This window comes from Paracoccaceae bacterium, assembly GCA_033344815.1.
Taxonomy (GTDB): Bacteria; Pseudomonadota; Alphaproteobacteria; order Rhodobacterales; family Rhodobacteraceae; genus Roseobacter.
On sequence record JAWPMR010000001.1, the window covers coordinates 2,996,284 to 3,053,954 of the forward strand.

Genomic DNA, 57,671 nt, shown 5'->3' on the forward strand with positions numbered 1-57,671 from the left:
CTGCCGGTTGCAATGGCACTGACGCCAGGGATGGTTCAATCCGCTCAAAGGTACCGACACTCTTCCGGCGCAAAACTCTACTTGCCGAAACCGCTTCGGTTGCAAACAGATCCAAGGATAGAACATCAAGAGATCCTTTAAGACCCGGAATTTCCACAAAGCCAGAGCTTGGCACGGCGGGTGGAAATGCATGTGGACGGATCTCTCTTGCTTCAAAGAGGATGCCGGCAGTTGGGTCAAGCGCCGTTCCGATACTGTCAAACCGTGAGAACGACGGGGGGGCAGTATGGAGGCCACATACCGAATAGCAACAGGGTCCCCATCGCCGAACAGGTCCAAAGATGACGGCCGCAACAGAAAGTACGTCGGTTAGAGAGTGGTCGTGCGAAAGGTGGCGAAACTATACGTCCCACGGACCACCTGCCCCGGGTCGATTGTCAAAGCTGCTGCGGGCAGGTTGTGGACGGCCATTACCGCAAGCGTGGCTGCAATTCACATCTTAACTGTATTTCTCCTTTAAAACATTGACTTAATTAACCTGGACGAAAATCGCATACCGGATGAGGGCGCATCGATTCGGCTCGGCAATGCCGTCAGCCTAGGCCCTGCCTGGAAAAGTTGGCGGCAGGCTTTCATTCGAACAACCGCCCCGATACGTGGTCAGCATGGACGCGGCCATGTCCGGAATGAGCGGACCATGGTCATTGAGCGCCAAATGAATTTCGGCTCGTGTGGGATCTGGAACGTCCTGATCATACCAACCGTTCGGGATCTTGCCTGCGGGCAGATACGCCGCAAAACGCGCTGTTCATCCCGGGCGTTGACCGTCCCATCGGCACAGACAGTTGGCGTTCCCACATCTTCAGCGCGACCGATCACGTCGTTGGCGGGGCAGGGCGTTTGTCGACATGCTCGGGCATTCGATATGACAAACCACCTAAGGGTGGTCACAGAGCCCGGTGTCAATTCTCGCGTTTGCAGGGACATGCATAAGCCGGGCTTGTCGGCATCCAACCGGGCGATGGTATCCGCGATGGCATAGGATGCTATCGGCAATGCGACCCCAAGTACACGGGCGGCAACCACGTTTGCGTTTCATCCTGTGCCCGAATGCATAAAGCCGTTCCAGCTTGCTTTCCCTGTGCCATTGATGTTCCCGCAACAACCAGAACATTTGGCGCAGGAATCGAATTTTGATGGAAAAAACGTTGCGGATCAGCGGTATAACCACAAGGTAAGAAACTGTTGCTTTCACTGGCCTTATCCAAAAAAACGGAATTCGGGATGCGTTTTGAGGTCGCCGCATTGTGTTTTGCAAACTCTCTTTTGACGGGGTGGATGGCTCCCGCTGCAACCGGCGTCGCGATGCGCCATGGTGCAGTTGAGGAGTCCTACTTTTAAACGGTGTCACACCAAGTATTTTACTTCGATTAGCCCCGAAGTGACCGAGGACGCTCTTCAAGTTCCCGGGATCAGTGAAGAAAAAGAAGGTGTTTTCAACCGGCTTATGAAACGAGCGCAGGTTCTGCCCTTCTTCAGAAAGTCGGGGCAAGACCTCGTTTTCATGGAAGCTCGCACAAGTGCGCATCATTGAGCCCGTGAACTCGCGAACTTAGGCTATTAGTTGCGTCTGACCCCGCCGATACATGTCGAGCCTAATGTCAGACGAGGGAAGCACGTGCCATTCATGTGGAAGCGATCTGCGAAGCCGTCACCCGACCCAGCATGCGGTTTTTTGCAGCCAAGGCGGTTGCACAGCAATCTGTCTTTTCGGTCCATCGCACATGGGATTTGAAAGACCGCCAGCGCACGCCGCCCGTCAAAGGTTGCGCGGCATGATGGCCGAGCTTGGCGGTTTGGATTCGGTTTCGCGCGCGGGTGATTCATCGACTTCGCTCGGGACATTTTGGTTGACGAGGTGCTGGATCTACCCGCTATCGCGAAGCAATTGACGTATAACCTGTGCCAGCACATCAAGGCGCTGGATGTACGGATCGGTTGATATGAGGATCGACGGGAGCAGGTCGCCAAAGAGGATGCGTGCGTGCAGTCGCGGTGGCTGAGTACGTCACACGGATCGTCGGAAGGGTCATCACCCGAAACGAGCCATTTACTGCATCCGCAACCTGCAAGAAACCGAACACCACGTTGGCAAGTCCCGTGAAATGAGTCTTCACAAGTTAGTCGCTACAACCAGACATCCCGTCGTCTGGCTCGCACAATAAAGCCCGCAAAGCTGCTGGGTATTTGGTTGGCGGAACCTTTCAGGGTGTGCGGTCAAAGCCGCTCAAACTGGACCCTCTCACGGTTTGCAAGTAAATCATCGGCGCGCAGCGGAAACAGCGGGCTGCTTCTGACAAAATCACAAATCAGATCAAAAAAACCCTTTCTATGAAGGAGATATCCACACAAGTCGTTCGCGCGATGTGCGGCGATTTGGTCATCTAATCCAGCACTTACAGTGACTGGAAGTTTTGCCTGTAGTCCGATGGCGAAACAAACAACTCTCTTTGAAATGCGCGGCGCATGCGGTCTTCATCCCGGAACCCACAGGATGTAGCAATTTGTTTAATGCTTTGTGATGTTGTTGCCAGCAGATCCTGCGCTTTCTCAACCCGCATGGCTTCGACGGCCTTGGCCGGTGTTGTTCTCATTTCTTGCTTGTAGACGCGGGCAAAGTTTCGCGGACTCATGCCAGTTCTGTCGGCGAGCTCGTTTACGGATAAAGGAAATGCGAGGTTATCTGCGATCCACAAGTGCAAAGCTTCAAACCGCCCTTTACCGTCTCGCAACTGACGCCCGAGGGTCGGGCTGAATTGAGATTGCCCACCGGAGCGAACCATCTGCGCTACCATGGAGCGTGCCACCTTCATGCCTGACGCCCGCCCGAGATCTTCCGCCACAATCGCCAAGGCCATGTCAATCCCGGCCGTAATTCCAGCAGAGGTCCAAGTCGAGCCGTCTTGCACAAAGATTGGATCAACTTCGACCCGAACGCGTGGAAACTCCTCCGCGAGCATTTTGCAATCTTCCCAATGCGTCACGGCACGCCGTCCATCCAGCAAACCGGCTGCGGCCAGGACTAACGCGCCGGAACAAACGGAACACACACGCTGCGTCCCTGCTGCGAGGGATTGGATCGCTTCGACGAGTTTTGCATCCCGCATGCCTGGAACGGCCCCGTCTCCACCCACCACAATAAGCGTGTGGATTTCGCGACCCGATAGGCTGGAAACAGGGACACTAGGGCACGACACGACCGTGTTCGTCTGCACAAGGCCGCCGCCGGTTGAGACAACAACACATTCGTAACCGCGGCTTCCCGAAATGGAATCCGGTGCGTGGGAAAACACTTGTAGCGGGCCAACCAAATCCAGAAACACGATATCGGGATAAATTACAAATACGACAAGCCTTGGTACGTGGGGCCGATGTTCCAGTTTGGCAGTTTTTAATGTCATATTGTCATTTCTGCCAAAAGAAACCTGGGTAGTCTACAGTTACGTGAAACGGAGATTTTGTGATGTTGACTCTGAAACCAAACTGCGAGTGCTGTGATAAGGATCTGCTGCCGACCGCGTCCGACGCCCGCATCTGTTCTTTCGAATGCACGTTCTGCGCAGACTGTGCTGAGACGAATTTTTCGAACCTTTGTCCGAATTGCGGTGGCAAATTTGTACCACGACCGGTGCGGCCTGCGGAGAGACTGTGCAATTTTCCAGCCTCTACACAGCGGGTCAACAAAGCCCATGCTGCATGTAAGAACCTTCTTGAGTTGACGCAGGGAGCCCACGATGCCTGAGCTAAAACACATCCTGAACTGGCGCCGGATCGACGCGTTCCTCACAACTTCGGGGCAACCAACCGAAGAGCAGTTAGCGGAAATTCAAGCCTTGGGCGTGACCCAAATCATTAATCTCGGACCACACCATAACAAGGGTGCGCTCAAAGACGAAGCAGGCACAGTCGCGGCACTCGGGATGTCTTACATCTACATCCCGGTTGAATTCGAAGACCCAACCGACCAGAATTTTGAGGACTTCCGAGCCGCGCTTGAAAGTAACCCCTCTGACCAGAAACACGTCCATTGCATCTACAATGCCAGGGTCAGCGCCTTTTTCTACCGTTACGCCAAAACCAATGCCAATATGTCCGCGGAGGCTGCTTTTGCGATCATGGAAAGCATCTGGAGACCCGGGGACGATTGGGCCAGTTTCATCGATAGTGCGGATGCCGAAGGAAAGCCAAATCGTTATGCGGGCGACGATTACTGACGGCCTATTCCGGCGATCCATTCAGCAACGCTATGCATCGTTGCGGCTATCCTGGTGCTGCAGTTCTTGCATCAGGCGGCATTCTTGTCTCCACGCCGACGAGGTTGTTTGAAATACTGTTTCATAGTTCCTGTTCTGGCATGCCAAGCGGGGACCGGGGTATCAAGCTGTCAATCTGGGCCATGATGTCATCGGGCAAAGCTCCGAACTCCAGTGCGCCTGCGATGCCTTCGATTTGCTCGACACTGCGCGCTCCTGGGATCGGTAAGTTGGTTTGCCCCTTCGCCCACAGCCATCCGATGGAACCTTGAACCAAACTACGGCCCCCGGTCGTCAGGAGCGCCCGCACGGCATCAAGTTTTTCCAAAAACTCAGGGTTCGCCTGCCCATCCTTGAAGTACTGGATCACCAAGTTGGAGCCGGCGCGAATATCGTCAGAGGGTATGGCTGTCCCAGGTCCATACTTGCCACTCAGCAATCCCATCGCAAGTGGTGAGCGGATCAAGGCAATTGCGCCTGTTTCTTTCACAACCTGCTGAATTTGCGGCACATCTACGAACACATTCATCGCATGCTCGACGGCACCAAACCCTGGCCGTTGTGCAACCTTTTTAGCGCTTTCAGAGAAATCCGTGCTCCAACCAAAAGCCTTGATCTTACCCAGTTGGCGCGCCTTTTCCATTTCATCAAAGACCAATTCCGCCTGCGGAACAGGAAGAGCATTGTCATGCAGCAACATCATGTCGATACACCCGCGATCCAACCGAACAAGGCATTGATCGATTGCGGGAAGGATGCGGTCTGGCGTTGTGTCGCCAAATGTCAGCTGTTTGCTTTCTTCGTCAATGGCGATGCCAATTTTGGAAACGATCTTTGCGTCTGGCCGCGTCTTGAGCGCACGTGCCAACAGTCGATCTGCATGACCTGCGCCGTATGCGGCGGCTGTGTCAAACAACGTAATCCCGTGGTCAAGTGCCGCATGGATCGTTCGGATGGACTCCGCGTCATTCGTGTTTGTGTAGCCTAGCGATGCATCGCCCGAAAACATTGCCCCACCGATAGGCCAGCAGCCCATGCCAAGCGGGAGAATTTCTGTGCCTTGGAACTTCATCTTACAATCTCCTTTTAAGATACAAACCCAGGAAAACACCGAACGGGTTTTAATGAAATGAAACGTATTGTATTGTTCATTTCATGAATGAAACGATGTTTGATTGGGATGACCTGCGCCTCTTTCTCGCCGTTGCGCGCAAAGGCGGGTTGGCTCCAGCGGCTGCCGCCACGGGCAAGAGCGCTCCTACATTGGGGCGACGGATGCTCTCGCTGGAACGACGTATTGGCAAGGATTTGTTCCAACGATTTGCGCGTGGCTATGAGCTAACTGATGCTGGACAACAGTTGATGGCGAAGGTTGCTGACTTGGAGCATATAATCCTGCCGATTATTGACGTTCCCGGAACGCCCGTCGTCAAGGTGTCCGCTGGTCTCTGGGTTACACATCTATTGTGCGATCATGTTGCAGACATCATCGGCAGGGACGCGGTAAACCTGCGTTTCATAGCATCAGATGAAATCATAGACATTGGCAAACGCGAAGCTCTCATTGGCATCCGCAACCAGCGTCCTGAGGGGATCGGCATGGCTGGACGTAAAGTCACTCGGATACAGTTCGCTGTCTATGCATGTAGCGAAAATATTGAGATGTGGGCACGCGTTATCGGGTCAACACCTTCTGCGAAATGGGTGCTCGAGCATCTGGACGGAGCGCGCGCAATTGAAGTTACGAGCGCACGAAATGCACTGGATCTCGCGTTGGCCGGATCAGCGCGGGTCGTTTTGCCGACCTTTGTTGGGCATCATCTGGATGCATTGCAGCAAATAAGCCCCCCGATTGAGGAACTTGAGCACGATCAATGGCTTGTTACACACCACGAAGACCGCTTTGTGCCGGAAGTGCGTAAGGTGATCGACAGAATCTACACAATTCTCAAAGCACAGGGGGACTAAGGATCAATGTCATGGTCAACTTATGCGCTGCGTTCAAAAGGTAACAAACGGCGCGTGGTGGTCGGCGTGACGCGGAATTCCGGCTGCACCAGACCGGACGCCCATGCACCGAGCAGCGCCTCAACTGTTCAAGGAGCTTTACCCGCTGGCATTTTGGAATATGTCCGGATGATTTGCCGGATGGCCTGATTTTGGCATCTTGTACGCAGGTTTGCCAGGAGTCGGTTTATCAAGGGTCGGCAACAGCCGGTTGGTGCGGGGCTTTCTGGATGATGAAATCAACGCGCAACCGTTCGTGCGAATGATCCTGCCGGTGACAGGATTGGTCAGGCGGAGCCGAGTTAATGGAGAGCTCCAGCTGAAAAGGGTTGGCCCGGATATCATTCCGGGGCAGATGCTGCGCATGTCTCTCGGCGGTTCGTTCGATCCGTCGCAGTCATTGCGTCGTTTGCTGGGCATGTGCTGTCGCAATCTGGAACCCTTTTGGCAGAGAGCGGCGTGTGCTTGGGCGTAATGTCACCACGTCTGCAAACTTGAAATCAATTGGCAGAAAGATTGCGCCCCCGCCGGTGGGCCAATGACGCTTCTTTTTGAACTCATCCCCCATCCGTAGATCTGCTGGCCGGTCAAGTCATATCGATGTGCGAATTGTGTGACCGCCACCCCATCCCTCGCAACAGAAGAAACGAGCGCCAAATTGTTATCGTCACTCCAGTGTCGCCGCCGCTCAACACCAAAAACCTCGCCCCATATGACACCCTCCGCAAAAGACACGCCCCTAACGACTTCGCTGTGCAACTGTTTTAAATCCTTACGCCAGAATTATGCACACGGTACCAATCGGGCAACGAAGTTGGATCGCGTCGACGCGGTGTGCACGCAGACTGTTTGTTAATGCCGCAGGCGTGCAGCAAGCTCGAGCAGCTGCAAAAAGATGCCACACGCGATAGGTCAATTGGCGATGCGGACGGAGCACAGATTTCGCCGCGCGATCGGCGATGCGCGCTTCCTGGAAACTTGGCCACGCATGCCGCGTGGTGCCCGGTGCAATAGACAGACCGTCTTTGAGGCGGAGAACCGCCTGATTGTTTCCCATGCCTTCAGTCTGCAGGGATGTGACCGGGATATATTGTTGATGAGGTCTCCGCCCAGCAGATCGCTGTGCCATCGCCTGCCGGGTAATGGTGGTGGCGCGCGATTGTAGGACGTCGGATCCGGACGCGGCCGTCGCCGGTAAGGGGGGGTGACAACAGCGCCCCAATGCCTACCTGCAAACAGGCAGGTATAGCAGGCGTTATTCCCGAACCTCAGATCTCACATGCGGGTGCGGGGGCCAATGCGACACTTTAATGCAGAGATCGAAGTCCCTGTTTGCTCGGTGGGTGATCAACTGATCTGTCGGCTCGCGGGTACTCAAGACGGAACGGCTCTTCGGGTGTATTGATCGTGCAAATGTGCTGACTGCGTCATCAAGGACAACTGCGCTGGCCGCACAGAGCGCCACATCCACAGATCAGAACATAAGGCGGTTCCACAACGAGTCCCGCAGCGGCCCGTCGACGACCCCAAACGGTTTGCTGTAAGAAGCATGAGAGTTGAACTGCCCTACAGCACGATCAAATCCCGGAAGGACCCTCGCACGTCTGGACGAGGCGGCTGACAAACGCAGCCACTGGCGTTGCATTTACTCGCCAGCATTATGAACCGCTTGATACATGTCATCGGATAATGTTCATGATCATCGCGACGAAAGCGCGACATCCACAGTGCGACCGAAAGTAGAATCTTCAAAAGTCACGTCGATGTGTTTTGTCTCAGGACCGACCTTCAGACCAACGCCGAACGGCGTAAATGCCCCCACTCGCAAAACACGCGCCTGAACCTAAGCTCACGAAACATCACTCTATCACAAACAGGTTCCAAATAGTTTGCGGGGCACCACTACCGCTCAAGTTACAAATCGGGGGGTTCAGAGTCGACTATTGTCTAGGCTCTTGCGACCGTAGTGCACATTCTGCAAAGTGGACATTAGGAGGATGCTTGGCGTTTCAAATCCTCCAGAGTCAGCGACGCATGACAATGCGGGCTTGCACATAGCTAAATTTACATCTCCACCTGCCGCTTTACCTCTCGACTTACGACTGTGATGCGCCGAAATCATTTGTTCCCACTTAGTCGAAAAGGCTCGATGAATTCATCGGCCAGGCCATACTTATCGACGCGACAGGCGCGCTCTGTTCTGAACCGTGTTGTCTTGCAAAAACCGATTGGCGGTCACTAAACACGTCTTACTCAAATTGACAGCTGTGACAATTTTGTTTCGTTATTGCGTCGGATATTTGTCAATGATTGATCTGGCAGATGGCAGTCAGTAACATTTTAACTGGCAGGGATGGTCCCAATGAAATCCTGATTTGAGGTCGTCGGATCATCATTGAAGTGATCTGAAGTGGTGTTGTCCGTATGCCTGGTCAAACCGAAAGTTTATTTAATCAAATAGGGGTTGGCTCATTGAAAAAAGAAGCAATCCCGCATCCTTTCGCGTCAATTGAGTTCATTCTGCGCGCCTTAAAAAAGCGACCATTCGGTCTGGATATGGCTTTGCCGGCTAAGCTTTTGGCCTGTCCATTCAGTTTTATCCCTTGGGGTGCCGTTTCCCGTTTGGAGAAAGGTGGCGCGCGCACTTTCTGGTCTGCGCTCGCATTTCTTGCCGTGAGTGCGGCGCCTCTTTCCGCACAAGACTTTTCGGCAATCTTACCTGCGCAATACGGCGCTGAATACGAAGACCTTCTGTCCGATCCGGGCAATCTGGAGCGCCTCCTTGCACTCGCCCAACGGGCTGAAGTGGATGCAACTCAAAGCGGGTCCGTTAGCGGTTACAGGTTCGCGATCAGGCTGTATGAGCGGATGCTGTTTATCGATCCTGATTTGACGCAAGTCGCCCTGAGGTTGGGCGAGATCCACTATCGGCTTGGAGAGTTCGTGGAAGCGGGCAGCTATTTCCAGCGCGCTTTGCAGGATCCAGAACTGCCACCGGACGTGCGGGCGGTCGCTGAACGATACATTGACAGGATAGACCAGACACTTGCGCCCAGCCAATTTTCAGGGCGGCTGGTCTATGGGCTGAAATACCAATCAAATCCAACGCTTCAAAACGAACCCCTGCTGACCACACCACCGCAAGGATCGGATTTCAACCTGTTTGCAGGGGTGGGACTGAGCCATGTTTTTGATCCAGGCTGGCAGTCAGGTCATACGCTTGAGACCACGCTCGACGCCACGGCGCAGAAATATTTCGAGTTCAACGAAATTGACAGTACCACAACCGCCCTTACTTTTGGGCCACGCCTGAGGCTGGATAGTTTTGGTGTCGGGAACACTTCTGTGCGACCATACCTCGCCTTTACGGCGGAGACAGTTTCGGGCGATTGGTATTCCTTTGATACGGGCGGCGGGATAGAAATCACCGGCATGCCCATGCAAGGGCTGCGATTGAGCGCGGACTTCAGCGCGGTGAGTCAGCGGCACAATGCAGAGCTGAAACCGGAAAACCGGCTCGACTTGCTTGATGGTGATGAATTCGACGCACGGCTTGGGGCTGATTTTCAAATTAATCCGCGGCTGGCTCTGGGCGTTGGCATGAGTTGGCGCGAGACTAATTTCGCAGATGATGTCGAATTTGCAATTACAGACAGGTATTCGCGCCGTTATCGCGCAGAGGTCTTTGCCCGCTATCGTCATCCCCCGCTCGTCGATTTTGGGACAGGTGACTGGTATTTGAACCTGTCTCTCAGTCATCAGCAAACCGACTGGTTTGATTCGATCACCCCAGGGAGCAATGCATTGTGGCGGGAGGACTGGGAGAACACGATATCGTTGTCCAGCGAAGTGCCTGTGACACCGGATTTCGCTGTTGTGGGTGGCATCGGGCACACGGGGTACAACTCGACACTGGCAATCGCCGAATACAGCAATTGGGAGATGTATCTTGGATTCAGGCAACAGTTCTGAGGGTTCCGACACATCAAAACATACACCAGAAACCCGCAAGCGGCTTGAAAACGAGGCGGAGGTCCTGTCCGGATCTGCACGTCGGCAATTGTTCGTTCTGATCTTTGCCGGTTTCTTTTTGATGTTGACGCTTTCTGTTCCGGATTCCCAGCTTGTCAGAGCCGACGCCACGATCAACTGGCCGCTGATACAGACCCAGATCCAGCTCTCAACTTTTGTTACTTTTGCCCCACTGGCGCTCATCGCATTGCTGGCTTATCTACATCTGCTTTTTGGCCGGCTGCTCAAGCTCAGACAGGAAGGTTTCTCGCCGCCCGAGATTGATATTCTGGCCATGACCAGCCGCCCTGCGCAGCTTTTGGCGAATGCGATGCTCTATCTTTTCGTGCCTTTCGTGCTGGCCTGGTTCTCCTGGAAAGTCGTGTTTCGCGACGAAGCCCGATTTCTGATTGCGGCCACTTTCATCGTGACGCTCGCAAGTACAGTGCTTTATCTTCGCCGGTCGCGCAGCGGGGTTGATAGCAGAAGTGACAAAATGCGTCGTATCGGGATCGGCATCACCGTAGCGTTGTCTCTTCTTGGCGCATCGCTGATGTTGCCTTGGAGTGACATCAAGCGCATCGCGCCCGGGTTGCCGCAACTTGATTGGCGAAATCCCGTTATGAAGTTGCGCATGCTTGACCTGAAGCGCGCCAATCTGGGCAGTGTGGATGAGTTTGCAATCGTCAATCTTGCGTCCCAGGACTTGAGATATGCGGATGCTCGATATGCGCGCCTGATTGGGGCCGATCTGCGCGACTCCAACCTGACACGCGCGAACTTCCGTTATGCTCTCATCGGCTCGGATGGCTCAGGTACCTCCATGGTCACTGACTTCGAGCGTGCAGTGCTGAACCGGGCAAGCATAGAGCAAGCTGATTTGCGCAACACGCATTTTGATCATGCGTCTTTGGTGGGTGCCGATCTGGAACAGGTCGTTCTGGGCGACACCCGATTTTGGTGTGCGGATCTCTCCGGAGCCATGATGAACCGTGTGACGGGCGAAGGGGGAAACATCGTCTTTCAACATGCCCGTCTTGATAGTGCACAACTCGGCAGGGCGGAACTCAGCAGACCAAACTTCCGATACACGAGTCTTGTTGGTGCTGATCTTGGGCTGGCCAACATCGAGGGGGGACAATTCGGGTTTGCCGATCTGAGCGCGGCGCAGCTCGGCAACGGTCAGTTTCGAAATACAAGTTTTTTTGAAGCGAAGCTCGAAAACGCTGATCTGAGCTACGCTGATTTCGAAGGCGCAGACTTTTCCGGCGCAAATCTGACCGGGGCCAATTTTACGGGTGCTTACGGCATTGAATGGTCCGACGTGGCGCGTGACGCGTTTTTATGCCGGACAATCGGCTCGCAAGGAAAGACGCACAACGATCATTGCTCGGTCGTTCAACCAGAAACTTCTTCTGGCGAGCAGAGCAACCCGTCAGGTGCTGATGCTACGCTTCATCCTTGCCAACGCACGCAGAATACCGGGAATAAATCGTTTCTCTTGCGTATGTTGGAACTGTTCGCGGACGAAAAATGAACAACGGCGTTAACGGGTAATGTCCAGCCCCGAGCAGCTGCCCGTCAGGCAACTATCGGGCGGTCGAAAGGATCTTGGACCATCAAGGTTTATCGGTTCAACTGTCTCCGGGTCCGCAAGCTGAAACGCCTCAGAAAGCGGACCACTCGATGCTGTCGCCGACGCGCGTGTGTCTTGTGACACCACATTGGACAAAGGCGCGCGAAGCTGTGCTGCTTTTTCCGGCGTTTCCCGGTCTGGCCCCCTGACTGCGCCGAACTCATCGACCCATAGGACGAAACCCGATCTTCGGATCACTTCCGTATTGCCCGCCCCGCCGTTTGGACCGGTCAGGGACACGAAGCCTCCCGCTTTTACTGCCGTAACAGTGACCTGCAAAGGCGCGCTCACTGGGTTTCCGCGCTTTGGCAAGCCGCTGGCCTTATCGTCTGCGGCCAGCGCTATTGTGGCCACAGCCCCGGCAATCACAATTTTTCCTCTTGGCGTGCTGATGAAGATTTGGTCCTGTGGATTGTCCGCCAGAATGTTTTCAGCCTTGGTGATGCATCTAAGCGCAGTGCCCAGCGAGAACTCCTTTACCTCAGTATCAAGTTCTGCATCATAAAACCTGCCGTCCAGAACTACCCTGCACGAGGGACCGACCAGAAGGCGGGATTGATTCACGAAGAAAAAGTCCGCAGCACCACGATCGCTCGTGTTGACAGCTTCTCGTTCCACGATCCGGATGCGTGGGGCAAGTACGCGTGCGGTGTTGTTGCCTGGAGGACGACCGCTGACGTTGGGGTTTGTCCATTCTGTTCGACCGATGGGAACAGCCGAGGATTGCGAAACTGCAGCATGCGGGAAGCCCAGAGCGAGAAGTACACAAATGACATACGGCAGTGGCGACATCGAATTCTCCCTTGTTCGCTTGTACCCGCCATTCAAGCACAGAACCGGAATATGTATAAAGAAACGCCTGTTTAGTCGCGATGTCAAAAGGTTAGCGTACCTGCGCAGTTGCGTAAACCGTGTGGGAATCGATTCCGCGGAAAAAGTGTCTTTTTGCATTGAGCTTTTTTAACTTAGGCTGAAGTGTATTTTTTGATTTTTTTTTGTACTCCAATCATTTCCCAGCTTCTTTCATCTTGCCTTCATCTGCTTCGATAAGTCCCCGTAACAAAGGTATTTGAGCGGCCTTGCATGTTTGCGCGTCTGTGCCATTCGCTCTGTCAAAGGCAAGTTTCCTGTCCTGACTTTCAAGTGTCGCCGTAAACTCCTCTGGCGGAGTTTTTTTGTTTTGGCAGATTTAAGTGCATTTCAGGAGGAGCGCATCGCTATCAAAGCCGTGTTTTGAGCGCCTGACCACAAGCACCGACCTGATGAAACAATTGATGAAAACAGGCAAAACCAAATTAGTCACACGCTTTGATGCGCCTGTTGCCCAGATAGTATGGTTCTTGCGGCGCAACCGAGCGGTCATTGCCGGCCTTTTTCCCTGCGCGAGTGGGGGTACTAGTTTCTCATCCTAGTAAAAAAGCCAAAAAAGTTCCTTGAGGATGTGTTCGAATACATATGAGTTTATCAAATTGGCTAATATGCGTCGGTTAAAGTCTGGAACCTGGAACGTTCAAATACGCTTCGCCGGAAAGCCAGCGCGTTAAAAGACCCTTCAATATCCAATTTGGGCCAAGGAGGGTGCAGCAGATCAGGGGTAGGCTCTCTATTTCAACCATCCAACTTTGGAAAAGGCAGGGTTTCGTCGTTGCTGTACTGTCTCGACGCACAAACCATCAAGGAAACTGACTGAATACCATTCCAAGAGGCTCGGCAGGCAGATCGAGTTAGACAGGGTTCGTTCTGCTGTTGCCGGCCATCTTTCGATCCTGGCGCGCGAAAACCGGTTTTTGGAGCCAAGGCGGTTACCACGCACAGGCCCGAGGAAATTCGAGGCCTTCAATCATGAACGGAAGAGTGGTCAAGGAGACCACATTCATTTTTCATTGCCGAAATCAGCAAATGTACACATCGCCAATGCCAGTTGTATGGGTTGAAGCCCGCATATACATCTGCGGATCATTAAGACCCGGGGCGATGGAAGAGGATCTGCTCGCCGAAAGTGCTGACCGATTGCTAAACTATAAACTGCTCTCAAATTCCGGGCAAAGATATGTGAAACCTTCGATAGATGCGCAGTGTCCAGCCATGGAAGTGGTATGTGAAGAAACGGCCACTCGAATTCGACAGTCTTAGGTTTGCGCTGTTTTCGACAAAATCAGCGGGATCGAAGTGCGTTGCCGCCTCGTCACTGGCCACTGACTTTGTTAAGCTGGATTTGGACTCGCCGTTTGAATTGTTCGTAGTCAAAAGCCAGATTACCTTGATCCGGGGAACAACAATTGAAAATGGAATGAGATGTCGGAAAAAGTAGCTTTGGTAACGGGCGCCGCGCGAGGCATTGGACTTGCAACGTCGCATTTGTTTGTTGAACAGGGTTGGCGCGTTGCAATGGTGGACAGGGATGGGGATACCTTGCACAGCGAGGCCAGTGAATTGAAAAAATCAAGCGCATTTGTCCATGACGTTTCCAATCCAGATCAAGTCGATGATATGATTAAGGCTGTTGATGGCTCTTTTGGCCGGATTGACGCCGTCGTAAACAACGCTGGCGTTGCTGATTTCGGTCCCATTGAAACAACAGATTTCAAACGCTGGCGGCGGGTCATGGAAACCAATCTGGATGGTGTTTTTTTGGTGTCTCAGGCCTGCATTCCTGCTTTGCGGAAAACGCGCGGGGCGTTGGTGAACATCGCATCAATATCAGGATTGCGCGCTTCAACTCTTCGCGTGGCTTATGGCACGTCCAAGGCAGCAGTGATCCAACTGACGAAACAACAAGCCGCCGAGTTGGGCGAATACGGTGTTCGAGCCAATTGTGTCTGCCCCGGCCCGGTGCGCACCAAATTGGCGATGGCCGTTCATACGCCGGAGATCATAGAGGCCTACCATGATGCAATTCCGCTTAACAGATATGGGTCTGAGCTCGAAATTGCTGAAGTTATTGTTTTCTTGTGTTCCGAAAAGGCGAGCTATGTGACAGGTCAGATTATTGCTTCCGACGGTGGGTTTGAAAGCACTGGCGTCGGTTTGCCAGCTCTTCGCGGTGAGTGATATGGTTTTTAGGTGAAATGTTTTTATAGGTTTCCTCGTACGAACTGCGCAATTTTTGGGATATCGTTTCATCTGGCGTGACGGTATCAAACGTCGTCTTAGCGCCCTTGAATGCTCTCGTTTTGTTTTAGTTCGGCGATGGTTTGCCCGCGAATGAATAACGGACCTCGGTGAGTTTTCTGGCTCACGCTCTCACAGCCCACCGGCAAAATGTGGCGGATGCAGACTCGATTGCTCTTCCAAACTGCAAGTGGCGCTTTGCGTATCATAGCTGCGATGAACAGATCCAATGCCGGAACAGCGGTTACGTCTGATCTTGAAGACGAGCAACCGGCAATTCCTTATTTTTCTGGTGATGGGTATGGCGGCGATTGCGATGAGAGAAGTAACCTCTGGTCATGCTATTCGATGGGCATTGACCTGCTCAGCCAAAAACCGCCACAACTGGCGCAAACAGCGATGGCCCACAAGTCGGTTCGGATCATTTGGTTGGTTCTGTCTAAGAACGAATACCATCACGCTCACATAGCTTAGGGAGCAAATTGCGATCGTCTCTCAGTGCTGTCGTGAATCTGGCCTGTCTGCCTGATGCCGGCAGCCAAGACTGGCTCATCTTCTCGGCGATGCCAGCAACATCTGTCTGACAACGGATGAGTTCCGCAAGCGCGGGTCCAATCGGCCTATCAACATAAAAGGGCCGTAGGCACTGTGCGGGCCGTTATTGCGGCCTCGTTCCAGCATACGTAAAGCGCCGCAACACCCACTCAAACGGGCCCAGCTTGAACCAAATTCGCCAGATGGTGAGCGCGATGATCAGCAAGATCGTAACCAGTATTGCGATCGCGGTTGCAGTCGCCCTGCCGACCTCGTTCCAAAAACCTAAACCATAAGCCGAAAAGATGCTTGTCAAAAGGATCGACTGACCGAGGTAAATGCTCAGGCTTGATCCTCCGGCATTAAGCGCCCGGGACATGACCGGACCCGGAGGACGTGAAATTGCGGCGATCACGCCGAGATATCCCAAGGTCACAATCGGTGCAACGATGATGGTTAAAGCCGCCCCTGGCGCTGACGGACCCCATTGCCAGATACCGGCCCCAAGCAGGCTCAGGATGAGACCGGGCCATAGACAAACACGCCTTGCCCGCGTCCAGAGCGGATGCGCGGCATCGTCTATCATGCCTGATTTCACCGCAGCCAATCCAAGGCAGAACCAGCCGAGAGCGGAGATGCCTTGGATGATTAAAAACAGCGGCAGTGTGACCGAAAAACCGATACTCCTGAAACTCACGGCGTCGATGAATGTGCCACTGCCGAGGGCGGCCTCTTCGTATTGAAAAACTTCGGGGGGTGTACCGGATGGGGCGAGGAGCAGTGGCACTCCAACAATCACGTGCAGAAATAGTAAAAAAACCCCGACTTTTGCCAGTCTCCCCACGGACCAATTGCGGAAGAAAAAAAGAACCGAGCCGGTTAAGGAATAAATGACCAAAATGTCACCGGGATAGAACAAGCATCCATGCGCGACCCCCAACAGCAGCAGGCCCATCATTCGGTTGCGATAGATACGACCGAAAGGCAAGTCACGCCGCGCGGCAGAGCGCATCAAAAACCCGAGACCTACACCAAACATAAAGGAGAACAAGCCATAGGTCTTGAGCAGCGCAAGCCCATTGACAAGCCATAGAGTCAGAGCATCGCCAAACGTCTCACCGGCGGGCTCTGTGAAACCATACAGGGCAGAAAACGCGATATACTGGACATTGACAATGACAATGCCAAAGAGCGCGATGAGCCGAAGGTAGTCGGGCATCAAGGCACGATTTTGTGCAGCCATAACCTTAATCCTTTTCTCCGACAAACATATGGAATTCCTCAACAGTTCCCGTACCAGATATGTCTGGCAATACCTTTTTCGCTCAGGCACAACTGAAATGCGAGGCCGCATCGACACCCCAGATCGATTTTCCATGCTTCAGTCATGTTGCGGCACTGAAACGGAAACCGGTTCGCATAAGACCAAGTCGCCAGATGCGCACGGATCCCATGGCCGATCGGTCTGATATCCGTTGAATTCAAACACCGCACGGCAAACGTCAACATTGCGGGGATCGGACGCCTTTCCTTCGCGCGGCTAAGGATGCTTGAGGATCCAATGATAGGGATGCTGCAAGGCTGATGGCTTTGGATGAAATGTTACTGGCAGTGCGAGCATTGCAATGGCAGACTGATCCGATGACGGAAACGATGACAAGAGCGAAGACACGTTATGACGTAGCCGCACCCAAGTGGGGCGACAAGATGCGGACGCTCGGATACTACGATGGCTATCTGGGATTTCTGAGTGCGCCAAACAAGCGCTCCTTTCGGGATGCGCGCGTTATTGACGTGGGTGCGGGGACAGCATCCTTTGCCGAAGCGTGGGTTGCGGTAAATGGAGCGCCAGGTCACATGACGCTGCTGGATCCAAGCCGTGCGATGCTTGATCGGGGTCGAGCTTCATTGGAAAGACGGAGCGTCGAACCTCGGCTCGTTCAAGAATTACTTGGGGAGACTGAACTCGAACCCTTTGATGTGGTCTTGGCTGCTCACGTCATCGAGCATTGTCCTGACCCATCTGTGGCCCTGGAACAATTGCGTGAGATTCTTCTTCCGGGTGGGAAACTGCATCTCGTGGTATCTAAGCCCCATTGGTGTAGCGCAATCATTTGGCTGCAATGGCGCCATCGCACCTTTCGTGAAGAAGAGATTCTCAAGCTCGTCCAACAAGCCGGCTTTGACATAGAACGGGTTCATAATTTCCCATCGGGTCCGCCGTCAAGGACGAGCCGTGGTATAGTTGCCAGAAGACAGGGCTGAGTTCCGCAGCGCGAGCGGCGCAAACAAGTTTGCGGTCTGGCGGTCGTCGCTACATCTCTGCCAGTGACCGCCCCTTCCTGCGCCGCTGACCTCCGCTGCATCTTTTCTTGATCGGCTTTTCGTGCAGCACCGTCGCGAGGTCGCTATCAAGCCAGAACGGAAGGGTCAGCTTCCCACTGCGGGGGTTCCGCGAACTGGTGATCATCACGACCTTCAGCGACAGCCTGTCCTGACCCGCCACCTTGATGCCGCCCGACACCATCCGCAAACCTGATCGGCCAATTTGCGCGCTTCATCGCTTCAATGAATCGATGTCGACCGTCAGTTTCCAATTGTCCGCAAGGCGGTAAAACGTGATGCAGGCTCAGAAAGCCTTTGCCATCACTATACCGAGACGACGCACAAATTCGGCCGGATCTGTCGGGTCTTCGCCTTCTACAATGCGGGCTTGGTCCAGCAGCAGGTGGGCAGCGTCTTTGAGCAGATCGTCGCTTCCCGCGTCATTGCCTTTTGCCCGGTCTGCAAGCTTTACGACCACAGGGTGGCTTGGGTTCAGTTCCATTACGCGGGGCATCCCCTGTTGCAATTGTCCGTGCCGTTTGAGCATTCGTTCCAGGTTGACGTCCATGTCGCCCTCTTCCGCGATCAGGCAGACGGGGCTGTCAGTCAGGCGTTTGGAGGGCCGGATATCTTTTACGGCATCCCCCAGTTCGGTCTTGAACGCTGCAATCAAGCCTGCGAGATCGGCTGTATTCTCTTCGTTGTCCTGATCGGTTTCATCTTGTGAAATCTTGTCTAGATCCGCTGATCCTCGCGTGATTGATTTGAGCGGCTTGCCATCAAATTCTGTGATGTGCTGCAGCCAGAATTCATCAACGTGATCTGAGAGCAGCAAAACCTCGACGCCTTTCGCCTTGAAGCCTTCAAGGTGCGGAGACTGTGCTACTTTGACCGCGTCCTCGCCCGCGATATAGAAGACCGCCTCCTGGCCCTCCTTCATGCGCGCGACGTAGTCAGACAGGCTTGTAAGCGCATTGCCTTCTGTTGAGTTAAAGCGGCTGACTTCAAGGATACGGTCCCGTAGGGCAGGGTCCTCGACCAGCCCTTCCTTGAGAACGGCACCGAAGTTTGTCCAAAACGCAGCATACTCATCCGGCTTTTTGGATGCCTTCTTTTTCAGCTCACTCAGAACTTTCTTGGTAATTGAGGTTTTAATCTTGGCGAGCGTCGGATCGGTTTGAAGCATCTCGCGCGACACATTCAGAGACAGATCCTGAGAGTCGACAATGCCCCGTAGAAACCGCAGGTATGCAGGGATCAGGTCCTTAGTCGTCTCGGAGATAAAAACGCGGTTCACGTAAAGTTTCACATGACTCTTGCGCTCTGCATCGAATAAGTCAAATGGCTGGGCGGAAGGTATAAACAGCAAGCTGGTGTGGTTGACCGTACCTTCAACGCGGTTGTGCATCACATGCCAGGGTTCATCAAACGCGTGCGACGTATGGCGATAGAACTCGGTGTATTGCTCCGGGGTGATGTCCTTGGCAGGCCGCGCCCAGAGCGCGGAAGCGGCGTTCAGTGTGTCATCTCCCAGTATGACCGGGAAGCTGATGTGCTCGGAGTATGTCTTGATGATGTGTCTTACCCGCGTTTCTTCGGCGAATTCCTTGGCATCTTTCTTCAAGTGCAGCGTCACGCTCGTGCCATTTGCCTCTCGCTCGGCGGGCTCGACGGAGAACTCGCCCTTGCCATCGGATGACCACAGCCACGCCTCTTCCGCTCCGGCCTTGCGGGTCAGCACATCGACCCGGTCGGCAACCATGAACGCCGAATAGAACCCAACGCCGAACTGCCCGATTAATCCAACCGTGTCCTGCTTGTCGGCCTTGAGTGCTTCGATAAAAGCGCCGGTACCAGATTTGGCGATGGTACCCAAGGTTTCCAGCAGGTCGGCGTGATCCATACCAATGCCGTTGTCCGAGACGCACAGTGTCTTGGCCTTAGAATTTATTTCGAGTGAAATCGCCAGAGCATCGGCCGTTTTTGCAAGCGCGGGATCGGTAAGTGCTGAATAGCGTAGCTTGTCACAGGCGTCCGAAGCGTTCGAGACCAACTCGCGCAAAAATACCTCGCGGTTCGAATATAGCGATCCCGCTACGATATCTAGTAGCTGCCCAACTTCGGTTTGAAACGAAAATGTTTCCTTCGTGCTCGCATCACTCATGGCTTTGTCTCCTTTGTAGCTTCACTGACAACCTCGAAGCGAAAAATAAGAAATGCGCGCCAAGTTGCAACCTGCATCGAACTGCGCTTGATACGGACCATCAAGATTGACTGGCTTTAGGCGCACCATCAAAGCCGCCTATGCTTCTGCAAAAAAACATACTGGTATGCTGGCGCGTAAACGGGTTCTCGCTGGAGGCAGCTTTCGAAGCACCGTTTAGCGAAAGAAATCTGATCTATTCGCACGCCCTTGGAAATTTTCTCAATAAGTTAAGCCATTCGTGATGCGCCTCTGTACGATACGCTGCCCGCACACACGCCAAGCAACCCAGGGATGATTTTGACAGTTAATGCACGTACGCCCCATGAAGGTGACGTCGGTCGACGAAACATGAGTATGTAAAATTACCGGAAAATTCAGACTTCAACGGCCATGGTCAACTTGGTCTGGTCAGCATTTATCAACGATGGCTGTCTATTATTCGCGCCACTTTGGAGGCTCACAATATGGACAACAGGCTGCTTCACGATTTTGCTGAGATCGCCTCTGATTGGTTTTAGGAAACTGATGCACAGCATCGGTTCACCTTCTTTTCCGACCGCATTAGTGACGTGGTCGGCGTGCCTGCCAAAAACTTTCTCGGAAAGAGCCGAGTACAACTGCCGAGAGGCCAAATCAAAAAAGATCTATGGAAAGCGCATGTTGCCGACTTCGACTCGCGGCGGCCTTTTCGCGACTTTACATACCAGGCAATAAGACCCGATGATGGTTCTGTCTTCTGGGTCAGCACGTCAGGTCAGCCAGTCTTTTCCAAGGCGGGTCAATTTCTGGGATACCGCGGTACCGGGTCCGATGTAACCGCCGAAGTTTTGGCACGCCAACAATTGGAGCAATCGAACGCAGAGCTGAAAGAACGCAATGCTGAGCTTTTGAAAGCTAAATCTACGATTGAGAGAATGGCTTACGAAGACGCGCTGACCGGATTGAAAAACCGACGTGCTATGGAAGATGAACTCGGACGCAAAACGGGCCGAAACGGTTGTTCAACGACCGTGCTGCACATGGATCTGGACCGCTTCAAGCAAATCAACGATGCGCTCGGTCATGCTGCCGGGGACGAAGTTCTTCGCGTCGTCGCCGAAAGGTTGAGAGCTTGTTTTCCACCCCCGGCTTCTATTGGCAGGATGGGCGGTGATGAGTTCATCGTGCTTGTCCAGGGAGCGGACCCAGAGGCACTGCTGAATCAAACGAAACAAGCAATACACAATATCCGTCAAGCGATTGCACTTGGGGAGGGTTCGGTTAGTCCCGGTGCCAGCTTCGGCATTGCAATCAGCGAGACCTCAGAGGACAGCGCACAACAATTGCTCTCAAAGGCGGACCTCGCGCTATATGAGGCGAAGGCGCTTGGCCGCAACCGCGCAGAGATTTTTACACCTGAACTGCATGACAGGCTGGCACAGGAGAAGGAGCTGGCGAGAGACTTGCAGCTAGGTTTGCAAAGCAATGAAATCGAAGTCTGGTTTCAGCCGCAGATTGACGCCAGAACGGGCTGTATTTCGGGCGCGGAAGCATTGATGCGCTGGAATTGTCGGCAACGTGGTATCCTGGCGCCGGATCAATTCATGCCGACAGCGGAAACTTTGGGGATCATGCCTCAGATCGACGGTTTCGTGCTCAGAGAAGCACTGGCGTTCGCCTCACAGATGGCTGATATCGGCCACGCCCTGCCTCGCCTCTCCGTAAACGTCTGCTCGGATCGCCTGACCGATGGGAGCATTGTGGAGGATGTACGCGCTCTTTGGCTGGACAGACGAACACAATTATCTTTTGAGTTGGTCGAAACGGTGACATTCGACGGAGACATGAGTGAAATCATCAGGCACAATCTTGATCGATTGCGCGAGACTGGGGTCTCTCTGGAAGTCGATGACTTCGGCACTGGCCACGCCTCGATTACCGCGTTGTTACAAGTCGAACCTGATTTCCTGAAGATTGACCGATCTCTAATTGCAAATCTTTTGGTCGACTTGAATTGCCGCCGCCTTGTGACGCAAGTAATAGATATGGCAACGGCCATGAACATCGGCGTCATCGCTGCGGGTGTTGAAACTCAGGAACAAGTTGAGTGCCTTGCCGATCTTGGATGCCATCAACTACAGGGCTTTTACTATGCCGCTGCAATGTCAGCGCCTTGTTTCAGTGACTATGTAAAAGGTTTCCCAAAGCGGCTAGCTGCGAGAGCATAACATTGTTTTTCCGAGCACCAACGAATGGCAGGAAATTCATTGTATTGACAGTGTTGCCCACCGTAGAATGTCAGGTATCGAACCACGTGCTGTATTGAATTACAGTGCCCCGACCCAATGGCCCCACCCTGATGACCACGGTCTGATTGGTTCTGGTTTCGAGCTTGCAATTGCTGATGTATGTCCGGCTTCTTTCGGCGTCCTGACTTGTCAGCGCGACGAGCCCCCCTGGCTCGCTCCCAAGGCACCGTTCTCCACCCTGCCGATCCACACATCAGGTTCGAAAAGCAATGGGCGTGAGGCTTCTCAAACTTCTGGCAGATGCTGCAAGGTTCCGCGAATAGGCTTCATTTGTTGACACTTTGAGCTGTTCATCCGGACAACAACACGGGGGGATCCGGACGATATTCCTCTCCATAGCAAAGACGACTGGATAATCTGTATGGTCGTGTTGGCCAGCGCGACCGCGACGTCACTCGGATGCCGCCATTCCCGCATCCGACCGACCCTCTGGCCTCTGAGTTATGTCTTTGCGCCGGCCTCGGCAAGGACCGCGCGGGTGCCAACATTCAATAGGGTGAGAGCGGGCCAAAGTCAGCTTCGCAAGGCATTCAGCGTGATCGCCAAGCCGCCCGCATTACTTCGTTGTCTTGTCCAAATGAAGGCGTGGGTTTCCAGATTTGGCGCGCCCAGTCTCGAAGCAATACGGAAATCAAACACAATCAGCCCGAGACTTTGCGCACCGGTGGCGGCTGCCACGATCCGTCAATAAAATTACCTTTTGGGCAATAAAGACGCAGAGAATAATTCCACCCATCTGTAGTGGGCAGAAAATTGGGGATCACGTTTTCACACCCGCCGGTTTGAATTCTGGTGGTGCCGTCTTCGCTTTGATGTGCAGTAACGTTGTTCAGAGAATACGCACCACGGTCATTTTCTTCAAAAAAAATCTCTTTGTTGTAGATGCTAATCGACCAGAAACCATCGACGGGCACATCGCTCAAAACCATTTCCTGAACTGTCCCGGCGTCATTGTTTTCAGGATAGCCCGTGAAATACATTGCGGCTTCCTTCGGGTTCAATCCCCAACCGGTCGCCGTAGCCATCAGATGAGCGACCCGGTCGACATCATCGGCAGTTCCCATACGAACTTTGCCGGCAGTTACGCCAAGCACTGCAACGCGGCAAAGGCATCGCGCGCCACCTTCAGGCTTTCGCTATCCCCGGTCGGGGAGTTCGAATGTGCCATCCTGTGCCTGTTCAACTGTAATTGCATCCTGAGCGCCATGTGCTGCCTGAACGTCAGCCTCGTCGGTCGGGTCCACAAATGTACGGAATATCAGCGTGACGACGTTCTGCTGCGTCAATTCCAAGGTATTGCCGTAGATAACAAACGGCGTGACATGATCCTGCGAAATCACTTGCAACGATGGAAAGCGCGCGCCTTTCGTAGTTGGCATCGACACAGTCACAGGGCCTGCTGCCAGATCATGTATTGAGGAAGAATAAAACGTGTGTATGTTCATGCGAACAATGACCTGCTCATCAATGGGCGTTGTTGCACGACCATGCACGATTTTGTTCAAACCACCGTTTAGTCTGACGACATTCGAAAAATAGAAATCTGACTCGGCACGTGAAAAATTGAAGGCATCTACCTTTTACGGATCGGCTTGAGCAACGCCAGCCAGCATTCCAAGGGCAACAGCGGTGATTGGTGCTCTCTTCATTTTGCAATCTCAGGGTTTGGGAATGCCCATGTGCCATCAATGACTTCCTGACGAGGAAGGTACATGCGGATGGTGTAATTCCAGCCCTCGGGCGTGAACAACCAGTTGTCCTGACTTGGATCGCCACCAAAGTTGATTGTGAAACTGCCATCGTCACTGCGTTGTGCCGTCAGGTTGTTCAGGGAATATCCTGCATTCGGGTTTTTCTCGAAAAAGCCACTGCTGTTGTACATGCTGATCGACCAGAACCCGTCAACAGGCACATCTTTGACTGTGAGGCTGTAGGGCGTGCGCCCATCGTTTTCTTCTGGCGTCACATTTACAAAAAGAACTGCATACTCGGGCCCGCCACCCCAACCGCCGGCTGTACCCAGCAAATGACGTACGGCGTCAACCTCCTCCTTCGTGCCGAACATCATCCGGCTGTCGGGGACAAAAGGGGCCATGCCCAGAACGGCCTTGCGGATGGCGGCCAATTGCGCGGTATCCCAATTCGGCAAATCAAGAGAGCCCGGATTTGCCTGTTCCAGAACAACTTTATCTTGCAACGCGTGCGCGGCTTTGACGTCTTCGGGGTCGGCTGGGTTCACCAAAGTGCGCACGTTGACGTGCACGTATCGGCTGCCAACGGTGTCCTGTGACAGCTCATAAACACCTGGCTTGGCGACATCCTGAACGATGTAGTGATCCTGATTGATGATGCGAATGGACTGGAACCTGTCGGCTTCGGGCATGGTAATTGTCGCAGGCGTGGTCAGATCAAGCACGCCATAAGAATAAAGCGTGTCACGATTGGCACGCACCACTGGCTGCTTGTCTACGTCTACCGGTTCGCGATTATGCGCAATGGTGCCGAACGCCCCGATAGACTCGCGCTGGCGCAGATAGGTGTCGGTTTCCGCGCGAATAAAGCTGTCAATGTTGACCGGCATCTTAACCTCCTGTGCCGAAACTGCTGTGGCAAGCATTAGAACGAAGGCTAAAAGGGGTCGTTTCATGATCTCTCCATCACATATTTTTCACGCGGCGAATTCTGGGCGGAATGCCGCAGCGGTCACGCACTACTGAAGTTTAAGCTCTGACGCGCTGCGCTCAAAGTTTGAAGGTGGGTGCAGGCATAGGATCGCTTGCATGCCTTTCTCTGGTACTAAGCTCGCTAACGCACGAATAGGAAAACACTTTGCCTTTGTGCATCAGGGTTGGTTGGTACCGCGCATCATAGCGTCCATGATGGCGTCAACATCAGCATCAAAACTGGCCTGACGTGGTGGAAAACCTTCGAATGATCCGAAGAACTGACCAACCATCCCGATGGCAGGGGCAAGGGTCCAGGATCGGTTTTCCTGCCACTCGTCGAACCCGCGTGCTTCGTGAAATCGCTCGAACGGATCAAGTTTCAGGTTTGTGATGAGCGGTGTGACCAAATCATTCTGGATGCCGTTGAACCATTGGTCCTGCTCCTTGAACAGGAATTTCCAATCCGTGAAGCGCAAACCATGGAACGTCGTTTCCGTGAAGTAAAAGAATTCTCTGCGATTGCTCGGTCCAGTGCCTGTCAGAACGTCGCTTTGATCATACCCGTCAAGATGAACCCTATACGTCATGTCACCAACTTGCAGACCTTCGAGGAGGTCTTCCTTGAGGTCCGGTTGGCCCAACTGGGACAGAATGGTCGGCATCCAGTCTTCCAGCGCCATGAATTCTGCCGTGACGGATCCAGGCGCAACCAGCCCCGGCCATTTCACGGCAACCGGTATGCGGAAACCGCCTTCATAACCACCAACGCCTTTTTCGCCGCGAAAGGGTGTGTTGCCGCCGTCGGGCCAGCTGTTGGACGCGGGGCCATTATCCGTGTTGAACAGGACAACCGTGTTGTCCTCGATACCCAATTCGGCAAGCAGGTCGAGCAGCTCACCGACATCGTCATCGAGCTCCTTCATCCCGTCCGCATAAAGGCCATATCCGGTGATCCCGTCATATTCCTCACTCAGGTTGGTGCGGTAATGTATCCGGGTCGTATTGTGCCACACGAAGAACGGTTCGTCCGCCTCGACCGCCTCCGTGATAAACCGCCTGCTTTCTTGCAGAACTTCATGGTCCAGCGTGCGCTGGCGTTCCGACCCGAAGTTGCCCAGATCCTCGACGGTGATTGAGCCGTCGTCCTGCAGCACACTGTGGATCACACCGCGCTGTGCAAACATTTTGGCGACTTCAGGATCCTTGGGAAAATCTGTTTGTTCGACGTATTCGCCGGCGTTGAGGTGATACAATATGCCATAAAATTCATCAAATCCGTGGTTGGTCGGCAAATGTTCATCGCGGTCGCCCAGGTGGTTCTTGCCAAATTGACCTGTGCGGTAGCCCAGCGGCCGGATCAACTCCGCGATGGTAGGATCCTCCGATTGAAGACCCTGCGCGGCCCCGGGCAAGCCAACCGTGGCCAGTCCGGTCCGGATCGGATGCTGCCCCGTGATCAAAGCCGCGCGTCCGGCCGTGCAGGAGGCCTGAGCATAGTGATCCATAAAGAGCATGCCTTCTGCGGCGATCCGGTCAATATTCGGGGTCGATCCGCCCATCATGCCCCGGTGGTAGGCCGACACGTTCCACATCCCAACGTCATCCGCCGTAATAATCAGAATATTGGGACGGTCCTCTTGTGCACAAGCGACGGCGCTGAAAAGCAGAGTCGATGCTACTGTCATGGCAGAAAATAGGAATTTCATATTCTCTCTCCTAAAGGTTTCAATGCGGCACTGATTTCAAAACGCGCATTAGTCAGGCGTGAACCAGATGGGTGAGGTGTAAGCGCGTTCCTGTTGTTCCAAGGGGATGTCCGAGGGCAGCTCCAGATTGAAATGGACGGCGTCATATGCAGTCCAACGTGGCGTCGGGATTTCAATGACGCGCGCGTAATACGCCGCACTATGCGCTGCATCGAAATCTGGGTCCTGCCAAACCGCTCCAAGCTCCGAAGCGCCGATAGTGTTCGTCCAAGATGGGATGCTCAAGTCGACGGTGTTTCCCACGGCCGGTAGTTTGCCGTCATCACCCGGTATCCGCTCGTCCGACCAAGCAACATCATACACTTTTTCCTGCTGGGTACCGTCCTCTTCAAGCCACAGTTTGATGATTTGGACGCGATCTAGGTTTGCGCCCATGGGATCGCGCAAGGCGTAAACAAGGAAAGACGGAGATCCTTCACCTGCGGGAAGATCGGCGCCCATGGGCACGCCTTTCGCGTAGCCGATTTGAGCGAGATCTCGGCGCAACGCGTCGTCTTCCTCAAAGCTCCAGCCCCCAAAGAAGCGCACTCGGATACGCGGACCCGTTGTCGCATAGGCTTCTCGCCGTTCCATCGCGTCGAAAAGGGCGCCGCGCGTGTTTTCTTCGGCCCAGACGGCTGTCAAACCGGCGGTTATGTATTGCCAGGCGTTCAGTGCGATCGTGCCGTCTGCGTACCGTCGGCTGACGTGTGTGGCACGTTCCGGGCTGGGCTCATAGGCAGTGAATTTGCCAAAGAAATTGTCGTTGTCGGGCGTCGTCATGCCAACGTGGTTATCCGATCCGCCAACAAGGCCGAACTTGAACGGGTTGGCGCCAAGACTTTGTTCCAAGGCCATCCCGCGCAAAAGGCCGGATCGCACATACTCGCCGGGAAGCATCTCCGGTGTCTTGGCTTCGGTCGCATCAAGGTTTCCATAGTCCCATGTCTCGAAATCCGCGAATTCATCCTCAGTTGACAACATCGGGTGGGTTTCGCCATCGCCTTTGATCTGAACGGCCTCGTAAAGCCGTTCCCATTTCTGGCGTTCTTCTGCATATGACGCATCCAGCGGAGCACCTTCCGCAAAATCGTCCTGCATCGCGAACATCATACCGTTCGACACGTTGCCGTTGTGCGGGATGGCAACCACATCGCCACCGCTGACATCCTCATAGTTTTGCATCCATTTCCAGAGCTGACGCGGATCGGTGGATCCCGTTGGCGGGCTGGTCGTGTAAGGTACGATCTGCCCTGCCCGTTCTGGTCCATCGCGAAAAATCACGTTGCGGTGCAGGTTGTTGCCGGACACCAATGACGTCCACTCATAAGCGATGAAAGTCGTGAAAACCCCCGGATCGTTAAACTCTTCCGCTGCCGCCATGATATCGTCCCAGACGCGTGCATAGGCTGGCACGCCGGGCTGATAATTCAAAGCCGGGTCAAGCTCGCCATTCCCAAAGAGGCGAACAAGATCTTGCGCCGCCCGCAATGCATCCTCACCGCCTGCGTTGAAAGCTTCATTCAAGTCGCGTCCTTGTTCTGTTGCCATGATATTAGGCGCGCCGCCCAGAATGTCGGTAATCACGCCCATGCCATCGGAATGATCCGTGATCATGTAAAAGTCGAGCGGTTGGGAAAGTTTTGCCGGTTGCCCGGTGTTGGAGGTGACCTGATCCCCTCGGGCAAATCTGTAGGCATCACGCGGCAAAAGCCGAGTGCCGCCACCGCCGGCATCAGCAGAAAGCATTGTATGCACATGGGTATCGCCAAAATAGACATTGGTCGGGAAAGCGCGATCCGCATAGGGCGAGTACGGACGACCAGCAGGGCCAGACAATCCTTCCGGATCGATTGCGTCTTGGGCCTGCACCTCCACACTGAGTGTTGCAAGCAATGAAATCAGCAGGGTGCGTTTCACAAGCGTTTCCTTCTCTATCTTGGCAAAAGTACCTTGAACGTCAGTCCGAGAGTGTCTTCCGGTCCAATTCGATCATCATAGAAGTTGCGTTCATAGGACAGCTGGACCTGAAACGGCACCTGTCCGAGTTTGGTGAGTTTGGAGACTTTCACGCCAAGCGGAAGGCTGGTAAACTCACTGGCCTCCCAATCATAAACAAACGTCATATCGGAGGATCCGACAGACCAACCGTTCCCAAGTCCAACGTTCAGGATGGGTTGTATTGTTGAAATATTGACATCCGGGTCATCGTCGTCACCTGCAATTGTAAAGATGTTCTGGTTAAACAGCCCAAACAGGCCCCAACTCGGGCGCGCGACAAACCCCAAAGCAGGTCCCAGCCCCCATTTATCGGCCGTCAAATCAGAGGACCCGGTCGGCAATAAAGCCACGGCTCCAATCCCATACCGACCCCAGGATTGATCAAAGGCCGCAAGATTGAAAACTGTGATGTCCTGAAATCCGCTTTTTCCCGATGCCGTGTCAGTCGCATAAGGCAGCGTCACACGCGCGATGTTGTTAATACCACCGATCTGGAAAGGAATTGCAGCACGAAATTGCAGTATGTTTTGGTCCGCACCACTGTTGTGCAGGTTTGGTGAATAGAAGTTCTGCAATTGGAAAGACATCAATGACGCTGTCGGATCACTGGCCTGGCTTTGCAGACTTTGCTCCTGCGCATGTGCACTTTGTCCGGAAATCAATAGTGCGGCAGTCGCCACGGTGTTCAAGGCCGAGTAACGGCGTGATTTGGACATAGTTCACCACCCTTGCCAGAAATAATCCGACGCCCCCACATTCACTCAGTACGCAACACGTTTGACGCCGTTAACGAATCAAGAGTAGCACTGTTTGGGAGAAAGGTTTGTCCGCAAATAGACATTCTCTCTATCTGAAAGTGTATTTCCGATGGACCACAAAACCAAGGCGATACTAACGGAAGGGTGGTTAGCCCAATTTTCAGCCGCGTTTTCTGATGCTCTTCTGGCGGAAGGAACCCTAATGCGGATTGGTCGAGGCACGACTGTCTACAATGCGGGTGAAGATCATTGCTGCCTCTATGGCGTGGTCAAAGGCAGTTTGCGCTTCGTTATTACCATGAACGAACAGCCACCGCGTTTTGCGCATCTCGTCGGTCCAGGCACCTGGTTTGGCGAAAATGAGTTGGTATTGGGAAGATCTGCCATTCTCGAGGTGACAAGCGCGACTGATGCGACGCTGTTTCGCTTGAACCAGGTGCAATTTGAAAGGCTCTTGGAGTCTCATCCTGTAGGCTGGAGGGCGATTGCTGCACTGTCGACCATGAATGTAGGTTTGGCCATCGGTTCTGTGGACGATTTGATGATCCGCGACCCTCGGCAGAGGGTGTGCGCTGTGCTCCTGCGGCTGGCAGCACAGCCCAATGCGCCTCAAGGGCAGCCGCCTATGGACACACTCGCCTTGACACAAACCGATCTTTCCACTGCGGCGAACCTGTCGAGGTCAAAAACAGCTGAAATCCTGGGCTCGCTTGCCGCCGCGGGCGCCGTGGAAACGATCTACGGCGGACTCAAGATCGTAAGAGCGGAAATCCTTGAGACAGAACTCGCCAAAACCATGTAAGCACCGCAAGCGAACTTGTCATGGAAGGATTGCACATCAACATGGAAAGACGGGCGAGCGACCAAAGCGATGCTCGACCCTTTAACGCCGAGACTAGGTCTATGCAGATAAATCTCACATCCGCGTTTGCGCAAAATTCGTCCTTCATCTCGATGATGGCGGTCATCGGTTTTTTTGCATTGCGTTTCAACGTAGTAATTTTCACTCCCTTGGTCAGAACAACACAAGTCCTGCTGTCCCGCACCAGCATTGGCACACGCAACAAATTGGGTTTGTCTGCAAGGGCGCCTAGGCATCCGGGGGCCATTCATTGCGTCCGAAAATTGCATCTGGCGTTGTCTTACTCCCATACGTGCCGGCGAAACGCCCGCGCGCTTTACGTTTAGACCTTCGACTGACAACCAGCTCGCGACTCGTGCGGAAACAGAAGACACTATGTGGTTCGTCCTTTGGCGGGCTTATGCTTTGGATAAAAGGGTTTCTCTCGGCTAGACTCATGCACATGCAGCAAGTACCAGTTCAATGAAACGATGACTTGCCTACCAGTTGCCAGCTTTGTTGGCCAAACCCGCGCTGATCGATCAAGTGGGCACTGATGGCGCATTTCCTGAAAGGTTACTTTGCTGAAAGTTCCGCACCAAACATCCCACTCCAGTTGCAGATGTACTATGCCAACCGTTTCAGTCGAAAGAGCGATCATTGAATTTATCAAGCGTAACTCGAAAAGCCAAAGAGTGTTCGCCCCGGCGCGTCAATGGTTTCATTATCGCGCAACAGTCTTACGATATGAGTTCGGTCAAATAGACGATGTTTTCCGGCCGCTGTATTTTTTTGGCGGTGGTTTTCCTGGGCGAGGGCGGTGCGAGTGACGGGACGCGAGGTACCAGGATGCATGCGTGTTTTGACCGCCACGGGTGACCCTCTGATCCGGATGCGTAAGGCATTGCGGGGGCCTTCGATGCGGCGTCTTGAAAACCTTTGGCGCGCGCATCGCGCCATGATGCGGCAGGGTTCTGGCGATCAGCCTGTCAAAGCGGGCGCCCGTGATCCAGCCACCGGGGTGAGGCGGCGCGGTTCAAGAAATAAAAAATGTCGGTGTGTTTGCTGGCCTCACGCCACGACGCTCTCAATCCGGTGAAAGGGAGGGGGCAGGGCGCATCCCAAAAGGCGGGGATCGTGATCTGCGGCGGCCACCACATCAATCCCTCGAATCAAACAGCCATGATCCTTGCTGGCAGGGGCGACAGGCCGGCACCCGCGAAAAGGCTGCAAAAACCTGCCGCTGCTGCCGGGAAGATCGCGATCACCCTGCACTGAATCCGGCGCAATGAAACAGTTCATGACCCAAACATGGGGACTGCGGCGTGAGCAAAACAACCACCACCTGCCCGATAGATCATGTTGGCCGATCAAGCCGGCCTGTTGTGGCAGCGGTGGCACACTTCTGCCCGGGCTAATGCCATTCCGACTGATCAAACCCCGGACGCCCTCATCAAGCGCCAGGACCAACTTCACATAGACCCCCAAAGGATACGCAGCCCGAACACGTCACCCCCTCGCACTCACAGAACCGCTTGTCGCCCGGGGCATCGAAAACGGGTCCATGATCGTGATCTGTCGAGCAGATCAAAACGGTCATTCCGTCTCCAGTCGGTACTTGAGAAAAGCCGACCCATCAAAGTCCACCTCGCCGACAAATGTTGCCCCAAGTCTCTTCAGCCCACCCAGATTCCTGCGTGACAGCGGCAACAAAAACGTCACGAAAGAGCAAAACCGCAATGCCAACGTATCTTGAAAAAAACGATCTCTGCAGCAAACCGATGAACTTTGAGCACATAAGTCGACAGATTGAGCTCCCAAGAATCAAGATGGTCTACACCATTGGAATACATTCGATTTGTTCGAGAAATACGCATCGATAGACCCGTCCAGTATCCGCGACCTGCCCGCGAAACCGGCATCTATTTCACCGCAAACGCCATTCCGTCGCGCGTTTATCACCGCGGCAGTTTGGCCCAGTGTACAAAGCGTACCCCACTCTAACTCAGGGGTGTGACCGAAGATCATGAGAAAAGACAGCGGCAACGAGAATTTCGACGACGTGCAATCCTTTGGGTCGGCACGTCACTCGTGCTGCCACCGCTCCTCGCATCCTCATTGATCCAACTGTTTTACTAAAGGTTCGGTCCGTGATTGCGCTCTGGATCAACAACCAGTGCTGACTCGCGGCCTGCCCACACTGGACGCATGCGGTGCAGGCATGTGCTCTGCCTTGTCGCGACGGATTGACGCGAGGGTCATCTGCCACGGGTATTGTTCCGTATAGACAATAAAGGAGAAATAAAATGACGCACACTTCACGTGGCAGTACAATTTTGATCGTCGAAGATGATGATTGCTTGCGCGAACGCCTTGAGAAGGCCATGAGCAAACGCGGCTTTGCGGTGCGGAGCGCGTCTGGTGTGGCGGACGGGCTTGCCTCTCTGGCGGACAACATGCCCCAATACGCGATCATCGACCTTCGTCTTTTAGACGGTAGCGGCCTGGATGTCGTGAAAGCGTTGGAAGAACGAACGCCTGATGCCCGGGCGATTATCCTCACGGGATACGGAGACATTCCTACAGCCGTCGCCGCTGCGCGCATCGGTGCGGTGGATTATATCGCCAAGCCTGCCACTGCTGACGAGATCGTGGACGTCTTGATGACACCCAAGGATCAGACCCCACCGGCACCGGAACATCCAATTTCGCCCGAGGACGCTCGGGTCGAGCATATCGAACATGTTTTTCATAAGGCTGGTGACAACGTTTCCTTAGCTGCGCGCCTTCTGAATATGCACCGGCGCACCTTGCAACGGATTCTCAAACGTCACGGAGTATCGGCAAATGCGACGCAGTGAAACGGACCTGATCGTTTTGCAGGTCTCGACGGCCCGCCCTCCCCAAAAGGGCAGCGTTAAGTCTACTCGCCAACCGGACAAGCGCTCAGTTAGATTGAAAAGTATCGCCAATGCTGCGCCGCGAGAAGCGGGTTCAGTACGATCAACATGCGCATCAAGCGCCCTTTTGGCCCTCGGTTGAACGCGCGATGAGCAGCACACAGATTGACAGGCTCACCGCCTTGATACGCGGTGCTTTGCACCCCCCACCGGGCGGCAGGCGTATATTTGTGGCGCTGATGTTTGGCGCGTTGGTGCATGCTGTTTTCGCAGCTGCAGTCCTCGCAATGATACTGGCTATGTTTTTCGGGATGAGCCGTAGCTTGGGGACAGTCCAATGGCCATATGCAGCTTTCGCGAACGCCGTACTTGTCCTTCAATTTCCGGTAGTACACTCGTTGCTGCTGACGCGCAATGGAGGCCGCTTGCTGGCCGCCCTGATACCCGGGTCATACGGGCGCACTCTGGCGACGACGACCTATGCGATCATCGCTTCGGTTCAGCTTCTGCTGCTATTCGTATTCTGGAGCCCGAGCGGCATCATTTGGTGGCAAGCGGAGGGCATTGCGTTCTATGCAATCCTCTGCGCCTATGCAGCGTCTTGGGGCCTTTTGATCAAGGCCAGCTTCGATGCGGGAGCGGAGGTTCAGTCGGGTGCGCTCGGGTGGATGTCAATGATGCAGAATATCAAGCCGAAGTTTCCGGGGATGCCGACCAACGGGACGTTCCGGCTCATTCGTCAACCGATCTATGTGGCCTTCGCGCTGACGCTCTGGACTGTGCCGGTCTGGACTCCGGATCAACTGGCATTGGCCCTCACCTTCACGCTCTATTGCCTCGCGGCGCCGAAACTCAAGGAGCGCAGATTTGCCAGACGCTATGGCGCGCGCTTTCGCGCCTACCAGCGCAAGGTGCCATATGCGGTCCCGTACCTGACCCGGAGGAGCAAGAATGGCCGACGTGAAACGCAATAATCTGGAAATCTACGACGAGGTGGCTGCGCAGTGGTGGTCGGACGACATTCGCTGGGTACGCACTCTCAAGAACCTTGTGCCCGGACGTCTGGCATGGTTTGATCGCCATGTGGATTGGTCTGGGATCGAGGTCTTGGACCTCGGATGTGCCGGGGGATTCATGGCCGAAGCCCTCAGTGACCGCGGCGCACGGGTTACTGGCATAGACCCCGCAGCACAGGCCATCAAAGCCGCGCGCGGCCACGCGCAGATGTCAGGCAGATCTATTGAGTATGACGTCGGCGTGGGCGAGGATTTGCCCTATGATGACGCGCGCTTTGATGCTGTCGTTTGCGTCGATGTGTTGGAACATGTAACTGATTTGACCAAAGTGCTCGCGGAAGTTGAACGGGTCCTCAAACCGGGTGGCTTATTCCTTTTTGACACGATCAACCGCAACCCCATTTCGCGCTTGGGTGCCGTCATCGTGGCAGAAAACATCCTGCGCCTCTTGCCCAAAGGCACGCATGACCCAGCGCTTTTCATTAAACCGCGTGAGTTGCGTGTGGCGCTCGAGCGCGCGGCATTAACGCCGGGTCCCATGACAGGACTGGGTCCGCTTGGTATTAACCGACGCGGTGATCTGGTTTTTGGCCCTCTTCCCCTTAAAAGCGTCATCTACATGGGGCTTGCTCGGAAACCGAAAGGACCATTGTGACTGAGATAGCACTATTGACCACTGCGCTTTTATTTGGCGGCACCGTTCTTTACGCCTTTGGTTTCGCGGCGTTTGTCTTCAACACGCTCTCGGCAGAGATCGCCGGGCCGTTGATCCGCAGCGCATTCCCGCATTTTTACCTGTTTGTTCTGGCTACCTCAACGCTGGCGTGTGTTCTGAGCTTTTCCACCGACGCGATTTCCGCCTTGCTTCTGGCATTGATCGCGCTGACCACTCTTCTTGCGCGTCAGCTTCTGATGCCAGCGATTAACACGGCAACGGACGAAGGCGCGAAGTCTCGCTTCAAGATACTGCATACCCTGTCCGTTGTGATCACTTTGGCGCATATCGTTGCGGCGGCAGTCGTTATCGTGCGCCTCTCTAACGGATGAAAGAAACATTGCGGGTCAAACGGTGTGTTGCGCGCGCCTCATCGATGCTCGGGAACAATGGCAGCAAATCAACCGTTTGACCCGGTGATCCACCGCGTGTCTTATCTGATGTGCGTATTCCTGTACGCGAACAGTGGTACTCTCCATTGCATGACAGAGCATGAAGCGATTTGGCGGGACGAGACGTGCCATTGCAAACCATGCTGCAAACGGTGTCGGCCATAAGCTCATTTGCGGATCTCAGGTCCGAACTTTTGCATCTAAGATGGAGAGTTGAGCGTCTGCTGCGATCCCCTGTTCAGCCACAACGTCACGAAAGCCGCAGTTAGAACGTGGATATAGAAACCACCAGTATAGGGCCAACAGAATGGTGTTTGTGGGGAATACGGTTCCCTTATGGCCGCAAGAGACGATTGCCGATCGATCAATGTTTGAAGGAATTGTGGCATGTCATTGGGGCCCCGCAGGATGCGTAGGCAAAGTCTCCCGACTGACGTCCACTAACACAACCCAACCGATCAGCGTGACCGAAATAGCTGACCAAAAAAATCACACGTCCGTCTGCTGAAATCGCTTATGTCGTCTTTTTTCCGCAGTGGCACAGTGCCCAAGGATTGCTGCATTTAGAGTTCGCCTATCAAATAGGATTACATATGTTGCCGCAGGCTTTTTCGGTACGTCATCGAAGACATAGCCTCCTTTTAACTCCCACTTGCGCGTTGTTTCCTCAAGGATCCGATACATAACCTGACGCGCGTTTTTCTCAGTTTTTTGCACCAAGGGCCCTAATTCCAACAAGCCTGTCACGGCAACCCGATTGAAAATGACCGCCTTTTCGATAGCGGTGAACTGCAAGAGTAAGCAGGCAGTATCATTAAGCGCGGCCGCCAAGTCGGATTGCCCGGATATTGCGGCCTTCGGAATTTCGCGGACAGTTTTCGCATTCGATGCGATAAGCGTGCTGAACAGCGCCTGCTTGTTTGCATGCCGGGCATCAAGCGTTTCGTTTGACGCTTTCGCGCGTCTCGCGATTTGCAAGATGTTGGCCTTCTTGTAGCCCATCTGTTCCAAGACCTCAAAGGCTGCCGTCTCAATCTGGGCGCGGCGGGTGTCTTGTTTTTCCATGCTGGTATTCCCATCCCGAGTGACTTGGCAGGAATTGTGCATGCGTTTACGGGTTGGAGACATGAAAAGAAAACAGACATAGGTGCCATTAGGTGGATCGTGATGGGCAGTGCAGGTTTTGTCGGTGCCTTGGCCGTCACAACCACAATCGAAAGCTGGACAATCCGGCGTGAAATCAACGCATTTGAGGCCCAGGTTTCAGTCATCGGCGCAGAAACGCCAGAGCTCAGTCTTGACCAAAGTGAGTTAGCAGATCTGCCACCCCCCTGTGGCGCTACATTGAATTCACTTTCCCCGATGACATAGCTGATCACCGCATTGTGCGCATGACAGCTGAAGGGTAGTTCCGCCGCCCATTGACCGAAGTTTTCAGCTTTTCCACCTCCGAGCAAGTGATCGCGCTGCGCGAACCCGCACTGATGTTTTCGGTGCAAACGCCAGTTGTTTCGAGCATTTTGACGCAGACTTGTGGCTTTTTCGTCAAGGGTGAGATGGAAATCAAGGCAAAATACGCTCAGTTATGACCGTTTTGGATGAGAGCGAAACATCCGAACTGAATGAGATTTCACTCAGGCGATGGTTGTTGGAAAGCGTGCTGGTCCCACAAGGGCTTTTGCCTGCCGGGCCTGTCACTTGGCATGTACTCTACGAAAAATGTGCCCACGCGTAGGTGCAGGCCAATGGATTGCGTGTTTCCATGAAAGCGTGTTTCGATCAAAAGGTGCGCATGACCCATAGGATTGCCAAAGAGGATCGCGATCTGACGCCAGCTTATCATGGGTCAGGTGAACATGTCGCCCGCTCTGTCTACCGCTATCTCTCCGCCGTCATGATCCCCCATAAGTGCGTCATCTTCCGCTATGAGAATGGCGAAACCTATCCCTTCCTTGATGCCCGTATCACCGCCATCACCTTTGGACAGATTTGTGAAAAGGAGTAGTACGACTTTGATCAAAACACTGATCAGCCGGACTGCCAGTGCGGCCTCTAAAAGACATATCGCGAAAACAAAAGTATGATCTCGGACCACACTGTATTACGATAGGTTCTGATTATCGCTGAACATCGCGACGCATCCTTCGGCAATCGTCACGATACGCGCTCCAGGCTGTTGGGCTGCATACAAATCAGATCGACTCGCTTTACAGCTACGTCGTCCCGCACTAACTTACTCAAACGCGATGGGCGCTGCTGCTCAACGACGACGTTGCTTGGGAAACCGGCACCACATATCAAGTTTTTTTGTAATTGCATGGGCGGGATTGGCCGGGCGTTATTTCATGACCTTTGACGAGAGTGATGAAGTTACTTCGATGGTCGGGAAAAAATACTCATGGAAGGCAACGAGAATATGCAGCACGAGGTTGGTCTGAAGTCCGAAAATCAGGATATTGGCGGTTTCACAGTCCCTGTAGAATGGACGATAGATGGCATGATGAGCAATTGCGATTCCGAGATTGTCGAATTGCGCGTTCTTGTGAATCTGTGAGGACAATTGCGTAATGCACGAGCGTTTACTTAAGCGCAGGACCCAAAGATCTGCTTGGCAAGGTGAAGTATGAGGTCATGTCGGCCAGAATTGAGCATTCATGGCCACAGGCGCTGCCTCCCAGCGATGCGTGCACTGCCTTTCGGGCGTGCGCGCAAGCCGCCCATCTTTTTGCAGGTTGTACAGCCGCCATGCTTGTTGCAGTTTTACTGGCCCGTGCAACGGTCACAACACGCCAAGGCTTGTGGTACGATCATCGCAAAAGTCGTTCGCAGAAAGGATGGATCAGCTCGTTCGAGATTTCAGGCAGATCCAGATCCTATCTCGATTTCACATCCTCGACAAAACTGATGATGCGCGAATTAGACGCCAAACCCGGTGACCAGACCATGAGTGGGTCAGAGGCGATGGCAAAATAACTCCCGCGCGCGCGACGACGACTTCACGGATGGCTGGCCTTCCCTTGTGAACCCATCCTCAATCCCGAACCGTTCCATTGCAGGACCGACACTCCCGTAATGCGGTCCTCCAACATCGTTCTCAAGTGATCCGGTGGTTTGGTCCGGCCGTCTCCAATCCCTTGCAATGCAATTGAAAACGGCTATCGTCGGGAAAAAAGACATTTGTTCAGTGCTAGAATTTGGTGCGGGACCGCGAAAATAATAATGGGCGAATAAGGCCTGCCAACATTAAGTGGAGGAAATAGAATGATGACTTTCAAGAGGGCCATTGCGCCTTCCGTACTGGCGTTTGCAATGATGGCCGGTGCGGCCCATGCCGCCCCGAACTCGGTTTCCGGTCCGGGGTTTGATCCCGGGTGCTTTGCGCCTTGGAATGACGAGATCGGCTACTTCCAGTGGGACAAACGCGAAGGCCCGCATAAGATTGCCATCGTGAATGGCTTTGTCGGCAATACATGGCGGATCCAGATGATCCAGACCGCCAAAGCCTATGCCGCCCAGCCCGACATCGCCGCACAGATTGAGGACTTCAAGGTCGTTTCAACTGGAACTGACGTGGCTGCACAATTGGGTGCAATCGAGGATTTCATCAATCAAGGATATGATGCAATTGTTACGATCGCCGTGTCCCCCGAGGGTTTTGACCGTGTGATCCGCTTGGCGGATCGCAATGATGTGGTCGTCGTCCCCTTCGATAATGTGCTCGACACCGACAAGGTGATGCAGGTCAACAAGGACCAGCTGGAGATGGGCCGCATGTATGGTCGCTGGCTGCTGGAGCAATTCGGTGACAAGAGCGAAGGCAAGATCCTCGAAGTGCGCGGCCTTCCGGGCAACTCCGTGGACCGCGACCGCAATATTGGTTTCCACGAGATAATGGATGCCTCTGGCGGCAACTGGGACATCATCGAAGTTGTTGGGAATTGGGATGATGGCACCGCGCAAAAAGTGACCGCGGATGCCATTGCTGTGCACAGCGAGTTTGATGGTGTCGTTGTTCAAGGCGGGACCACGGGTGCCGTGCGCGCCATGCTTGACGCCGGTCACCCAATGGTGCCACTGGCGGGCGAAGCTGAAAACGGTTTCCGCAAAATCCTCGCGGAAGAGGCGGACAACGGCTTGAAAGCCATATCCATCGGCCAGTCACCGGGCATGGTTTCGGTGGCGATGAAAGCGGCCCTCGCAGCGCTGGATGGTCAGGTCATGCCACAGTTGATTTCAATTCCGATCCCATCGACGCGCTATGATGAGCTTGAAGCGGGCAAGAACTACTGGCCGGACCTGACGGACAACTTCTTTACCGTCAACGAGTTTCCGGCCTGTGGTGTCAACATCACGGCACGGGAAATCATGACCAACGACGCCGAAAATCTCGATTAATAAATTATAACGCCGCCGGTCTTTTGGTCCGGCGGTGTTCTTTTACCCCTTTAAGGGTTTCGGGAAGTAGATGTCGAAAATGCCACGCGATACCACTCAATCTCATGTGCAACTCACCGGGATCACCAAACGCTATGGTGGCGTGACTGCGCTTGATAATATCGATTTCTCCTGTGAATTGGGGTCCGTGCATGCCGTGCTTGGCGAAAATGGCGCAGGTAAATCGACGCTCATTAAAATCATGTCCGGTGTGGTGCAGCCTGACGAGGGCGAAATGCACCTTAATGGGCAACCCGTCAGTTTTTTGCATCCCGCGGCAGCGAACGCAGAGGGCATTGTCTGCATCTTTCAGGAACTGTCGCTGCTGTCTGACTTGTCCGTTGCGGATAACATTTCAATCGCCGATCCTCCGCGCCGGTTCGGCCTGATCGACGCAAAAGCACAGCGTAGGCGCGCCGAAGAACTGTTGGCGCGGATCGGCTGCGAAGACGTCAATCCAATGTCGCGCGTCCGCGACCTGCCTTTGTCGCGCAGGCAGATGGTGGAAATAGCAAAGGCGCTGGCCAAAGATCCCAGTGTTCTGATCCTTGATGAAGCAACCTCCGCTCTGACCGCAGCCGATGTCGAAACGGTTTTTGATATTCTGCGACGCTTGAAAGCAGACGGGATTTCCATTCTCACGATTTCTCACAGGATGCACGAAATCGAAGCCATCGCAGATAGGTGTTCGGTGTTCCGCAATGGTCAGCACATTGAGACGTTTAATCAGGGCGCACGTTCTGAAAGCGAAATCGTGCAGATGATGATCGGGCGGGAAATCACAGCGCATTTTCCACCCAAACCGCCGCCACCCGAGGCCGCTGAACCAATGCTGCAACTACAAGACTACTCATGGGAGGACAGGCTCAAGTCAATCAGCCTCACCGTTGGGGCCGGTGAGATTGTGGGTCTCGGCGGGCTCGATGGGCAAGGCCAAAAGGAATTGCTGCTCGGATTGTTTGGTGTGCTCAAAGGCACAAGTGGCAAAGTCACTGTACAGGGAAAAGACGTTGAAATCCGCTCGCCGCAGGATGCGAAAAAAGCGGGTGTAGATTTGGCTCTGATCCCTGAAGATCGCAAGACCGAAGGCCTGATGTTGCCGATGTCGATTGCTGATAACCTCACAATCGCGTCGTTAAAACGTCTCTCGAATGGACCGTTTGTCGATCAGAATGCCCTCGTGGCAGCAGTCGATGACGGTATTCAACGCATGCAAATCAAGGTCGGGTCCACCTCCGATCCGGTGTCGACCCTGTCGGGGGGTAATCAGCAAAAAGTGGTGATTGCCAAATGGCTGATGACGGACCCTAAAATTGTGCTGCTGAACGATCCGACACGCGGCATTGACGTAGGCACCAAGCAGGAAATCTATCGTCTTTTGCGCGAGCTTGCCGATACCGGAGCTTCCATCATCTACTACTCGACGGACTACGAAGAGCTGATCGGCTGCTGTGACCGCGTCGCTGTCATGTATGACGGCGAGATCGTGCGCGAACTTCAGGGCGAGGACATAAACGAGCGCAATATCATCGCGTCGGCACTCAAAATGGATAAGGCGGCGGAATGAACGACCTCAGAATTAGGCTCTCACAAAACGCGGCTTTGTTGACGGCGATCGTCGTCTTCATTCTGTTCTATGTGTTTTACAACATGAACCATCCGCGCGGTTTTTCCGCAGCGGTCCTTATTCAGAACTCGAACGAGGTCTTCACACTGGCGATGGTGGCCATGGCGCAAACCGTACCGGTGTTGATGGGTGGCCTTGATCTGTCGGTCGGGGCGATCATGACACTGGTGAACACCATTGCGAGCCATCTTTTGAACGGCAGCCCCATGCAAATGATGTTTGGGATGGTCCTGAGCCTTGCCGCCGGTGCCGCCTGTGGTTTCGTGAACGGCTGCATCGTCGTTTATGGGCGCATCCAACCGATCATCGCAACGCTGGCGACAGGTGCGATTTTTCTGGGTTTGGCGCTGTTTCTACGCCCCTCGCCGGGGGGTAACGTTGACGGCGATCTGTCATGGGCCGCGACAAATGACATCTACGAAATTGCGGCCACTTACGGTTTTGCGCAAAACGGAGAAGCCGCTTGGTTTCAGCCGATAGCATGGATCCCTGTGCCGCTCTTGCTCCTCTTACTGGTGGCGGTCGTGGTCTGGCTGCCCTTCGCACGGTCGGTCACAGGACGCACAGTCTATGCCGTGGGATCAGGCGAAGGCGCGGCCTATATGTCCGGGCTCTCAATTGACCGCGCCAAGATCGCGGCCTTTACCCTTGGGGGCTTTTTTGCCGGGATTGGCGGGCTTTACCTGACGCTTCAAACATCTTCCGGAAATGCCGATATCCCCCAAGCCGGAGCCTATACGCTCAATTCCATTGCGGCGGTGGTGATTGGCGGTACGTCCTTGCTCGGTGGTGTCGGCACGGCCATCGGGTCGATTTTTGGCGCTCTGATCCTGCGCACCATTTCGTTCAACTTCCGGATTTTCGAAATTGATCCGCTGATGCAACCGCTCTTTGAGGGCGTGGTCTTGCTTGCTGCGGTCAGCTTGGGCGCGTTCAGGGTCTTACGCGTCAAGAATACATTGGAGTTGTTCCGATGACGATGGCATCTCAAGACCGCACCGAGGCCCGCTTTAAAATCAGCGAGGACAACAAACCAATCGCCATGTCCGCAGGCTTCATTCTTGTGATCCTCGCGGTCGGCACAGCCTACACGCTGTGGACCCAAGGCACGGCCACCCTGCTCTCCCCAGAATATCTCTTGCAACAACTCCAGGTCGGCGCATTTCTGGGGGTTGTGGCTGCGGGTATGATGCTGGTCATTCTGCTCGGTCATATTGATCTGTCGATCCCCTGGACCATTGCCGCAGGTGCCATGATGGCCACGACCGTTGGTGGATCAATGGCCATCCCGGTGGGCCTGGCGGTGGGGCTGCTGGTGGGCCTCGTGAATGGCCTTGGCGTTGCTTACCTGCGCATCCCGTCCATGATTTTCACCCTTGGCGTGAACGCGGTGATGCGCGGCCTCATGGTCGCCCACACAGGTGGTTTCGCCCCGCAAACCGCCGCCACCGACCTTATGCAGTACCTTGCGGTGGGCAAGATTTTGGGCATTCCCGTTGCCCTGATGGTCTGGGCGCTTGTCTCCGTTGGCGTTATGCTGCTCTTGCAGCGCACCGCTGTCGGCAAAAGCATCTACGCCATCGGCAACAAGGAAGCCGCCGCCTATCTGGCCGGGGTGCCGACAAAATTTGTCATTGTGGCTGCATTCTGCCTCTGTGGTATGCTCGCAGGCCTCTCTGGCACATTGTTGGCCGGGTATTCGACCAAGGCCTATCAGGGCATGGGCGATGCCTATCTCCTGCCCGCAATTGCCGCCGTCGTGATTGGTGGAACACATATTCTGGGCGGTCGGGGGCGGTATCTGGGAACGTTGATTGGTGTAATCCTGATCGTGCTGCTGAATTCGGTCCTGTCCATCATGCAAATGCCGGAATCGGGACGTCAGGTGATCTATGGGAGCGTGATCATCTTTATGTTGCTGGCCTATGGGCGCGGTCGAAAGGTCACAAGTTAGGGAGGAAAGCCAATGCTCACCGAAGCCTTTGAGGTGATCGACAAAAGGTTCACGCGCTATGCGATGCCGAATGTTCACATGGAAACCCTATATAGCGGGACACGCTGGGCGGAGGGTCCTGCCTATTTCGCAGCCGGGAAATACCTGATCTGGTCTGACATCCCCAATGATCGTCTCCTGCGCTATGATGAAACCGACGGGTCGGTCTCGACTTTCCAGCAGCCCTGCCGCAATCACAATGGACATACTGTCGACCGGGAAGGCCGTCTGGTCGCCTGTGAACACCGTGGCCGCTGTGTCAGCCGGATCGAATTCGACGGATCCGTAACCATTCTCGCGGATCGCTTTGAGGGCAAGCGTCTGAATTCACCCAATGATGTGATCGTGAAATCCGATGGCTCCATTTGGTTCACCGATCCAACCTATGGCATCGACAGCGAATATGAAGGGGACAAGGCTGAGGCTGAGATCGACGGGTCTTATGTCTTCCGGATTGATCCACAAACTGGCGAGGTTACGGCCGTCATAACCGATATGGTGAAACCGAACGGCTTGGCCTTCTCTCCTGATGAGAGCCTGCTTTATGTTGCCGACACTGGTGCAACCCACGTCGAAGATGGCCCGCAACACATTAAGACCTTTGCCGTGAAAGATACCGGCTCAGTGTCGGGTGGCGACGTTTTTGCGACCAGCGATGTTGGGTTGTTTGATGGGTTCCGCTTAGATGTCCACGGCAATATCTGGACCTCTGCGGGCGACGGTGTCCACTGCTATACACCCGAAGGCGACTTAATCGGGAAAATCCTCACCGGTGAGGTCGTTGCCAACGTGGAGTTTGGCGGCATTAAGCGCAACCGCCTGTTCATCTGCGCGACGACAACGCTGCGCGCCGTTTACCTAAACACGCAGGCCGCACGCCGGCCCTGATTCAACAATCCTTGCTCAAGGGGAACGCGTTATGAAAACTGAAAGCTACACCTCCCAACCAGAAGGGAAAATCCCGAACAGCCGGTTTCCGCTGCTGATCCACCGAGGCGCGATCCCCGGCGGCGGCGTTGACGCGGTCAAGGCGCGATTCCGCGAAAACGGGTGGGGCAATAACTGGCAATATCCCGGCATCTACGAATACGCGCATTTCCATTCGACATCACACGAATGTCTGGGCTGTGCCGCAGGCTGGATGGAATTCAACCTTTCAGTAGAGGGTTGGACAAAAGTGAGGATTGAGATCGGTGACGTCATTGTCATGCCAGCCGGTGTCAGTCACGAGATGATCGGCCATTCAGAGGATATCATGGTCTGCGGCGGCTACGCAGGGGGTCGGGACTGGGACAATATTCAGGAGGCTTTTCTGACACCGGAACTATACTATCAGGCCTGCAAACAGATCATGGCGCTTCCAATTCCGGACCGTGATCCGGTAACGGGCGACATTCTGCGTGAATGGCATGATGCGCCCTCCTCTGTGGACGGTGGCTGGAACGATTTCCGTGACGGGCTGGACGCCAGCAGCTGATCATCCGTTCGGCGAAGGCGGTTCTGCCACATACGCGAGTTAGTTGCTGACGTGCTAATGATTCAGATCCGCCTGAACCAAGCAAAGAGCCAAACAAGTCGTGCCTTTCGCTCCTCCAAATTGGATGAATTGTCATTATCTTGTTGGTATTTATGCGCAGAATATGTTTTCTGATGCCAGAAATTCATGCAGATGCGGGTAGTTATGGCGCTATACCCCATCAAAGTATTTGCCTGTGACGGTGACGGAAGGCGTTATTTGATTACAGGCGAAGCAGGCAGCTGCGTTGATCACCCAAAATCGCGCCAACAAGTCTGTCCATAGCCGCAAAAACCACTTCAACAGAGTATCCGGCAACAAAAGCCAGTGCCAACCGCTGGAGTGCTTCTAATCCACTTATCGTTCGTCGGGGCGAAGGAGTAATCCCACTGCAAGTCCTGCCAGCGCACCAAGCGTATCAAATAGTTCAGTATGTACCCGGGCTCAGGGACTGTGATTGCAATTCAACTGAGATTTGCCGCAGCATAAAGGCAATGGCCCCGAGCAATCCGTATATCGACGTTAAAATGAAATCATCCAGCAGGCGAAGTTGCAACAGCGCGTGCTGCACGCCGTATTTAAATTCATGTGCATCCAGCGTTTCCTGACTTTGCCGCCGCTCCGTGTACTCCGCTGCGTAAGTCGCGCCTTCTTCGTCTGACGGACACCATCCCGACCCTTCGGAGGCAGGACCACCATCCAATCCGGTTACCCATTCAGAAATAATTGTGTATTGTGCTCGCAATTCTGTCCGGAGCCGAGCTATTTTCAGCGCCAGCGCAACCCGTTCACGAGCGAGGTTTGAAATCTGCGAGCCAATGGCTTCGGCGCGATCATTGCGCTCTTCAAATTATGCCTTTTCGGCTGGATTTGAGACATCCGTCGAACCTGATTGTGACGACACGTTCAGCCCCTCCTCAAGAAACACCCACGTTTGCCAACCTCGCCCAGTCTGCCTTTTTTGCCGATCAGTGCCTGTTCAGTTTCAACGCAGCTCAATGAGGAATCGTGGAGGCAAATGACCCGATATTGCAGCCAGCTCACTGGCGACTTTTGCCGTCACCGTCGTAAATTCATTCCCAACTTCAACTCGTTTGGCAAAAAAACATAATTGCCGCTTTTGCGTGCACGTAGCACGCCACGAATGCGGATTCCGATCAAGGCGACGGAAACCTGTTCGGATTTTCCGCGTTTTGCAGCTCAGTGAGTTTTCACGGGCAGGCTCTTGGCACAGTGTGTCCGTCAGAAAAATGACCATTTTGCCAAGTGGGTTGTCTGGTACAAATCAACCAACGTGCGCGCCACACTCGCGCCAAGCCGGAGGGAAACCTTTTCAAACGCCGATCAAATGCTCAGAGCGAGCTGCCTCAATCGGCTCAAGAGAGAATGTGGTGTACGCCCCATTTCGAACACGGTCATTCGTACCTCGAGAAAACCGGATCACTCTGTGATGCAGACCCAAAGCATCCCCGATTTTAACATCAAGGCATTGAACGCTCTGCTCCTCGGAATCATTAAAATTGTTCGGACATAAGAAGGGAGCGCTAGTAATCTTTTTACCAGTTTTCAGTACCTCACAGTTTGCACGCGGCTCGAAACGAATAAGACCATTGCTTTTTTGAATTCCGAGTTGCTTGCGCTTGAATGCAGCGGCGGTTCGGGAGTGCGTCATGGTTTTTGTTCCTACGGTTTTTGGCTCCGGCCTTGCCGGTTATTCTTTTGTTACCCGTACGCGTGAAACCCAGCAGAGTCTTTTTGAACAAAACCCTCTCATTACACGGGAAACAACTCAGTTTTCCGAACGCATCAAGGACATTCAAACCTCTGATGAACTGATGGCTGACAGGACACTTCTCAAAGTGGCCTTGGGTGCATTTGGTCTTGACGATGACCTCAACAACCGCGCCTTCATCCAGAGGATTCTTGATTCTGACCTGGATGACTCGACTTCATTAGCCAATCGACTGGCTGACAAACGCTACTTCGCATTTGCAGAAGCTTTTAATTTCGCTGGCGAAGGTGGTGCGCGCCCACCCGCAGCAGCGACACCGGACGAACTGTCATCTAGACTGGCGGCGCTTGGATCAGCAGACGATCTTCTAGGGGATCCGTCTTTGCTCAGGGCATCTCTGGAAAAGTTTGGATTGGGTAATAACGTCTCCAACACATATTTTTTAAAGCAAGTATTGGAGTCCGATCTGTCTGATCCAAATTCGTTTGCTAACAGAATGCCGGATGAGCGTCTCGTTGATTTTGCGGAAACCTTCAATTTCTTCGAGAAAGCGCAAGACGCCAGCAAGCTCGATGGCATCATCGACAGTTTCTCCGGCGAACTTGACGAGATTTCGACCGCGGCCGAGCTTTTGGAGGCTCCAGAACTTTTGGATAAGGCAATGCAAGTCTTTGGTTTAGACAATGTCTATACCGACAGTTTTTTAACGGACGTCTTGGAGTCAGATTTAAATGATGAGGCATCTTTTGCGAACACACTCGACGATGAGAGGTTCGCTCTACTGGCCGGCGCTTTCAACCTTAACACACCCCAGTTGGATGGAAATCAAGACCCCATTACCGATGAAGACGGAAATATTGTGTACCAAACAGGTAAGCTGAATATTCTTGTTAATGCCGCGCAGGCAGTCGAAGGTCCGCTCGACACACCCGAAGATGTGATGGACGCCGATGACCTGCGGGATGCCACGTTAGACCTTTTTGGGTTCAGCCAGACATTAGCTTCTAAAGACCTGCTGGAGAGGGTCCTCAATTCAGATCCTGACAGTTCGACTTCTCTGGTACAATCTCTTTCGGATGATCGTTACCGAGATATTTTCAGTCTGTTCAGTTTTAAAACACCTGACGCCACAAGAACATATCCTCAAGAATTCGTTGATCAGGTCACTCAGAATTATCTGGACCGGCAATTCGAAATTGAAATTGGTGAACGCGATCCTGCCATGCGGATTGCCTTGTCCCTTGAGCGCGAATTGGATCAGGTAATCAATGCATCCAGCAGCAACGACGCAAACTGGTTTTCAATAATGGCTTCGCCACCTCTGCGCCAGGTCTTTGAAGGGGCACTCAGGCTTCCTGAAAGCTTCGGTAGCATTGACATAGATCAACAACTAAGTGTGTTTAAAGATCGGTCGGAAAGTTTTTTTGGCACAAGCGACGTCAAAGAGTTTTCAGACACAGATAAGCTTGATGAATTGAGGCAAAGCTATTTGATTGCCAGCAGCGCTCAATCTTCGTCTACCCAATCCAGTGCCAGCCTCGCTTCTATCATCCTTTCCAACTTCTAACATTTGCAACCAGATCATTGCCATTCCAGTTCCTTTGCAGAGGCCCGACCAATCAGAAACCTGTTCAGATCGTAGAGAACCTCCTGTATGTGCACGGCGCGTTTCACCTGGTGTCGTTCCTGGTCGTCTGGAACTTGGCAAGCGCAAACATAAGCGACGCACCAAGCGTTACCAGAAGCAGGTGCTCAATCATCACATTCATATTGATGTCAAGTTTTTGATGCTTTGAGCGAAACATGGTGAGAAGGCATGCCGATCCGGATACACGGGAAGGCGGTCCTTTTCGAATCAATGCTGGGCAGTGGCGTACTTGGCGGGGGATGTTGCATAGTTAGGAACCCTCAAGATCTAGGACCAACACGCTCAGGCAAACCCCTTGCGGGATATTGCCGCGCAAAACCCTGCCAGGGTATGGATAATGGCCATGCGTTCCATTTCAAGTGCCATTGGCACATTGTAGATCTCGCTGTCAGACAAGCCTAAATCAAACGTGGCAATCCTCATTTAAAAGCCAAAATCGCAAGGTCTCGCCGCTCCGATCTGCCGGAATTCCGCCAGCTTCCAAGCTTCAAAGGTGATGTCGATCTCGAAGGGAAGCTGGGCGATTGGGACAGGTTCAGCAACTTTGCTAGACCTCGCAGTGGGCATGCGCGACAGACCCCTACGCAGCTCTCAAAAAAGCGCCAACGTATTCCGAAAAATGTCTCGCCGTTCTGTTGGTTGAGCTTTCAATTATCGGCAATGCACAGCCCAAGGAACCGCTGACCATCTACAAAGGGGTCGGACACAAAGCCCACTGACCCACGCCGATTGGCCCATCCCACCACAAGAATGGGCCTATGCATGCTGACCTGCCCCCTGATGCTCCCTCATTCATAACGAGAGTCTGCAGGTCTGGTTTTCGTATTGGTCGTTGTCGGTTTGGGCAAGCGCGCCGGGCGCGGGGTCCTCAAATTGCTCAAGCGTCCGGCGCGCTTCTGCTGAGGTTTGGTTTCCGAGCGATGAGTGTGGCCTGACTTGGTTGTAGTCGTATCGCCAAAGCGCCAACTTCCTGCGGGCGTCGTCCAGGCTGTCGAACATCTCCTCATTCAAAAGCTCATCGCGCAAGCTACCGTTGAATGACTCTATGAAGGCATTTTGCTGCGGCTTCCCTGGGTCAATGTAATGCCAGTCCACGTCGTTGTCCTTGGCCCATTTTAGGATGGCCCGACTGGTGAACTCTGTCCCGTTATCACTGACAATGCTGGTCGGTTTAGCATAGATGCGCACCAGAGCATCCAGTTCGCGCGCCTGACACGCCGCGCATGCCGCAGGCGTTTCGCTGGCGCGGTCAGACGCTGGAACGGGTGCGCGCGATTGGCCCCGAACGCCTTGCCCCGGAGTGGTGGCTGGAGGATCCAAACTGGCGCAGCGGCACGCGCGATTACTGGGTGACGGATACCACGGACGGCCAGCGGCTCTGGCTGTTCTATGCGCATGGCGGGGGATGTCCTCGGGCTGGTTCTGTCAGGGGGCTTTCGCCTGAAGGTTAACGCCGCGCTTCCTGATGGGCACGAATCCTGGGTTAACGCCTGTGAAACAAGGGATTTCAGCGCGGCACAACCCGTACACAACCTGTACACAAGCTGTACACCGAGTGTACGCCGAAACCCGGATGAACAAGGCGCGCGGTAAGGAGTGTGACGCAGGGGTTAATGGCCGCTCAATGGACCAACCAAACGTTGAATACAACAGGGCGAATGTCAGTTTTAACACCCGCCCTTTATCAATCTTGCTTTTGTAAAACGCACTTCAAGTGGAACACAAAGACTACGAATTCCGCAGTGCGTGCGGATAGCTTCAGCCACCGGTAAGCCGGCGGCGCCCAATCATGCCCAAACCAGCGATCCCAGCCAAAAATAGTGGGAACGATGCGGGGAGCGGGACTTGCGAAACAACAACTCTAACATCGATCAGATTTGCGCTCTCAATATAGCTAAAAGGCTGATCTTCGTCCGCGAAATCATATGAGCCGGTTTCTCCGTTAAATCGGTAATAAATCTCGCCGCAACATCCACGTGTTCTGACATCTAACTTGCCCATCATCGTTTCAAAGTCGAAAACAAAAAGACCTTCTTCGTAAAAATTTGTCTGAGGGGTGAAAAAGCTAACCACACTTCCTTTTACATCAAGAAAATCTATATCATCGGAGCTGAATACAAAGCCGTTTTCAACGTAACTAAGTCTGTCGTAGTAGACATAGTAAGGTGGCTCGCCGTCATAATTCACGCCGTCCCACCAATACTCATACGCGTCGATGCTACTTTCGTTAACATCAAAAGATACCGTGATTTCAAAATCGGGCTTCAATGTTATCGCACTCGCGCTAGTCACCGTACTGAAAAATGTTAAACAGAAGAAAACAAAGCAAAGTCGCATTTTTTACCTCAGATATGATTTAACGGGTCAAAATTAACGTACTTGCTTAAAGTGCTAACGAAAACACACAGCAAAGATAGTAATATTTTTCAGCAATCGGCTTCTGAACATCACTTTGGTCAGCCATACGGCTTTTCAAAACCTCGTAGCTTGCCTTGAGTGCCCAAAACAATTGCTAAGAAAAGAAACCTTTCAAACCACATGAAAGTCAGAGCATTAAAATCAAACCCGACTTCAAAGAAACAAAACCATCACCCCTGCGCGCGACGATCCAGAATGCGGACTGCTTTGCCTTCAGAGCGTGGAACGGTGCCGGGATCGGAGACGGTGACGGCGACGCTGATGCCGATCACCTGTTTGATTTTACCCGCGAGGACCTTGCCCGGATCGGTGTCGGTCCCGCCCTCGGTGGTTTCACAATGGATGCGCATTTGATCCATCCGGTCAGGGCGTGTCAGTTCGATCTGGAAATGGGGCGCGAGGCCGGGGGTGGTCATCAGGACCTCCTCGATCTGGGTCGGGAACACGTTCACACCGCGCAGAATGATCATGTCATCAGAGCGCCCGGTGACCTTTTCCATCCGCCGCATGGTGCGCGCGGTGCCGGGCAACAGCCGCGTCAGATCGCGGGTGCGGTAGCGGATGATCGGGAAGGCCTCTTTGGTCAGTGAGGTGAAAACAAGCTCTCCCTGTTCCCCCTCTGCCACCAGCTCCCCAGTGTCCGGGTTGATGATTTCGGGGTAAAAGTGGTCCTCCCAGATGTGCAGCCCGTCTTTGCTTTCCACACATTCCATCGATACACCGGGACCCATCACCTCGGAAAGCCCATAAATATCAACCGCATGCATATCAAAGGCGTTTTCGATCTCTGTGCGCATGGCGTTGGTCCAGGGTTCGGCGCCAAAAATCCCCACATTGAGTGAGGAGGCGCGCGGATCGACCCCCTGCGCGGCATATTCATCCAATATGGACAGGGCATAGGAGGGCGTGACCGTGATGCCGTTGGGTTTGAAATCCTCGATCAGACGGACCTGACGGGGGGTCATACCGCCCGATATGGGCACCGTGGCAAGGCCCAGCGCATCCGCGCCAAGGTGAATGCCAAGGCCCCCGGTAAACAACCCATAGCCATAGGCGTTGTGCAACAGATCGCCCGGTTTGAGACCGGCCGCGCGCAGCGAGCGTGCCACCACCGTGCCCCAGTGTTGCAGATCCTGCGCGGTATATCCCACCACCGTCGGCTGCCCGGTGGTGCCGGAGGAGGCGTGGATGCGTGCCACCTGTTCGCGCGGTACGGCAAACATGCCAAAGGGGTATTGGCTGCGCAGATCGGTTTTCACCGTGAAGGGGAAGCGTGCCAGATCGCTGAGATCGTTGAGGTCATCAGGGTGGATGCCCGCCGCATCGAAACTGCGTTGGTAAAACGGCACATTGTCATAGGCATGGCGCAGGGACCATTTAAGACGCTGCGTCTGGAGCGCGGTAATTTCGTCCCGGCTGGCGATTTCGATGGGATCAAGCGTGGCGGGATCGGGAGTCAGATCTTTCATCCGGTGGGGGTTCCATCTTCTGAGAAATGCTGGCCTTTGACCGTGCGTGAAAGCCCGCGAAACAGAGCGATTATCGTGCCGTCGCCCGTGGTGACGGTAACGTCATAGGTGCCGGATCGTCCGGTGCGTGAGACCTCAATTGCCGTTGCTGTCAGCCGGTCGCCGAGATGGGCAGGCGCGACGTAAGTGATCTGGTTCTGCTGCGCGATGGTCAGCTGATTGTAGCTGTTGCAGGCAAAGGCAAAGGCAGAATCCGCAAGCGTGAAGGTGAACCCGCCGTGACAGATGCCGTGCCCGTTAAGCATGTTTTGATCTACCTTCATCGTCATAACCGCATGGCCCGGCGCAATTTCTTCAAGTGCCATGGCCAGACCTCGGCTTGCGTGGTCCTGAGCCATCATAAGGGTTGCGGATTTTTCGGCACGAGCCTGGGGGGTCATTTCGTTTCCAAATTACACTGCGACGGCATTTTTCGTAACATGAACCGCATTGGCGGCATATTGCAAGCAGGGGGGCTTGATTTGGAACGCGAAGAGCGCAAGTCTGGGGCATGAATTATCAGGTGCCTCCGCCCCACAATCTGCACCAGCTCCCGCCAGAGCAGATTGCCTTTCACCGCACGGAACTCTCGGTGATCCTGTCCATATACGGTCGTTTCGTCGCCGCCGGAGAATGGCGCGACTACGGCATTTCATGTTTACGCGAGGTGGCGATCTTTTCGGTGTTTCGACGGACGGCCGAAAACCCGATGTATCGTATCGAAAAGCGGCCCAAGATGCGCGACAAACAGGGCATGTATTCGGTTGTGGGCATGGATGGCCAGATTCTGCGCCGAGGCCATGATCTGAAAACCGTGCTGCGCGTGCTGGAACGCAAGCTGATCCGCGCCGTCGACTAGGCGCTGGGCAGGCGTTTATGCGCCGTGACCGCGCCGTCGCCCTGTTCCAGAATGCGGGCAATGGCGTCATTGATGCCTTCCTCCGCAACGGCCATGTGACCCGCGTTTGCGTGGATGATTGTTTGCGGATCCATCACAAGCGCGACGTGGCCTTTCCAGAACAACAGATCACCACGTTCATAGGGTGTGTCCTGGGGCAGGCTGTCCCCAAGTGTGGCCTCTTGCAGGTCACTGTCCCCGGGGCATGGGATGGCGCAGGCGAGGCAGGCAAATTGCACCAGAGCCGAGCAATCCAGGCCCCAGGCAGAGTTGCCGCCCCAAAGATACGGCGTTCCAAGGAACAGCGAGGCAATGGCAACGGGATCGGTTGCAGTGTCCGAGACACGGTGCAGATGCTGGCGCGGAATGTGGCCCAGTTCGGTCTCAACGAAGGTCGCGGTTTCCGATGAGGCCACCAACTTGCTGCCAAAGCTGAGGTTCACGCGGTCGGGCGATTTGAAATGCGGTTCACTGTAGGCTTGGGTCGACCGCGCGGTCACAACGTGGGTCGGTGTGCAGCGTGGCCCCAAAGCATCCGATTGAACATACCCGCAATAGCCGTCCTTTTCAGCGCGGGCCAGAAGCCATGAACCGTCGTGATTAAGCACCGTAACCGGGTCACCGTAGATCAATTGACGGTCACGCGGGCCATCCGGCGAGCGGCGCAATTCCGCGATAGGCTGCGTGACCTGCATGAGTTCGGAAACTCTCACAAGATCGGGGTCGGGTGTCATACGCGGGTCCCTCATTCTTGCGTCATGTCGTTTATTGTTTTCAACAGCGCGCGCGTGGCCTGTCCAACGCCGCCTTTCGGGCGGGCCGGAGCATCGCTTGGCTGCCAGCCATAGATGTCAAAATGCGCATAAGGAGAGCTGTCAACAAAGCGGCGCAGGAACAAGGCGGCGGTGATGGAGCCGGCGAATCCCCCCTTGGGTGCGTTGTCGAGGTCGGCGATACCCGGTTCGATCATGGCCTCATAGGGTGTGTGAAAGGGCATGCGCCAAACCGGGTCTGCCTGCGTCTGTCCGGCCTCTTCCAGCGCGGCGCAAAATGCGGCGTCGTCGCAATAATAGGGTGCCAAATCCGGTCCCACCGCAACCCGCGCGGCCCCGGTGAGTGTGGCCATGGAGACGATCAGATCGGGGTCGGTTTCCTGTGCATAGGCAAGTGCGTCGGCTAATACGAGGCGCCCTTCGGCGTCAGTATTGTTAATCTCGACGCTCAGACCCTTGCGGGACATCAGAATGTCGCCGGGGCGAAATGCATTGCCCGCAACAGAATTTTCCACCGCAGGGATCAAAACCCGTAAGCGGATGTTCACTCCGGTGGCCATGATCATATGCGCAAGCCCCAGGACCGCTGCAGACCCGCCCATATCCTTTTTCATCAACCCCATGGAAGCCCCGGGTTTGAGGTTCAGACCGCCTGTGTCAAAGCAAACCCCTTTGCCGACAAGAGTGATCTGAGGACCACTGTCGCCCCAGGTCATGTCGATCAGGCGCGGCGCCCGATTGGCGGCGCGTCCGACGGTATGGATCATCGGGAAGTTCTGCGCCAGCAAATCATCCCCGCTGATCACCTTGATCTCTGCGCCATGGGTTGCAGCAAGGTCGCGCGCGGCCTGCTCAAGATCATCCGGCCCCATGTCTGAGGCGGGCGTATTGATCAGATCGCGGGTCAGCGCTTCACCGCTTGCGATGGCGAAAACGGCATGCGCATCGACGCGGGATGGCGCGACCAGACTGGCCGCCATCGCGGTCTGCGTGCGGTAGCGGTCAAAGCGATACCCTGCGAGCAACCACCCCAGAGCTTCGACGTCATGCGCATCTTCGCTCAGATCAGAGGCAATGTCATATGCACCTGTGGGGAGTTTCGCGGCCGCCGCCGCCAGATGAAACCGTCCGCGCGCCCGGGTCTCGGTTGTGCCGAACCCTGCAAGCGCCATGGCAGGCACCCCTTGCGTCCCCGGCACCACAAGAGCCTGGCCCAGAGCCCCGGTAAATCCCAGTGCTGTTACCCAATCACAAATGTAATCTGGCTGTTTTGACAGCCAGTCCTTCAGATCGGATTGCGCGATGACATGCAGCGGGAGCGCGATGTCCGAGGGTTCGGCAAAGGGGGGTAGTGACATGCAACGGGGCCTTCCACGCGAATTTGACCCAGATTAGACTGTCACGCCTGCTGCGCAAGGGATCAGATTGTAATGTCCTGTAAATCCCAGATCGCGGTCAGGGATTGCTCGCCAATGCGAATGAGCCGCGCCAGTGTTGCGGCGATTGCGGGATCGTCCTCGCTGTCAATGGCGGAGATGACATTTCCGGCCACACGCGCCAGCACATGCATGCCGATCTGATCCGCGATCGCGATCAAGGACCGCGCACATTTGCGCAATTCGGCCATCTTGGACGCGGTATAGAGGCGGTTGCAATGCGACAGCCGCAGCGCAAGTTCCTCCATCGCACGGCATACGACATCCTCGGCACCGGTTTCGCCAAGCTCCACGTAAAGTGCAGCAAGTCGATCCTGATCCACATGTATAGTTTCTTTCAGCCTGATCTTCAGGAACTGATCCATTTCACTCACCCTTTATGCCCCCACGGCACGCGATAGATATGGCTGTCAAATCTATCCAAAGTGTTTATACGGACCGTTGATTTCCGTCGAATTCGATGCGAATGCAGTATAGTTGCACGCCACTGCAACCACGAACGGGACAGTTTATGGATCACGCAAAGCCGCTTCCGGGCTATCTGGTACAGCGCTATCATGGCTGGAAAGCCACCGGGTATGCAGACAACAAAGCCTGGTATCGCCGCCTTGCCAGTGATGGCCAGCACCCGCGCGCCATGGTGATTTCCTGTTGTGACAGCCGCGTGCATGTCACCTCGATTTTCGGAGCGGATCAGGGCGAATTTTTCATTCACCGCAACATCGCCAATCTGGTGCCGCCCTATCAGCCGGACGGGGACCATCACGGGACCTCCGCGGCCGTGGAATATGCGGTCAACATGTTGCATGTCGCGCATCTGATTGTGCTAGGGCATTCCAGTTGTGGTGGCATCAAGGGTTGCATCGACATGTGTCAGGGCCAGGCGCCTGAACTGGAAGACCCGCATAGTTTCGTGGGCCGCTGGATGGATATTCTGCGCCCCAAATACGCGCTGGTCGCGGCAGAAAACGATGCGGTTGTTCAGGCGCAACAGCTTGAAAAACATGCGGTCCTGACCAGTCTGGACAACCTCATGACCTTTCCGTTCATCCAGTCGCGCGTGCAGGAGGGGTTGTTGACCCTGCATGGACTCTGGACGGACATCGGCGAGGGCGGGCTTGAGTATTTCAACAAAGACACGCAGCGGTTTCAGCCAGTTTGACCTTGCACAAATGAACAGACGTTTTTATGCGGTTTGCCAAGCTTTTGGGAGCGTCTCATGGAACAGATATTAACACTGGCAGGCAACAACCTGATCTCTCCGATCATCCTGTCCTTTGCGCTGGGCGTCGCGGCCTCGCTCGCGCGCTCTGATCTGAGCGTTCCTGAAGCGGCGGCCAAAGCGCTGTCGATCTATCTGCTCTTTGCCATCGGGTTCAAGGGCGGCGTCAGCGTGTCCTCTCATGGTATTGACGCCAAACTGGGTCTGACGCTTCTGGCCGGGATCATATTATCCGCCGCGCTGCCGCTGATTGCCTTTGCCCTGTTGCAGGTGATGACCAAACTGTCGCGTCTGGATGCGGCGGCCGTTGCGGCGCATTATGGGTCGATTTCAATCGTGACCTTCGTGGCCGCGACCTCTGTTCTGGAAAGCAGCGGCATTTCTTCGGAGGGCTATATGGTTGCCGTGGCTGCGGCGATGGAAGCGCCCGCGATTCTCTCCGCGCTGTGGTTGATTTCGCGCGGCGGTGACAGCCGTCGTATGGACGGTGATCTCATGCGTGAGATCCTGCTGAACGGGTCCATCGTTTTACTGGTGGGGTCGTTTTTCATCGGTTGGGCCACGGGCGAAGACGGCCTGGCAGAAATCTCAAGCTTCATCGTGGCGCCTTTCAAAGGTGTGCTCTGCCTGTTCCTGTTGGACATGGGGCTGGTGGCGGGGCGTGGATTGCGCGGCGGGAGCGGTGTGTTGCGCCCCGGCGTTCTGGCCTTTGGCATCCTGATGCCCGTGATCGGAAGCTTCTGCGGCCTTGGGGCAGGGTTGCTCCTGGGTCTCTCCACCGGGGGCGTCGCTTTGATGATGGTGCTCTCGGCCTCCGCCTCTTATATCGCCGTGCCTGCGGCCATGCGCGTGGCTCTGCCCGAAGCCAACCCCTCGATTTACCTCACACTGTCACTTGGTGTGACATTCCCCTTCAACCTGACGCTCGGCATCCCGTTATATGTCGCGTTGGCCACAGCCCTGACAGGAGCCTGACACCATGGAAACACATCAAGCCAAAA

General features: G+C 54.3%; 53 protein-coding genes and 2 pseudogenes (1 of these 55 running past the window's edge). 33 read left to right on the forward strand and 22 right to left on the reverse strand.

Going from position 1 to position 57,671, the window contains the following annotated elements; genetic code table 11:
- Nucleotides 1–2,456: 2,456 nt before the first annotated feature.
- Complete coding sequence (locus tag R8G34_13825; GenBank protein MDW3223942.1) at nucleotides 2,457–3,461, reverse strand: helix-turn-helix domain-containing protein; 1,005 nt, start codon at nucleotides 3,459–3,461, stop codon at nucleotides 2,457–2,459.
- A gap of 62 nt (nucleotides 3,462–3,523) precedes the next feature.
- Here R8G34_13825 and R8G34_13830 point away from each other — a divergent pair, with 62 nt between their 5' ends.
- Both R8G34_13830 and R8G34_13835 read left to right on the forward strand, forming a co-directional pair.
- A complete protein-coding gene (locus tag R8G34_13830; protein MDW3223943.1) occupies nucleotides 3,524–3,802 on the forward strand; it encodes a DUF1272 domain-containing protein in 279 nt (92 codons plus the stop codon).
- On the forward strand, nucleotides 3,795–4,274 hold the full coding sequence (locus R8G34_13835) for a protein tyrosine phosphatase family protein (protein MDW3223944.1): 480 nt from the start codon (nucleotides 3,795–3,797) through the stop codon (nucleotides 4,272–4,274). Before R8G34_13830 ends, R8G34_13835 begins: the two co-directional genes overlap by 8 nt.
- Before the next feature lie 121 nt (nucleotides 4,275–4,395).
- On the opposite strand, the gene R8G34_13840 is transcribed toward R8G34_13835, so the two are convergent.
- The gene (locus R8G34_13840; protein MDW3223945.1) at nucleotides 4,396–5,385 is read right to left on the reverse strand and encodes an aldo/keto reductase; all 990 of its coding nucleotides are present in this window, start codon (nucleotides 5,383–5,385) and stop codon (nucleotides 4,396–4,398) included.
- An 83-nt stretch (nucleotides 5,386–5,468) separates the two neighbouring features.
- Between R8G34_13840 and R8G34_13845 the strand changes: the two genes are divergently transcribed.
- The 3 genes from R8G34_13845 to R8G34_13855 all read left to right on the forward strand — a co-directional run bounded on the left by R8G34_13845 (nucleotide 5,469) and on the right by R8G34_13855 (nucleotide 11,868).
- The gene (locus R8G34_13845) at nucleotides 5,469–6,281 is read left to right on the forward strand and encodes a LysR family transcriptional regulator (protein MDW3223946.1); all 813 of its coding nucleotides are present in this window, start codon (nucleotides 5,469–5,471) and stop codon (nucleotides 6,279–6,281) included.
- 2,511 nt (nucleotides 6,282–8,792) lie between these two features.
- Nucleotides 8,793–10,292 carry a hypothetical protein gene (locus R8G34_13850; protein ID MDW3223947.1) on the forward strand — a complete coding sequence of 500 codons (1,500 nt, stop codon included), beginning with the start codon at nucleotides 8,793–8,795 and terminating at the stop codon, nucleotides 10,290–10,292.
- Nucleotides 10,270–11,868, forward strand: a complete 1,599-nt coding sequence (locus R8G34_13855; protein ID MDW3223948.1) for a pentapeptide repeat-containing protein — start codon at nucleotides 10,270–10,272, stop codon at nucleotides 11,866–11,868. The genes R8G34_13850 and R8G34_13855 overlap by 23 nt, the downstream gene beginning before the upstream one ends.
- Nucleotides 11,869–11,877: 9 nt before the next feature.
- Here R8G34_13855 and R8G34_13860 read toward each other — a convergent pair whose 3' ends face one another.
- Nucleotides 11,878–12,759, reverse strand: coding sequence for a hypothetical protein (locus tag R8G34_13860; GenBank protein ID MDW3223949.1), 882 nt, complete (start codon nucleotides 12,757–12,759; stop codon nucleotides 11,878–11,880).
- A 1,503-nt stretch (nucleotides 12,760–14,262) separates the two neighbouring features.
- On the opposite strand from R8G34_13860, the gene R8G34_13865 reads away from it, so the two are divergent.
- The gene (locus R8G34_13865) at nucleotides 14,263–15,018 is read left to right on the forward strand and encodes an SDR family oxidoreductase (protein MDW3223950.1); all 756 of its coding nucleotides are present in this window, start codon (nucleotides 14,263–14,265) and stop codon (nucleotides 15,016–15,018) included.
- Between the two features lie 276 nt (nucleotides 15,019–15,294).
- The gene (locus R8G34_13870; protein ID MDW3223951.1) at nucleotides 15,295–15,552 is read left to right on the forward strand and encodes a hypothetical protein; all 258 of its coding nucleotides are present in this window, start codon (nucleotides 15,295–15,297) and stop codon (nucleotides 15,550–15,552) included.
- Nucleotides 15,553–15,736: 184 nt separating this feature from the next.
- On the opposite strand, the gene R8G34_13875 is transcribed toward R8G34_13870, so the two are convergent.
- Nucleotides 15,737–16,855, reverse strand: coding sequence for a DUF418 domain-containing protein (locus tag R8G34_13875; protein ID MDW3223952.1), 1,119 nt, complete (start codon nucleotides 16,853–16,855; stop codon nucleotides 15,737–15,739).
- A 341-nt stretch (nucleotides 16,856–17,196) separates the two neighbouring features.
- Here R8G34_13875 and R8G34_13880 point away from each other — a divergent pair, with 341 nt between their 5' ends.
- Nucleotides 17,197–17,877, forward strand: a complete 681-nt coding sequence (locus tag R8G34_13880; protein MDW3223953.1) for a methyltransferase domain-containing protein — start codon at nucleotides 17,197–17,199, stop codon at nucleotides 17,875–17,877.
- 146 nt (nucleotides 17,878–18,023) lie between these two features.
- On the opposite strand, the gene R8G34_13885 is transcribed toward R8G34_13880, so the two are convergent.
- Nucleotides 18,024–18,173 carry a hypothetical protein gene (locus R8G34_13885; protein ID MDW3223954.1) on the reverse strand — a complete coding sequence of 50 codons (150 nt, stop codon included), beginning with the start codon at nucleotides 18,171–18,173 and terminating at the stop codon, nucleotides 18,024–18,026.
- Nucleotides 18,174–18,241: 68 nt separating this feature from the next.
- Nucleotides 18,242–20,101, reverse strand: coding sequence for a molecular chaperone HtpG (htpG, locus tag R8G34_13890; GenBank protein MDW3223955.1), 1,860 nt, complete (start codon nucleotides 20,099–20,101; stop codon nucleotides 18,242–18,244).
- 956 nt (nucleotides 20,102–21,057) lie between these two features.
- Between htpG and R8G34_13895 the strand changes: the two genes are divergently transcribed.
- Nucleotides 21,058–22,350 (forward strand): bifunctional diguanylate cyclase/phosphodiesterase, encoded by a 1,293-nt coding sequence (locus R8G34_13895; protein MDW3223956.1) that lies wholly within the window; start codon nucleotides 21,058–21,060, stop codon nucleotides 22,348–22,350.
- 722 nt (nucleotides 22,351–23,072) lie between these two features.
- On the opposite strand, the gene R8G34_13900 is transcribed toward R8G34_13895, so the two are convergent.
- The 6 genes from R8G34_13900 to R8G34_13925 form a co-directional block, all read right to left on the reverse strand.
- Nucleotides 23,073–23,495 carry a DUF1214 domain-containing protein gene (locus R8G34_13900; GenBank protein MDW3223957.1) on the reverse strand — a complete coding sequence of 141 codons (423 nt, stop codon included), beginning with the start codon at nucleotides 23,493–23,495 and terminating at the stop codon, nucleotides 23,073–23,075.
- Between the two features lie 72 nt (nucleotides 23,496–23,567).
- Entirely contained in the window at nucleotides 23,568–23,924 is a 357-nt protein-coding gene (locus R8G34_13905) for a DUF1254 domain-containing protein (GenBank protein ID MDW3223958.1), read from the reverse strand.
- 152 nt (nucleotides 23,925–24,076) lie between these two features.
- Nucleotides 24,077–25,078: a DUF1214 domain-containing protein gene (locus tag R8G34_13910; protein MDW3223959.1), complete on the reverse strand. Its 1,002-nt coding sequence runs from the start codon at nucleotides 25,076–25,078 to the stop codon at nucleotides 24,077–24,079.
- 195 nt (nucleotides 25,079–25,273) lie between these two features.
- Nucleotides 25,274–26,803 (reverse strand): arylsulfatase, encoded by a 1,530-nt coding sequence (locus R8G34_13915; protein ID MDW3223960.1) that lies wholly within the window; start codon nucleotides 26,801–26,803, stop codon nucleotides 25,274–25,276.
- A gap of 48 nt (nucleotides 26,804–26,851) precedes the next feature.
- Nucleotides 26,852–28,762: a DUF3604 domain-containing protein gene (locus tag R8G34_13920; GenBank protein MDW3223961.1), complete on the reverse strand. Its 1,911-nt coding sequence runs from the start codon at nucleotides 28,760–28,762 to the stop codon at nucleotides 26,852–26,854.
- A gap of 14 nt (nucleotides 28,763–28,776) precedes the next feature.
- Nucleotides 28,777–29,559, reverse strand: a complete 783-nt coding sequence (locus R8G34_13925; GenBank protein ID MDW3223962.1) for a hypothetical protein — start codon at nucleotides 29,557–29,559, stop codon at nucleotides 28,777–28,779.
- 151 nt (nucleotides 29,560–29,710) lie between these two features.
- Here R8G34_13925 and R8G34_13930 point away from each other — a divergent pair, with 151 nt between their 5' ends.
- The 6 genes from R8G34_13930 (at nucleotide 29,711) to R8G34_13955 (ending at nucleotide 35,405) form a co-directional block, all read left to right on the forward strand.
- Nucleotides 29,711–30,403 (forward strand): Crp/Fnr family transcriptional regulator, encoded by a 693-nt coding sequence (locus R8G34_13930; protein MDW3223963.1) that lies wholly within the window; start codon nucleotides 29,711–29,713, stop codon nucleotides 30,401–30,403.
- Between the two features lie 1,097 nt (nucleotides 30,404–31,500).
- Complete coding sequence (locus R8G34_13935) at nucleotides 31,501–31,734, forward strand: transposase (GenBank protein ID MDW3223964.1); 234 nt, start codon at nucleotides 31,501–31,503, stop codon at nucleotides 31,732–31,734.
- Between the two features lie 1,014 nt (nucleotides 31,735–32,748).
- Nucleotides 32,749–33,303, forward strand: coding sequence for a response regulator (locus R8G34_13940; protein MDW3223965.1), 555 nt, complete (start codon nucleotides 32,749–32,751; stop codon nucleotides 33,301–33,303).
- A gap of 188 nt (nucleotides 33,304–33,491) precedes the next feature.
- Nucleotides 33,492–34,316 carry an isoprenylcysteine carboxylmethyltransferase family protein gene (locus tag R8G34_13945; protein ID MDW3223966.1) on the forward strand — a complete coding sequence of 275 codons (825 nt, stop codon included), beginning with the start codon at nucleotides 33,492–33,494 and terminating at the stop codon, nucleotides 34,314–34,316.
- The gene (ubiG, locus tag R8G34_13950) at nucleotides 34,294–35,013 is read left to right on the forward strand and encodes a bifunctional 2-polyprenyl-6-hydroxyphenol methylase/3-demethylubiquinol 3-O-methyltransferase UbiG (protein MDW3223967.1); all 720 of its coding nucleotides are present in this window, start codon (nucleotides 34,294–34,296) and stop codon (nucleotides 35,011–35,013) included. Before R8G34_13945 ends, ubiG begins: the two co-directional genes overlap by 23 nt.
- Nucleotides 35,010–35,405, forward strand: coding sequence for a DUF4149 domain-containing protein (locus tag R8G34_13955; protein ID MDW3223968.1), 396 nt, complete (start codon nucleotides 35,010–35,012; stop codon nucleotides 35,403–35,405). The genes ubiG and R8G34_13955 overlap by 4 nt, the downstream gene beginning before the upstream one ends.
- A 549-nt stretch (nucleotides 35,406–35,954) precedes the next feature.
- Here the strand turns inward: R8G34_13955 and R8G34_13960 are convergent.
- The gene (locus tag R8G34_13960; protein MDW3223969.1) at nucleotides 35,955–36,530 is read right to left on the reverse strand and encodes a TetR/AcrR family transcriptional regulator; all 576 of its coding nucleotides are present in this window, start codon (nucleotides 36,528–36,530) and stop codon (nucleotides 35,955–35,957) included.
- A 102-nt stretch (nucleotides 36,531–36,632) separates the two neighbouring features.
- On the opposite strand from R8G34_13960, the gene R8G34_13965 reads away from it, so the two are divergent.
- The 11 genes from R8G34_13965 (at nucleotide 36,633) to R8G34_14015 (ending at nucleotide 44,996) form a co-directional block, all read left to right on the forward strand.
- Entirely contained in the window at nucleotides 36,633–36,836 is a 204-nt protein-coding gene (locus tag R8G34_13965; protein ID MDW3223970.1) for a hypothetical protein, read from the forward strand.
- An 86-nt stretch (nucleotides 36,837–36,922) separates the two neighbouring features.
- On the forward strand, nucleotides 36,923–37,054 hold the full coding sequence (locus R8G34_13970) for a hypothetical protein (GenBank protein MDW3223971.1): 132 nt from the start codon (nucleotides 36,923–36,925) through the stop codon (nucleotides 37,052–37,054).
- A gap of 203 nt (nucleotides 37,055–37,257) precedes the next feature.
- Nucleotides 37,258–37,470 carry a hypothetical protein gene (locus R8G34_13975; protein MDW3223972.1) on the forward strand — a complete coding sequence of 71 codons (213 nt, stop codon included), beginning with the start codon at nucleotides 37,258–37,260 and terminating at the stop codon, nucleotides 37,468–37,470.
- A gap of 393 nt (nucleotides 37,471–37,863) precedes the next feature.
- A complete protein-coding gene (locus tag R8G34_13980; protein ID MDW3223973.1) occupies nucleotides 37,864–38,019 on the forward strand; it encodes a hypothetical protein in 156 nt (51 codons plus the stop codon).
- Nucleotides 38,020–38,210: 191 nt separating this feature from the next.
- Nucleotides 38,211–38,438, forward strand: coding sequence for a hypothetical protein (locus R8G34_13985; protein ID MDW3223974.1), 228 nt, complete (start codon nucleotides 38,211–38,213; stop codon nucleotides 38,436–38,438).
- A 288-nt stretch (nucleotides 38,439–38,726) separates the two neighbouring features.
- Complete coding sequence (locus R8G34_13990) at nucleotides 38,727–39,860, forward strand: sugar ABC transporter substrate-binding protein (protein MDW3223975.1); 1,134 nt, start codon at nucleotides 38,727–38,729, stop codon at nucleotides 39,858–39,860.
- Nucleotides 39,861–39,939: 79 nt separating this feature from the next.
- Complete coding sequence (locus R8G34_13995; GenBank protein MDW3223976.1) at nucleotides 39,940–41,466, forward strand: sugar ABC transporter ATP-binding protein; 1,527 nt, start codon at nucleotides 39,940–39,942, stop codon at nucleotides 41,464–41,466.
- Nucleotides 41,463–42,503, forward strand: coding sequence for an ABC transporter permease (locus R8G34_14000; protein MDW3223977.1), 1,041 nt, complete (start codon nucleotides 41,463–41,465; stop codon nucleotides 42,501–42,503). Before R8G34_13995 ends, R8G34_14000 begins: the two co-directional genes overlap by 4 nt.
- Nucleotides 42,500–43,480 (forward strand): ABC transporter permease, encoded by a 981-nt coding sequence (locus tag R8G34_14005; GenBank protein ID MDW3223978.1) that lies wholly within the window; start codon nucleotides 42,500–42,502, stop codon nucleotides 43,478–43,480. Before R8G34_14000 ends, R8G34_14005 begins: the two co-directional genes overlap by 4 nt.
- Before the next feature lie 12 nt (nucleotides 43,481–43,492).
- Nucleotides 43,493–44,407 (forward strand): SMP-30/gluconolactonase/LRE family protein, encoded by a 915-nt coding sequence (locus R8G34_14010; GenBank protein MDW3223979.1) that lies wholly within the window; start codon nucleotides 43,493–43,495, stop codon nucleotides 44,405–44,407.
- Nucleotides 44,408–44,438: 31 nt separating this feature from the next.
- Nucleotides 44,439–44,996, forward strand: a complete 558-nt coding sequence (locus R8G34_14015) for a hypothetical protein (GenBank protein ID MDW3223980.1) — start codon at nucleotides 44,439–44,441, stop codon at nucleotides 44,994–44,996.
- Between the two features lie 466 nt (nucleotides 44,997–45,462).
- Here R8G34_14015 and R8G34_14020 read toward each other — a convergent pair whose 3' ends face one another.
- Both R8G34_14020 and R8G34_14025 read right to left on the reverse strand, forming a co-directional pair.
- A complete protein-coding gene (locus tag R8G34_14020) occupies nucleotides 45,463–45,780 on the reverse strand; it encodes a hypothetical protein (GenBank protein MDW3223981.1) in 318 nt (105 codons plus the stop codon).
- 588 nt (nucleotides 45,781–46,368) lie between these two features.
- Entirely contained in the window at nucleotides 46,369–46,707 is a 339-nt protein-coding gene (locus R8G34_14025; GenBank protein MDW3223982.1) for a hypothetical protein, read from the reverse strand.
- On the opposite strand from R8G34_14025, the gene R8G34_14030 reads away from it, so the two are divergent.
- Entirely contained in the window at nucleotides 46,706–48,334 is a 1,629-nt protein-coding gene (locus tag R8G34_14030) for a DUF1217 domain-containing protein (GenBank protein ID MDW3223983.1), read from the forward strand. The genes R8G34_14025 and R8G34_14030 overlap by 2 nt on opposite strands.
- Before the next feature lie 414 nt (nucleotides 48,335–48,748).
- Nucleotides 48,749–48,970 (forward strand): annotated as a pseudogene (locus R8G34_14035) (IS481 family transposase).
- 237 nt (nucleotides 48,971–49,207) lie between these two features.
- Here R8G34_14035 and R8G34_14040 read toward each other — a convergent pair.
- Nucleotides 49,208–49,624: pseudogene (locus R8G34_14040) on the reverse strand (integrase core domain-containing protein).
- 14 nt (nucleotides 49,625–49,638) lie between these two features.
- On the opposite strand from R8G34_14040, the gene R8G34_14045 reads away from it, so the two are divergent.
- Nucleotides 49,639–49,866: a hypothetical protein gene (locus tag R8G34_14045; GenBank protein MDW3223984.1), complete on the forward strand. Its 228-nt coding sequence runs from the start codon at nucleotides 49,639–49,641 to the stop codon at nucleotides 49,864–49,866.
- 307 nt (nucleotides 49,867–50,173) lie between these two features.
- On the opposite strand, the gene R8G34_14050 is transcribed toward R8G34_14045, so the two are convergent.
- The 3 genes from R8G34_14050 to paaI all read right to left on the reverse strand — a co-directional run bounded on the left by R8G34_14050 (nucleotide 50,174) and on the right by paaI (nucleotide 52,742).
- Nucleotides 50,174–50,683 (reverse strand): VPLPA-CTERM sorting domain-containing protein, encoded by a 510-nt coding sequence (locus tag R8G34_14050; protein MDW3223985.1) that lies wholly within the window; start codon nucleotides 50,681–50,683, stop codon nucleotides 50,174–50,176.
- Between the two features lie 320 nt (nucleotides 50,684–51,003).
- Nucleotides 51,004–52,302 carry a phenylacetate--CoA ligase PaaK gene (paaK, locus tag R8G34_14055; GenBank protein MDW3223986.1) on the reverse strand — a complete coding sequence of 433 codons (1,299 nt, stop codon included), beginning with the start codon at nucleotides 52,300–52,302 and terminating at the stop codon, nucleotides 51,004–51,006.
- Nucleotides 52,299–52,742, reverse strand: coding sequence for a hydroxyphenylacetyl-CoA thioesterase PaaI (gene paaI / locus R8G34_14060; GenBank protein MDW3223987.1), 444 nt, complete (start codon nucleotides 52,740–52,742; stop codon nucleotides 52,299–52,301). The genes paaK and paaI overlap by 4 nt, the downstream gene beginning before the upstream one ends.
- Nucleotides 52,743–52,852: 110 nt before the next feature.
- Here paaI and R8G34_14065 point away from each other — a divergent pair, with 110 nt between their 5' ends.
- Entirely contained in the window at nucleotides 52,853–53,200 is a 348-nt protein-coding gene (locus R8G34_14065; GenBank protein MDW3223988.1) for a DUF2794 domain-containing protein, read from the forward strand.
- Here the strand turns inward: R8G34_14065 and R8G34_14070 are convergent.
- From R8G34_14070 to R8G34_14080, 3 genes are all read right to left on the reverse strand, one after another.
- Nucleotides 53,197–53,973 (reverse strand): NlpC/P60 family protein, encoded by a 777-nt coding sequence (locus R8G34_14070; GenBank protein MDW3223989.1) that lies wholly within the window; start codon nucleotides 53,971–53,973, stop codon nucleotides 53,197–53,199. The two genes, R8G34_14065 and R8G34_14070, sit on opposite strands and share 4 nt — an antisense overlap.
- 11 nt (nucleotides 53,974–53,984) lie before the next feature.
- The gene (locus R8G34_14075) at nucleotides 53,985–55,370 is read right to left on the reverse strand and encodes a leucyl aminopeptidase family protein (protein MDW3223990.1); all 1,386 of its coding nucleotides are present in this window, start codon (nucleotides 55,368–55,370) and stop codon (nucleotides 53,985–53,987) included.
- Between the two features lie 62 nt (nucleotides 55,371–55,432).
- Nucleotides 55,433–55,813, reverse strand: a complete 381-nt coding sequence (locus R8G34_14080; GenBank protein MDW3223991.1) for a hypothetical protein — start codon at nucleotides 55,811–55,813, stop codon at nucleotides 55,433–55,435.
- A 146-nt stretch (nucleotides 55,814–55,959) separates the two neighbouring features.
- Between R8G34_14080 and R8G34_14085 the strand changes: the two genes are divergently transcribed.
- The 3 genes in view from R8G34_14085 to R8G34_14095 are tightly spaced (at most 57 nt apart) and all read left to right on the forward strand, a layout consistent with a single transcriptional unit that may run on beyond the window.
- Complete coding sequence (locus R8G34_14085) at nucleotides 55,960–56,610, forward strand: carbonic anhydrase (GenBank protein MDW3223992.1); 651 nt, start codon at nucleotides 55,960–55,962, stop codon at nucleotides 56,608–56,610.
- A gap of 57 nt (nucleotides 56,611–56,667) precedes the next feature.
- Nucleotides 56,668–57,645: a sodium-dependent bicarbonate transport family permease gene (locus R8G34_14090; protein MDW3223993.1), complete on the forward strand. Its 978-nt coding sequence runs from the start codon at nucleotides 56,668–56,670 to the stop codon at nucleotides 57,643–57,645.
- 4 nt (nucleotides 57,646–57,649) lie between these two features.
- Nucleotides 57,650–57,671: the start of a transcriptional regulator gene (locus tag R8G34_14095; GenBank protein MDW3223994.1), read on the forward strand. Its footprint extends 290 nt past the window's final position; 22 of the gene's 312 nt are visible here — the first part of the coding sequence; the start codon lies at nucleotides 57,650–57,652; its stop codon lies beyond the right edge, outside the window.

Excerpts from the sequence above, each read along its gene's own strand:
- R8G34_13825 (MDW3223942.1), bottom strand. The coding sequence starts at position 3,461 with ATGACATTAAAAACTGCCAAACTGGAACATCGGCCCCACGTACCAAGG.
- R8G34_13965 (MDW3223970.1), top strand. The coding sequence starts at position 36,633 with ATGGGCAGTGCAGGTTTTGTCGGTGCCTTGGCCGTCACAACCACAATC.
- R8G34_13860 (MDW3223949.1), bottom strand. The coding sequence starts at position 12,759 with ATGTCGCCACTGCCGTATGTCATTTGTGTACTTCTCGCTCTGGGCTTC.
- R8G34_14070 (MDW3223989.1), bottom strand. The coding sequence starts at position 53,973 with ATGACACCCGACCCCGATCTTGTGAGAGTTTCCGAACTCATGCAGGTC.
- R8G34_13915 (MDW3223960.1), bottom strand. The coding sequence starts at position 26,803 with ATGAAATTCCTATTTTCTGCCATGACAGTAGCATCGACTCTGCTTTTC.
- paaK (MDW3223986.1), bottom strand. The coding sequence starts at position 52,302 with ATGAAAGATCTGACTCCCGATCCCGCCACGCTTGATCCCATCGAAATC.
- R8G34_13960 (MDW3223969.1), bottom strand. The coding sequence starts at position 36,530 with ATGGAAAAACAAGACACCCGCCGCGCCCAGATTGAGACGGCAGCCTTT.
- R8G34_14045 (MDW3223984.1), top strand. The coding sequence starts at position 49,639 with ATGCCGCAGGCGTTTCGCTGGCGCGGTCAGACGCTGGAACGGGTGCGC.
- R8G34_13865 (MDW3223950.1), top strand. The coding sequence starts at position 14,263 with ATGTCGGAAAAAGTAGCTTTGGTAACGGGCGCCGCGCGAGGCATTGGA.
- R8G34_13880 (MDW3223953.1), top strand. The coding sequence starts at position 17,197 with ATGGCTTTGGATGAAATGTTACTGGCAGTGCGAGCATTGCAATGGCAG.
- R8G34_14080 (MDW3223991.1), bottom strand. The coding sequence starts at position 55,813 with ATGGATCAGTTCCTGAAGATCAGGCTGAAAGAAACTATACATGTGGAT.
- R8G34_13945 (MDW3223966.1), top strand. The coding sequence starts at position 33,492 with ATGAGCAGCACACAGATTGACAGGCTCACCGCCTTGATACGCGGTGCT.
- R8G34_14010 (MDW3223979.1), top strand. The coding sequence starts at position 43,493 with ATGCTCACCGAAGCCTTTGAGGTGATCGACAAAAGGTTCACGCGCTAT.
- R8G34_13990 (MDW3223975.1), top strand. The coding sequence starts at position 38,727 with ATGATGACTTTCAAGAGGGCCATTGCGCCTTCCGTACTGGCGTTTGCA.
- ubiG (MDW3223967.1), top strand. The coding sequence starts at position 34,294 with ATGGCCGACGTGAAACGCAATAATCTGGAAATCTACGACGAGGTGGCT.
- R8G34_13995 (MDW3223976.1), top strand. The coding sequence starts at position 39,940 with ATGCCACGCGATACCACTCAATCTCATGTGCAACTCACCGGGATCACC.
- R8G34_13900 (MDW3223957.1), bottom strand. The coding sequence starts at position 23,495 with ATGGGAACTGCCGATGATGTCGACCGGGTCGCTCATCTGATGGCTACG.
- paaI (MDW3223987.1), bottom strand. The coding sequence starts at position 52,742 with ATGACCCCCCAGGCTCGTGCCGAAAAATCCGCAACCCTTATGATGGCT.
- R8G34_13975 (MDW3223972.1), top strand. The coding sequence starts at position 37,258 with ATGACCCATAGGATTGCCAAAGAGGATCGCGATCTGACGCCAGCTTAT.
- R8G34_14065 (MDW3223988.1), top strand. The coding sequence starts at position 52,853 with ATGAATTATCAGGTGCCTCCGCCCCACAATCTGCACCAGCTCCCGCCA.
- R8G34_13840 (MDW3223945.1), bottom strand. The coding sequence starts at position 5,385 with ATGAAGTTCCAAGGCACAGAAATTCTCCCGCTTGGCATGGGCTGCTGG.
- R8G34_13980 (MDW3223973.1), top strand. The coding sequence starts at position 37,864 with ATGGAAGGCAACGAGAATATGCAGCACGAGGTTGGTCTGAAGTCCGAA.
- R8G34_13845 (MDW3223946.1), top strand. The coding sequence starts at position 5,469 with ATGAATGAAACGATGTTTGATTGGGATGACCTGCGCCTCTTTCTCGCC.
- R8G34_14000 (MDW3223977.1), top strand. The coding sequence starts at position 41,463 with ATGAACGACCTCAGAATTAGGCTCTCACAAAACGCGGCTTTGTTGACG.
- R8G34_13910 (MDW3223959.1), bottom strand. The coding sequence starts at position 25,078 with ATGAAACGACCCCTTTTAGCCTTCGTTCTAATGCTTGCCACAGCAGTT.
- R8G34_13925 (MDW3223962.1), bottom strand. The coding sequence starts at position 29,559 with ATGTCCAAATCACGCCGTTACTCGGCCTTGAACACCGTGGCGACTGCC.
- R8G34_14025 (MDW3223982.1), bottom strand. The coding sequence starts at position 46,707 with ATGACGCACTCCCGAACCGCCGCTGCATTCAAGCGCAAGCAACTCGGA.
- R8G34_14075 (MDW3223990.1), bottom strand. The coding sequence starts at position 55,370 with ATGTCACTACCCCCCTTTGCCGAACCCTCGGACATCGCGCTCCCGCTG.
- R8G34_13930 (MDW3223963.1), top strand. The coding sequence starts at position 29,711 with ATGGACCACAAAACCAAGGCGATACTAACGGAAGGGTGGTTAGCCCAA.
- R8G34_14015 (MDW3223980.1), top strand. The coding sequence starts at position 44,439 with ATGAAAACTGAAAGCTACACCTCCCAACCAGAAGGGAAAATCCCGAAC.
- R8G34_13895 (MDW3223956.1), top strand. The coding sequence starts at position 21,058 with ATGGCTTACGAAGACGCGCTGACCGGATTGAAAAACCGACGTGCTATG.
- R8G34_13885 (MDW3223954.1), bottom strand. The coding sequence starts at position 18,173 with ATGAAGCGCGCAAATTGGCCGATCAGGTTTGCGGATGGTGTCGGGCGG.
- R8G34_14030 (MDW3223983.1), top strand. The coding sequence starts at position 46,706 with ATGGTTTTTGTTCCTACGGTTTTTGGCTCCGGCCTTGCCGGTTATTCT.
- R8G34_14090 (MDW3223993.1), top strand. The coding sequence starts at position 56,668 with ATGGAACAGATATTAACACTGGCAGGCAACAACCTGATCTCTCCGATC.
- R8G34_13835 (MDW3223944.1), top strand. The coding sequence starts at position 3,795 with ATGCCTGAGCTAAAACACATCCTGAACTGGCGCCGGATCGACGCGTTC.
- R8G34_14085 (MDW3223992.1), top strand. The coding sequence starts at position 55,960 with ATGGATCACGCAAAGCCGCTTCCGGGCTATCTGGTACAGCGCTATCAT.
- R8G34_13985 (MDW3223974.1), top strand. The coding sequence starts at position 38,211 with ATGCTTGTTGCAGTTTTACTGGCCCGTGCAACGGTCACAACACGCCAA.
- R8G34_13830 (MDW3223943.1), top strand. The coding sequence starts at position 3,524 with ATGTTGACTCTGAAACCAAACTGCGAGTGCTGTGATAAGGATCTGCTG.
- htpG (MDW3223955.1), bottom strand. The coding sequence starts at position 20,101 with ATGAGTGATGCGAGCACGAAGGAAACATTTTCGTTTCAAACCGAAGTT.
- R8G34_13875 (MDW3223952.1), bottom strand. The coding sequence starts at position 16,855 with ATGGCTGCACAAAATCGTGCCTTGATGCCCGACTACCTTCGGCTCATC.
- R8G34_13940 (MDW3223965.1), top strand. The coding sequence starts at position 32,749 with ATGACGCACACTTCACGTGGCAGTACAATTTTGATCGTCGAAGATGAT.
- R8G34_14005 (MDW3223978.1), top strand. The coding sequence starts at position 42,500 with ATGACGATGGCATCTCAAGACCGCACCGAGGCCCGCTTTAAAATCAGC.
- R8G34_13870 (MDW3223951.1), top strand. The coding sequence starts at position 15,295 with ATGAACAGATCCAATGCCGGAACAGCGGTTACGTCTGATCTTGAAGAC.